The 44,368-nt window shown below is 65.7% G+C and carries 35 protein-coding genes; 17 read left to right on the forward strand and 18 right to left on the reverse strand.

Annotation, left to right across the window (positions count from 1 at the left end; genetic code table 11):
* The 9 genes from G3446_RS15240 to G3446_RS15280 all read left to right on the forward strand — a co-directional run.
* Positions 1–235 (forward strand): phosphoenolpyruvate-utilizing N-terminal domain-containing protein (locus G3446_RS15240; protein ID WP_164453689.1); only part of this gene is annotated, 235 nt, incomplete at its 5' end.
* Between the two features lie 521 nt (positions 236–756).
* Complete coding sequence (locus G3446_RS15245; RefSeq protein ID WP_164453690.1) at positions 757–1,239, forward strand: Na+/H+ antiporter subunit E; 483 nt, start codon at positions 757–759, stop codon at positions 1,237–1,239.
* The gene (locus tag G3446_RS15250) at positions 1,236–1,508 is read left to right on the forward strand and encodes a monovalent cation/H+ antiporter complex subunit F (RefSeq protein WP_164453691.1); all 273 of its coding nucleotides are present in this window, start codon (positions 1,236–1,238) and stop codon (positions 1,506–1,508) included. Before G3446_RS15245 ends, G3446_RS15250 begins: the two co-directional genes overlap by 4 nt.
* Positions 1,495–1,806 carry a monovalent cation/H(+) antiporter subunit G gene (mnhG, locus tag G3446_RS15255; protein WP_164453692.1) on the forward strand — a complete coding sequence of 104 codons (312 nt, stop codon included), beginning with the start codon at positions 1,495–1,497 and terminating at the stop codon, positions 1,804–1,806. The genes G3446_RS15250 and mnhG overlap by 14 nt, the downstream gene beginning before the upstream one ends.
* Positions 1,803–2,066 carry a Na(+)/H(+) antiporter subunit B gene (locus G3446_RS15260; RefSeq protein ID WP_164453693.1) on the forward strand — a complete coding sequence of 88 codons (264 nt, stop codon included), beginning with the start codon at positions 1,803–1,805 and terminating at the stop codon, positions 2,064–2,066. Before mnhG ends, G3446_RS15260 begins: the two co-directional genes overlap by 4 nt.
* On the forward strand, positions 2,063–2,722 hold the full coding sequence (locus tag G3446_RS15265) for an MnhB domain-containing protein (protein WP_164453694.1): 660 nt from the start codon (positions 2,063–2,065) through the stop codon (positions 2,720–2,722). Before G3446_RS15260 ends, G3446_RS15265 begins: the two co-directional genes overlap by 4 nt.
* A gap of 5 nt (positions 2,723–2,727) precedes the next feature.
* The gene (locus G3446_RS15270) at positions 2,728–3,030 is read left to right on the forward strand and encodes an NADH-quinone oxidoreductase subunit K (protein WP_164453695.1); all 303 of its coding nucleotides are present in this window, start codon (positions 2,728–2,730) and stop codon (positions 3,028–3,030) included.
* Complete coding sequence (locus G3446_RS15275) at positions 3,023–4,546, forward strand: complex I subunit 5 family protein (RefSeq protein WP_342450127.1); 1,524 nt, start codon at positions 3,023–3,025, stop codon at positions 4,544–4,546. Before G3446_RS15270 ends, G3446_RS15275 begins: the two co-directional genes overlap by 8 nt.
* Positions 4,543–6,057, forward strand: a complete 1,515-nt coding sequence (locus tag G3446_RS15280) for a complex I subunit 5 family protein (RefSeq protein WP_164453696.1) — start codon at positions 4,543–4,545, stop codon at positions 6,055–6,057. Before G3446_RS15275 ends, G3446_RS15280 begins: the two co-directional genes overlap by 4 nt.
* Before the next feature lie 22 nt (positions 6,058–6,079).
* Here G3446_RS15280 and G3446_RS15285 read toward each other — a convergent pair whose 3' ends face one another.
* Positions 6,080–7,096, reverse strand: coding sequence for a universal stress protein (locus tag G3446_RS15285; RefSeq protein ID WP_164453697.1), 1,017 nt, complete (start codon positions 7,094–7,096; stop codon positions 6,080–6,082).
* Positions 7,097–7,225: 129 nt separating this feature from the next.
* Entirely contained in the window at positions 7,226–8,890 is a 1,665-nt protein-coding gene (locus tag G3446_RS15290; RefSeq protein ID WP_164453698.1) for a cation:proton antiporter, read from the reverse strand.
* Between the two features lie 273 nt (positions 8,891–9,163).
* On the opposite strand from G3446_RS15290, the gene G3446_RS15295 reads away from it, so the two are divergent.
* A complete protein-coding gene (locus G3446_RS15295; RefSeq protein ID WP_164453699.1) occupies positions 9,164–11,890 on the forward strand; it encodes a cation-transporting P-type ATPase in 2,727 nt (908 codons plus the stop codon).
* A gap of 348 nt (positions 11,891–12,238) precedes the next feature.
* Here the strand turns inward: G3446_RS15295 and G3446_RS15300 are convergent, their stop codons facing one another.
* From G3446_RS15300 to G3446_RS15310, 3 genes are read right to left on the reverse strand one after another with little or no spacing between them, the layout of a single operon-like run.
* The gene (locus tag G3446_RS15300) at positions 12,239–13,534 is read right to left on the reverse strand and encodes an NAD(P)/FAD-dependent oxidoreductase (protein WP_164453700.1); all 1,296 of its coding nucleotides are present in this window, start codon (positions 13,532–13,534) and stop codon (positions 12,239–12,241) included.
* Between the two features lie 21 nt (positions 13,535–13,555).
* Positions 13,556–14,161 carry a c-type cytochrome gene (locus G3446_RS15305; protein ID WP_164453701.1) on the reverse strand — a complete coding sequence of 202 codons (606 nt, stop codon included), beginning with the start codon at positions 14,159–14,161 and terminating at the stop codon, positions 13,556–13,558.
* A 5-nt stretch (positions 14,162–14,166) separates the two neighbouring features.
* Positions 14,167–16,167 (reverse strand): cytochrome C, encoded by a 2,001-nt coding sequence (locus tag G3446_RS15310; protein ID WP_164453702.1) that lies wholly within the window; start codon positions 16,165–16,167, stop codon positions 14,167–14,169.
* A 717-nt stretch (positions 16,168–16,884) separates the two neighbouring features.
* On the opposite strand from G3446_RS15310, the gene G3446_RS15315 reads away from it, so the two are divergent.
* Complete coding sequence (locus G3446_RS15315; RefSeq protein ID WP_164453703.1) at positions 16,885–17,463, forward strand: DUF302 domain-containing protein; 579 nt, start codon at positions 16,885–16,887, stop codon at positions 17,461–17,463.
* A gap of 75 nt (positions 17,464–17,538) precedes the next feature.
* Here the strand turns inward: G3446_RS15315 and G3446_RS15320 are convergent, their stop codons facing one another.
* Both G3446_RS15320 and G3446_RS15325 read right to left on the reverse strand, forming a co-directional pair.
* A complete protein-coding gene (locus G3446_RS15320; protein ID WP_164453704.1) occupies positions 17,539–18,066 on the reverse strand; it encodes a DUF4184 family protein in 528 nt (175 codons plus the stop codon).
* 193 nt (positions 18,067–18,259) lie between these two features.
* Positions 18,260–18,754 (reverse strand): rhodanese-like domain-containing protein, encoded by a 495-nt coding sequence (locus G3446_RS15325; RefSeq protein WP_164453705.1) that lies wholly within the window; start codon positions 18,752–18,754, stop codon positions 18,260–18,262.
* 543 nt (positions 18,755–19,297) lie between these two features.
* Between G3446_RS15325 and G3446_RS15330 the strand changes: the two genes are divergently transcribed.
* A complete protein-coding gene (locus tag G3446_RS15330) occupies positions 19,298–20,965 on the forward strand; it encodes a diguanylate cyclase (RefSeq protein WP_164453706.1) in 1,668 nt (555 codons plus the stop codon).
* 264 nt (positions 20,966–21,229) lie between these two features.
* Here G3446_RS15330 and G3446_RS15335 read toward each other — a convergent pair whose 3' ends face one another.
* From G3446_RS15335 to G3446_RS15355, 5 genes are all read right to left on the reverse strand, one after another.
* Positions 21,230–22,066 (reverse strand): shikimate 5-dehydrogenase, encoded by an 837-nt coding sequence (locus tag G3446_RS15335; RefSeq protein ID WP_342450129.1) that lies wholly within the window; start codon positions 22,064–22,066, stop codon positions 21,230–21,232.
* A gap of 153 nt (positions 22,067–22,219) precedes the next feature.
* Positions 22,220–23,998 carry a PTS fructose-like transporter subunit IIB gene (locus tag G3446_RS15340; RefSeq protein WP_164453707.1) on the reverse strand — a complete coding sequence of 593 codons (1,779 nt, stop codon included), beginning with the start codon at positions 23,996–23,998 and terminating at the stop codon, positions 22,220–22,222.
* A gap of 113 nt (positions 23,999–24,111) precedes the next feature.
* Complete coding sequence (pfkB, locus tag G3446_RS15345) at positions 24,112–25,047, reverse strand: 1-phosphofructokinase (protein WP_164453708.1); 936 nt, start codon at positions 25,045–25,047, stop codon at positions 24,112–24,114.
* A gap of 12 nt (positions 25,048–25,059) precedes the next feature.
* Entirely contained in the window at positions 25,060–27,522 is a 2,463-nt protein-coding gene (gene ptsP / locus G3446_RS15350) for a phosphoenolpyruvate--protein phosphotransferase (RefSeq protein WP_164453709.1), read from the reverse strand.
* A gap of 203 nt (positions 27,523–27,725) precedes the next feature.
* Complete coding sequence (locus G3446_RS15355) at positions 27,726–28,964, reverse strand: carbohydrate porin (protein ID WP_164453710.1); 1,239 nt, start codon at positions 28,962–28,964, stop codon at positions 27,726–27,728.
* Between the two features lie 279 nt (positions 28,965–29,243).
* On the opposite strand from G3446_RS15355, the gene G3446_RS15360 reads away from it, so the two are divergent.
* Positions 29,244–30,623: an extracellular solute-binding protein gene (locus G3446_RS15360; RefSeq protein ID WP_342450128.1), complete on the forward strand. Its 1,380-nt coding sequence runs from the start codon at positions 29,244–29,246 to the stop codon at positions 30,621–30,623.
* A 573-nt stretch (positions 30,624–31,196) separates the two neighbouring features.
* Positions 31,197–33,905: an ATP-binding protein gene (locus tag G3446_RS15365; RefSeq protein WP_164453712.1), complete on the forward strand. Its 2,709-nt coding sequence runs from the start codon at positions 31,197–31,199 to the stop codon at positions 33,903–33,905.
* A gap of 80 nt (positions 33,906–33,985) precedes the next feature.
* Here G3446_RS15365 and G3446_RS15370 read toward each other — a convergent pair whose 3' ends face one another.
* The 4 genes from G3446_RS15370 to G3446_RS15385 form a co-directional block, all read right to left on the reverse strand.
* A complete protein-coding gene (locus G3446_RS15370) occupies positions 33,986–34,516 on the reverse strand; it encodes an REP-associated tyrosine transposase (protein WP_164453713.1) in 531 nt (176 codons plus the stop codon).
* Positions 34,517–34,690: 174 nt separating this feature from the next.
* Positions 34,691–35,410 (reverse strand): response regulator, encoded by a 720-nt coding sequence (locus tag G3446_RS15375; protein WP_164453714.1) that lies wholly within the window; start codon positions 35,408–35,410, stop codon positions 34,691–34,693.
* Positions 35,411–35,644: 234 nt separating this feature from the next.
* Positions 35,645–37,060 carry a hypothetical protein gene (locus tag G3446_RS15380; protein ID WP_164453715.1) on the reverse strand — a complete coding sequence of 472 codons (1,416 nt, stop codon included), beginning with the start codon at positions 37,058–37,060 and terminating at the stop codon, positions 35,645–35,647.
* Positions 37,057–37,728: a PspA/IM30 family protein gene (locus tag G3446_RS15385; protein ID WP_164453716.1), complete on the reverse strand. Its 672-nt coding sequence runs from the start codon at positions 37,726–37,728 to the stop codon at positions 37,057–37,059. Before G3446_RS15385 ends, G3446_RS15380 begins: the two co-directional genes overlap by 4 nt.
* Before the next feature lie 463 nt (positions 37,729–38,191).
* Between G3446_RS15385 and G3446_RS15390 the strand changes: the two genes are divergently transcribed.
* Complete coding sequence (locus G3446_RS15390) at positions 38,192–39,235, forward strand: Rpn family recombination-promoting nuclease/putative transposase (protein WP_164453717.1); 1,044 nt, start codon at positions 38,192–38,194, stop codon at positions 39,233–39,235.
* Positions 39,236–39,521: 286 nt separating this feature from the next.
* The gene (locus G3446_RS15395; RefSeq protein ID WP_164453718.1) at positions 39,522–39,986 is read left to right on the forward strand and encodes an Rpn family recombination-promoting nuclease/putative transposase; all 465 of its coding nucleotides are present in this window, start codon (positions 39,522–39,524) and stop codon (positions 39,984–39,986) included.
* Between the two features lie 60 nt (positions 39,987–40,046).
* Here the strand turns inward: G3446_RS15395 and G3446_RS15400 are convergent, their stop codons facing one another.
* On the reverse strand, positions 40,047–41,657 hold the full coding sequence (locus G3446_RS15400; protein WP_164453719.1) for an NAD(P)/FAD-dependent oxidoreductase: 1,611 nt from the start codon (positions 41,655–41,657) through the stop codon (positions 40,047–40,049).
* Positions 41,658–41,916: 259 nt separating this feature from the next.
* Positions 41,917–42,417 carry a GtrA family protein gene (locus tag G3446_RS15405; protein WP_164453720.1) on the reverse strand — a complete coding sequence of 167 codons (501 nt, stop codon included), beginning with the start codon at positions 42,415–42,417 and terminating at the stop codon, positions 41,917–41,919.
* 250 nt (positions 42,418–42,667) lie between these two features.
* Between G3446_RS15405 and G3446_RS15410 the strand changes: the two genes are divergently transcribed.
* Positions 42,668–43,702 (forward strand): Rpn family recombination-promoting nuclease/putative transposase, encoded by a 1,035-nt coding sequence (locus G3446_RS15410; protein WP_245232528.1) that lies wholly within the window; start codon positions 42,668–42,670, stop codon positions 43,700–43,702.
* The last annotated feature ends 666 nt before the right edge of the window (positions 43,703–44,368 follow it).

The raw sequence follows: 44,368 nt of genomic DNA on the forward strand, positions 1-44,368 counted from the left end.
GGGCATCCGATCCGGGAATTGGGCGCCGGGCGCCTGGCGCGCGACCATCGCCCGTCATGCACAGGTGTTCGAGGAGACGGACGACCCCTATCTGCGCGAGCGCGCCGCGGACGTGCGCAAGATCGGTCAGCACGTCCTCCTGCACCTGGAGTCGCGTGTGCGGGCCGCCCGCAGCGCGGCAGAGCGCTGCATCCTGGTGGGCGAGCCCCACGGCTTGGCGGCGATGTCCGCCTGATTGATCGCGAACGCGCGCATGAAGCGCTGCAGGGGGCATCGACCTCTTGGTGGGGCAGATTGACGCCCTGCTCAGCGGGCACGACGAGGTATTCCTCGCGGAGAAGGATCAATTGCTCGCAGTGTGGCGGACGTCACCTCCTTCATCACCGTCGATGGCTCGGGCGGGCGCTGCCAGGGGCGTAACGGCTAGGTCACACAGATTGGTAACGACTTCTTCGCTCGTTCGCCGGCACCGAGAGCAAGCGCCGGATCAATTTCCTCGAACGCCTGCTGTTCTGACTCGGCACGGATGCCGGCACGGAAAATCGCGTATCTTAGTTTGAACGGGCTCCGCCACCTTGCGTTGCTGCTCGCCCTCGTCCGTGTTAAGAAACGCGGCCATGAAAATGGGCTCTAGATCAACGCCCCCGACGCTGCGGCCAGTATGGGCATCGTCCCGTTCGCGATGCCCGATCTCGCGAGGACTGAGTGGGACGCGCAACGCTGGCGGCAAGACTTTCTCGGTGAGGGGGCGCGAGTGTGAGATCTGAGACTTGGCGCGCGCTCGTCTTGCGTGGCGTCGCTTTCATGCTGCTCTGGTGGGTGCTGGTCGAAGGACGTCACGACGGCTGGGCGCTGGGCGCGCTCGCCGTCGTCGCCGCGACCTGGACCAGCCTGACGCTGGCGCCCCCGGGGCGAAGGCGCATCCGTCCGGCCGGGCTCCTCGCCTTTCTCGGCTTCTTTCTCTGGAGCTCGATCCGCGGCGGCATGCAGGTCGCGGCCATGGCAATGCGCGGCCGCCGCGCCTTGCGCCCGGGACTGATCGAGCTTGCCGTGCGTCTGCCGCCGGGGTGGCCGCGCATCCTGCTGGTGAACACCTTGACTTTGATGCCTGGGACGCTCGGCGTCGAGCTGTCCCGCAAGACCTTGCGCCTGCATGTGCTCGATGAGCGGCTGCCGGTCGTCGCCGAGGCGCGGGCGTTGGAAGCGGCCATCGCCCGCATGCTCAGGAGGACTGGATGACCACGCTCGCACTCGCCATTGCCCTGTTTCTGCTTGCGAATCTCGTCGTTGCGCTGGTCGCCGCCGCGCGCGGACCGACCTCGGCCGATCGCATGCTGATGGCCTTGCTGTTCGGGACTACGGGCACGGGTATCCTGGCACTGCTGGCTGCGGCCGGCGCTGGGGCGGCGGCGGTGGACGTTGCGCTGGTCCTGGCCCTGTTGGCCGCCATCGGCGGTATCGCCTTCGCGAAGCGCGCCTGGCGTGCGCGGCACCATGTCAGCGATTGACTGGCTCAGTGCCCTGCTGCTCGTCGTCGGTGCCGCCTTCTTCTTCGCCGGCACCCTGGGTCTGCTGCGCTTTCCCGATGTCTACAGCCGTTTGCACGCCCTCGCCAAGGCGGACAATCTGGGGCTTGGCTGCGTGCTGCTCGGGCTCGCGCTGCGAGCGGACAGTCTCGCCGTGGCCATGAAGCTGCTATTGATTTGGCCGCTGGTGCTGACGGCCAGTGCCGGGGTTGGATTCGCCATCGCGCGGCGCGCCCAGACGCTCGGTATCCGTCCCTGGCGCCAAGGGGATGCGCCATGACTCTTGGTCTCGCCTTCGACCTGCTGCTGGCCTGTGCTTTGCTTTGGAGCGCCTGGCGCACCCTGAGCACGCCGCGGCTGGATCGCGCCATCATCCTCTTCATCGCCTTTGGTCTCTTGATGACCATTGCCTGGATTCGGCTCTCGGCACCCGACATCGCCCTGGCCGAGGCGGCCATCGGCGCCGGCTTGACCGGGGCCTTGCTCCTGGACGCCTATGGCGCCCTACGCCAGCGCAAGCGACGGCGGAAAGCATCATGAAGGCACTCGCGAAGACCTTCGTCGTCGTTTGGCTTGCCCTGGTCTTTGTCGCCGCGGCGATCGGCGCCATGCTCGAGCTGGGTCCGGCCGCTCTGGACCTGCGCGCTCCGGTGACGGACCATCTGACCGACACTGGCGTGAGCCACCCGGTGACCGCCGTCCTGCTCAACTACCGCGGCTATGACACCCTGCTCGAGATCGCCGTGCTGCTGCTGGCCCTGCTGGGGATTTTGGCCGCCGGCGGCGCGGCGGGCTCGGCGGCGCCGAAGGCGGCACATCCGATGCTGCAAGCCTCCGCGCGGTTGGCCGCCCCGCTGATGATTCTGGTGGCGGTCTATCTCCTCTGGGCCGGCGCCTTTCTGCCCGGTGGCGCCTTCCAGGCCGGCGCGGTGCTCGCGGCCGCGGCGGTCCTGCTGCACCTCGTCGGCCTGACGCGGGGCTGGGACTCGCCACGGCTGCGCCTGCGGCTCGGGCTGGCGGGCGGTTTCGCCCTTTTCCTCGCCGTCGCCGCGGCGCTGCTGACGCAGGGCGCGCTGCTAGGCTTCCCGCCGGCCTGGGCGGGCGAGCTGATCATGCTGATCGAGGCCGGCCTGACGGTCTCGCTCGGGCTGATCCTCGCCGGTTTCTTCCTGTTCCTCTCGCGGGACCTGAGATAAGCACCATGACGAGCGGCCTCCTGTTCGCGCTGGTGGGCGTCGCCCTGTTCGCACTCGGCGTGGCGGGCGTGGTGCTGATCGCGCAGCTGCCGCGCCGCATCCTCGCCTTCAATCTGATGGGCAGCGGTGCCTTTCTGGTGCTGGTGGGCCTCGCGCAGCGCGGCGACCTGCCGGACCCGGTGCCCCACGCGATGGTGCTGACTGGCATCGTCGTCGCCGTTGCCGCAACGGCCCTGGCGCTGGCCCTCGTGCGCAGGCTGCACGCCCTCACGGGCCGTCTGCAGCTCCCGGAGGACGACGGTGACTGACGCCCTGGACTGGCTCGCCCCCCTCGTTTCCCTCGATCGCCTTGCCTGGCTCGACCCCTTGGCCTGGCTCGTCGTGCTGCCGTTGGGTTGGGCGACGCTGGCCTTCGTGCTCGGATCGGGGCGCGGGGCCTGGGCGGCGCTGGCTGGGGTGAGCCTGCAGCTTTGGCTGGCGGTCGAGCTCGCAGGGACCATCCTCGCAGACGGTGCCACGCCCCCCGTGGGCGCAAGCGAGATGGCAGCCCACCATGCGGTCGGCGGGTGGGGGGCTCCGCTGGGCATCGACCTGGCGGCCGACGGCCTCTCGGCCGCGATGCTGATCCTGACGCAAATGGTCGCGCTGCCGCTGGCGGTCTACGCACGCGCCTATTTCAAGGCCGGCGACCCGGCCGGCGCCTGGTTCTGGCCGCTGATGGGCTTCCTGATCGCCGGTCTCAACGCCTTGTTCGTCTCTGCCGATCTGTTCAATCTGTACGTGACCTTGGAGCTGGTCGGGCTGGCTTCCGTCGGCATCGTGGCCGCGGGCGGCGGCGCCCAGCAGCTGGCCGCAGCCTTGCGCTACCTCTTCGTCAGCCTGGTCGGCTCCGGCGCCTATCTGCTTGGCGTTGCCTTGATCTACGGTGCCTACGGCACGGTCTCCATCGCCACGCTGACGCCGCTGATCGCCGCCGAGGCGCCGCGCCTGGTATGGCTCGCCGCCGGCTTGATGTTGGTCGGCCTGCTGCTCAAGACCGCGCTTTTCCCTTTCCATTTCTGGCTGCCCCCGGCCCACGGCAGCGCCCCGGCCCCGGTCTCCGCACTGCTGTCCGCGCTGGTGGTGAAGGCCTCCTTCTACCTCATCCTGCGGCTATGGATCGGCCCCCTGGAGCCCCTGCTGCCCGCTGCCGCCGCCTGGCTCGCAGCGCTGCTCGGCGCGCTGGCGATCTTCTGGGGATCCTATCGGGCGATTCGGGCGGTTAAGCTCAAGCGCCTGATCGCCTATTCCACAGTGGCTCAGCTGGGGTATCTCTTCCTGATCTTTCCGCTGCTTGCGCAGCCGGCGGCGCTGCAGGCCGGCGTGATGCAGGTCTTCGCCCACGGTCTGGCCAAGGCCGGCATGTTCGCCGCCGCCGGGGTGATGATCAGGGCGACCGGTCAGGACACCGTGGCCGGTCTGGCGGGAGCTGTCGATCGCCTGCCGGTCACCCTGTTCGCCTTCGGCCTGGCAGGCATGACCCTGATGGGCCTGCCGCCGTCCTCGGGGTTCTTGGCCAAGTGGCAGATCATCGAGGCGGCACTGGCGCAGGGCTACTGGATCATCGCGGTGGTGGCGCTGGCCGGCGGTCTGCTGGCGGCCCTCTATGTCTTTCGCGTGCTGCGCCAGGCATTCCTGGTCTCCGGCGCCGATGTCGCCGAGCGCGGACCAGTCCCCGCCGTGCCGCGGACGCTGGAGTGGAGCGCCTTCGTGCTCGCCGCCGCCAGCGTCCTCTTGGGGTTGCGCGGCGTGGAGCTGATGCGGCTGCTGGGAGCGGGGGCATGAGCGCCAGCGAATGGCTGCCCCTGGCCGTGCTGGCCTCCTCGCTGGTGCCTGGCCTGGTGATCTTCGCCCTGCCCGAAGACCGGGTCGCCACGCGCACGACGCTCAACCTGCTCGGCGCCCTAGCCAAGCTGGTGCTGGTCTTGCTGTTGCTCGCCGGGGTGCGCGCGGGCGAGACCTATGGTGTGCGCTTCGCCGTCCTACCCGGTCTGGACCTCGCCTTCAAGGCCGATGCCCTGGGACTGCTGTTCATCAGCCTCTCGGCCGTGCTCTGGCTGCTGACGACGCTCTATGCCATCGGGTACCTCGAGCGTGCGCCGCACCGCAGCCGCTTCTTCGGCTTCTTCAGCCTCTGCGTCACCGCCACCATGGGCATCGCCATGGCGGCGAACCTCTTCACCTTCTTCGTCTTCTACGAGCTGCTGACGCTGTCGACCTTCCCCCTGGTGGTGCACCGCGAGACCAGCCAGGCGCTGCGCGCAGGCACCCTCTATCTCGCCTATACCCTGATCGGCGGCACGGTCCTGCTGACAGGTATCGTCTGGCTGCACCACCTGCTCGGGCATACCGAGTTCGCGCACACCGGCGTCGTCGCGGCACTCGGCTCGGAGTACGCCGCGCAGCTGCAGATCATCTTCGTGCTGCTGATCGTCGGCGTCGGCGTCAAGGCCGCCATCGTCCCGCTGCACGGCTGGCTGCCGCAGGCGATGGTGGCCCCCGCGCCCGTCTCGGCGCTGCTGCATGCCGTGGCCGTGGTCAAGGCCGGCGCCTTCGGCATCGTGCGCATCGTCTACGAGGTCTATGGGATCGAATTCGCCCAGTCGCTGAGCCTGCTGTGGCCGCTGGCCCTGGTCGCCGCCGTCACCATTCTCTGGGGCAGCCTGCGCGCCCTGTTCCAAGACGATCTGAAGCGGCGGCTGGCGTTCTCCACCGTCAGCCAAGTGTCCTACATCGCCCTCGGCGTGGCCCTGTTCGGCCCCATCGGCACGGTCGGCGGCCTGGTGCACCTGGTGCACCAGGGCATCATGAAGATCACCCTCTTCTTCTGTGCCGGCAACTACGCCGAGACCCTGGGCATCCACAAGGTCAGCGAGATGAACGGCGCGGGACGGCGCATGCCGCTCACCACCGTCGCCTTCTCCATCGGCGCACTCGGCATGATGGGCGCGCCCCTGACCGCCGGCGCGGTCAGCAAGGCGTGGCTCTCCGACGGTGCCAGCGCCGCAGGCATGGAGTGGGCGGTCTGGGTCTTGTGGACGTCGAGTCTGCTGAATGCCGCCTACTTCCTGCCCATCCTGTGGCGGGCCTGGCTCCGGCCCGCATCCACTCCCTGGCCGGACGAGCGGATTCCAAGACGCGCTTGGCGCGAGACCTCTCGACTGCTGCTGTTGCCGCCCCTGGTCACCGCGGCCGCCACCCTGGCGGCCGGCATCTTCGCGACGGCCGAGCTCAGCCCGCTGTCCTGGGCGCGCTTGATCGCCGAGCGCGAATATCTGACGAGCCCCGCGCCATGATGCGTGCATCGGCGCGACGATCTCAGGTTGGCCCTGGCGTCGGGGGCGAAGTCTGAGGACTGGGCTCGATCGAGACAGGCGAGACGAAGCCCGGCGGCTTGATCGCGAGCACGGAGCAATCGAGCTGATAGAGAATCGTCTCCGCCGTGTTGCCGATGAGGAGGCCGGGAATGCCGCTGCGGCCGACGGTTCCCATGACGACGAGATCGGCCTCGAGCCGCTTGGCCTGGGCCGGAATCTCTTTGCTCGGCGCGCCCCTGATCAGGTGCTTCCGAGGTTTCAGCAAGGTGAGCGCTTCTGGGCCAAGCGTGTCTTCCAGCGCGTGCAGGAGTGCGTCCAGACCGGCCTCGTGCTGGCGCCTCACCGCTTCGACGTAGGCGAAGACCTCTTGCGCCTGCACATTGATGGACGCGCTACGCATGACTCCCTCCCCGATCGCCTCCCACACCGTTACCAGGTGCAGCTCGGCGAGCTCCGTCAGCGCCATCCAGGCCGCGACCTCCAAGATCTGATGGCTCAGCGATCGGTGCGCTCTCGATCCCTCGGTGGGGTCGTCATCGGCGAGATCGACCGCGGCAAGGATGCGCCGAAAGGCCGTCGGCGCGTCGCACTTGGTGATACAGATCGGACAAGGACACTTGCGCAGCAGGTGCATGTCGTTACTGCCGAACAGTAGGGCCAGCCAGCTCGGATCCTCGGGGGCCTTGATGACCAGATCGTGCCCCTCGCGCAATACCTCGCGGATCACCTCCAGATAGGGCGTGCCTACCAGCACCTTGCATTGGATCTCGGCCCTCTGCCGGTAGGGCTCGGCCAGGGCGTCGAGGGCTTGTGCATGCTCAGTGCGCAACGCCGTCTGCAGGTCGGCCGAGAGCGGGCCGCCCCGCGGCATGCCGATGCCGGCCGGGACCTGAGGGACCACGTCGACGAGCGTCAGATTGGCCTGGTTGGTCTCCGCTAGCGCGACCGCTCGCCGCAGGACGGACGTGCATCGTTTTCCCGTCTCGACGACGTAGAGCATGCTCTTGAACCGTTTCATCCTGATTCCCTCCGTTGAGGCGTGGAGCGACTCAACCCGTAACGCGCCCCTCGGGGGCTAGCCTTATGCGGACCGAGGAGGCATGGGACGTGACCGCAAGCGCTGCCGTCAGCTGGAGACATCTGCCTCCTACGCATCGTCTCTGTGCGCACGAGCCGAGCCGATTGCCTTCACCAGATTCTCGGCCGCGAAGTCCACGGCGTCGAGGAAGGGGTAGAGCACGACGGGCACTCCGGCCTGCCAGAGTGCGGAGCCATGGGCCTCATCGCGGGCGACCACGACGATTTCACCGCCGAAACGGCGCTCGCACAAGGCGTGCAGCAGGGCACGGTTGGAGCCGATATCCGGCAGGGTGCTGATGACCCACCCCGCGCCGGCCAGGGGCAGGCTGTCCAGGAAGGCCGGATCCGCCCCATCGCCGAACCGCACGGGCAGATCCGCCTGCGCCAAGGTGCGCACCAGATCCGGATCGAAGTCCACGCCAAGCACCTCGAGGCCGTTGGACCGCAGGCGCCGCGCCAGGCGCTTGCCGTAGCGCCCGAGCCCGAAAACAAGGACCTCGGGCCGCTCCCTCGGGGCGGCTTGCTGCTCCACGGCCAGCTCTCGATAGGGACGCCGCCGCTCGAATGGGTATAGCAGCGGGGCCAGGCGCTCGTAAAGGCCGTGGGAGCCCAGGATCATGTAGGTGCTCAGGGTGATGGTGATCAGTCCCACGAGCGTGGTCAGACCCAGGGCCTCGACGCCGACCTGGCCGAGCGAGATGCCCATGGCCACGAAGACGATCGAGAACTCGCTGATCTGGGCGACGGTGAGACCGGCCAGGAAGCCGGTTCGCTTGCGGTAGCCCATATAGCCCATGATCACCATCACGATCAGCGGATTGCCGATGAGCACGAAGCCCGAGAGCACCAGGGCCGGCCAGATCTCGGTGCCCAGGGTCGAGAGGTCGAGCCGCGCACCGAGATCGATGAAGAAGAACAACAGGAGGAAATCCCGAGTCCCCGTCAGCCGTGCGCTGATGGCCTCGCGGTAGCCTGTGGAGGCGAGCGAGAAACCAGCTAGGAAGGCACCCGCTTCTTTGGAGAAGCCGGCCCACTCACCGAGTGCCGCGAGACCCGTGCCCCAGGCGATCGCGAAGACCAGGAGCAGCTCGAGCGAGCGGGCCATGCTCCGTGTCAGCCATGGCAGGACCCAGCGCATCATGAGATAAAGCAGCCCGGCGGCCGCGGCAATCCGCCCGATCAGCTCGACGGCGACTTGCCAGGCGCCGCCCTCGCTGCCGCTGCCGAGGGCGCTCATGGACATCATCGCCAACACCACGGCGATGTCCTGCACGATCAGGAAGCCGATCGCGATGCGCCCGTGCAGGGAGTCCAGCTCGCGCTTGTCCGAGAGCAGCTTGACGATGATGATGGTGCTGGAGAACGTCAGCGCCACCGCGACATAGAGCGCCTCGACCCAGCCCTTGCCGAGCAGCAGGATCAGTGCGAAGCCGAACAGGATGGTGAAGGCGAGCTGGCCCAGACCCGTGGCCAGCGCGACGGCCCCGATGTGGCGGACATTGCCGAGGTCCAGCTTGAGCCCGACCAGAAACAGCAGCACGGCGATCCCGACCTGGGCCAGCAGGTCGATCTCGTCGTGGGCCTGCACCAGCGCGAGTCCCGCCGGCCCGACCGCGATGCCGACCACGAGATAGGCGATCAGCACCGGCTGGCGCAGCCGGATTGCGATCATTCCCGCCACGGCGGTCATCGCCAGCAGGAGTGCAATCTCGGCAAAGGGCTCAAGTGACATGGCGCTGCGCGGGCTGAGTGACGCTCGGATGATGCCAAGCCAGGGGGCTATCCGCCCCGGCGCTGGGCCTTCCTCGGGCATCCCCGGGGAACGGCGAGTTGAATCTTCCCGATTGGCACAACATCTCCCGCATTAAAGAATAGCCACTCCGAGGGCCCGCTGTCCGCGACCTGATCCATCGCGCGCATTCCCGCGCCCGCGCACCGATGTCGTGACCTGGCGCGCTCGCCTGGACTGCTGGCGGCACCCTCGCATGCTCCCCGAGGTACTCCAATGCAGGACCTGATGGATAGGCACTGGCACCACCTCCCCGACGCGGAGGCGGTCGATCTCCTTGACGCGGACGCCGAGCGCGGGCTCGACCGGCTCGAGGCCGAGGAGCGGCAAAGGCGCTTTGGTCCCAATGCCCTTACGCCGCGCAAGGGCCGGGGGCCGCTGCTGCGCTTCCTGGATCAGTTCAACCAGGCCCTGGTCTACGTCCTGCTCGCCGCGATCCTGGTGAAGCTGGCTCTAGGCGGCTATGTCGACGCCGGGGTGATCTTCGGTGTGGTGCTGCTCAACGCCGTCATCGGCTTCGTGCAGGAGAGCAAGGCCGCCAGCGCCCTGGACGCCCTGTCGCGCTCCCTCACGACAGAGGCCACGGTGATGCGCGGCGGCGAGCGCCGCCGCGTGGACGCCCGGGAGCTGGTGCCCGGCGACATGGTTCTGCTCGCCTCCGGGGACAAGGTACCCGCCGACCTGCGCCTGCTGCGGGTGCGCAGCCTCAAGGTGGACGAGTCGGCGCTGACCGGCGAGTCGGTGCCGGTGGAGAAGCGGGCGGGGGTGATGGACCGCGACACCCCCCTGGCGGACCGGGCCAACATGGCCTATTCCTCCACCTTCGTCACCTTCGGTACCGCCGCCGGACTCGTCGCCGCCACGGGTGACAACACCGAGGTGGGACGCATCTCCGAGCTCATCGCTCGCGTGGACCCGCTGGAGACCCCGCTCACGCGACAGATCGCCCGCTTTAGCCGTCTGCTGCTCTTCGGCATCTTGGCGCTCGCGGCGCTCACCTTCGTCATCGGTCTGCTACATGGGGAGTCCTGGATCGACATGTTCATGGCGGCGGTGGCGTTGGCCGTGGCCATGATTCCGGAGGGACTGCCGGCAGTGCTCACCATCACGCTCGCGATCGGGGTGGCGCGCATGGCCCGTCGGCACGCCGTCATCCGCCGCCTGCCCGCGGTGGAGACCCTGGGCAGCACGAGCGTCATCTGCTCGGACAAGACCGGCACCCTGACCCGCAACGAGATGACCGTCCAGCGCCTGTGGGCGGGGGCCGACGAGTACGCACTGAGCGGCGTGGGCTATGCGCCGGAGGGGGGGCTCACGGCGGACGGCGCCCGGGTCGAGCCCGCTGGGCGACCGGCGCTGACGGAGCTGCTCAGGGCGGGGCTCCTGTGCAACGACGCGGTGCTGCGGGAGGACGGCGATGCCTGGCGGATCGAAGGGGATCCCACCGAAGGGGCCCTGCTGACCGCGGCCGCCAAGGTGGGGCTGGCCGCCGCCGAGGAGCACGGCAGCGCCCCGCGCCTGGACGCGGTGCCCTTCGAATCCGAGCACCAGTACATGGCCACGCTCCATGGGGGCGCGCGCCCCATGGTGTACCTCAAGGGATCCGTGGAGTCCCTGTTGTCCCGGTGTGACGGCGCCATCGATCGGGACGGCACGGTGATTCCGCTCGACCCTGAGGCGGTGCGTGCCCGGGTCGAGGCCTTGGCCGCCCGTGGCCTGCGGGTGCTGGCCTTCGCCCGCATGGATGGCGCGGGACGCAGTGGTATCGACCACCCGGATCTGACGGACCGGCTCACCTTCCTCGGCCTGCAGGGCATGATCGACCCGCCTCGGGAAGAAGCGGTGCGGGCCGTCGCGGCCTGCCGCCGGGCGGGCGTCTCCGTGAAGATGATCACCGGCGACCACGCCCTCACCGCCGCCGCCATCGCGGGACAGATCGGACTCGGCGAGCGTGCGGACGACGGGACCCTGCCGGCGGCCCTCAGCGGGCGCGAGCTTGCCGAGCTGCACGACGACGACCTGATCCGGGCCGCCGAGCAGACCGCTGTCTTCGCCCGCGTCACTCCCGAGCAGAAACTGCGCCTGGTGGAGGCGATCCAGGCCCGCGGCGCTGTGGTCGCCATGACCGGCGACGGGGTCAACGACGCCCCGGCGCTGCGCCAGGCGGACATCGGGGTGAGCATGGGGCTGACTGGGACAGAGGTCGCCAAGGAGGCGGCCGACATGGTGCTGACCGACGACAACTTCGCCACCATCGAGGCCGCGGTCGAGGAAGGCCGTGGTGTGTTCGACAACCTCACCAAGTTCATCACCTGGATCCTCCCCACCAACGCCGGGCAGGGGCTAGTCATCCTGGTGGCGGTGCTGCTCGCGCAGCCGCTCCCGGTGCTGCCGGTACAGGCCCTCTGGATCAACATGACCACCGCTGTCCTCCTGGGGCTGACTCTGGCCTTCGAGCCCAAGGAGCCGGCTCTCATGGACCGTGCTCCACGGCCCCCGGGGGCGTCCATCCTCGACGCCGTGCTGCTGCAGCGTATCCTACTGGTCGCGCTGATGCTGCTCGCGGGGGCCTTCGGTCTCTTCGAGTGGGCCCTGTACCACGGCGCCAGTGTCGAGCAGGCGCGCACCGTGGCAGTCAACGTGTTCGCGGTAGGCCAGGCATTTTACCTGCTCAACTGCCGCTCCCTGCGCTGGTCCATGTTCCGCATCGGGGTGTTCAGCAACCCCTGGATATGGGCCGGCATTGCCGCCATGGCCCTGGTGCAGCTCGCCTTCACCTACCTGCCCATCATGAATCGCTTATTTCATACCGCGCCCATCTCCGCCGGATACTGGCTCGCCTTACTCGCCGTGGGGCTTGTCATCTACGGAGTCATGGGGCTGGAAAAGCTGCTGCGGCCGCGGGGCACCCGAGAGCCGCTGGTCGCTCGTCAAGGGGGCTAATGCGAGGCACTCGACGTGGCTGGCGCACCGCCAGGATTCGAGCCCGCAGCCCCAGCCTTATCCAGGAGGATACGACCTGAGTGAAGAAGGGGGGCTCTTCAACCTAGATTCGGCAATCGGAACCGCAAAGGCGCGAAGGACACGAAGAAAAACAGAGGCTTGAATTGCTGCGTCGCTTCACCCTCTGGGTGAGCATTGCTTCGCAGACAAGGTGTTGAAATCCCTTGCGCTCTTTGTGCCCTTTGCGGTTCAACTGCTCTCTTTGGAATGATCGACGCCTGCAAACGCCTGTCAGGCGATTGCAGGCAGGCAATGGCGGTACAGCAATCGATCCAGTCGCCAGGGCTTCTACTCCATCATGTCGTTAATGACGTTCTTGAACCAGCTGTGGGCATAGCTGACCTCGCGCTTGCGAATCTCCGGGCTGGCATTGGCCGGCGAGACACCGCCGGAGCCTGGTATCGGCGTGATGGTGTTGGTATGGCTGTCGAAGCCGTAGACGGCGGCCACAGAGATCCCGAACGCTTCGCCCACGATGCTGTAGCAGGTGTTGACGAAGGTGGGATCATCCGGCTCCTTGCCCTGAAAGCGGGCGACGATGGCGGCCGCGGCGACCTTGGCCTGGGAGTTGGCGGCATAGGCCGACTTGGGCATCGCGGCGGCACTGGAGGCGTCGCCGAGCACGTAGATGCCCTTGTGGCGGCTGGATTCGAAGGTGCGCTTGTCCACCGGGCACCAGTCGCCGTCCACCAGGTCGGCCGCGAAGGCGATGGCCCCCGCCTTCTGCGGCGGGATGATGTTGACCACATCGCCTTGGAAATCCTCGACCAGACCGACTAGGGTGCGCGTGCTCGGGTCCAGCTCTTCGATCGCGCCACCCGCAGCGGCACTGATCCACTGGATCATGCTGTCTTCGGTGCCATAGCCATAGAGCTTGCGCCAGCCCTCCATGTAGAGGCCTTGCTTGGAGAAGGCATCCTTGGCGTCGAGGATGGTGACCTTGGCCCGCGGCTTGTGATGCTTGCAGTACATGGCGATCTGCGAGGCACGCTCGTAGGGCCCAGGCGGACACTTGAAGGGGTTTGGCGGGGCAGCGATGATCACGTGCCCACCCTCCGGCATGGACTCGATCTGGCGGCGCAGCAACTGGGTCTGCGGGCCGGCGTACCAGGCGTGGGGCACGAGCGCGTTCGCGACCTTCTCGTCGTAGCCCTCGATGGCGTCCCATTTGAAGCCGACGCCGGGCGAGACCACGCAAGCGTCGTATCCGAAGGTGTCTCCCGCCGCCGTCTGGACCTGCTTCTTCTCCGGGTCGATGCCGACGGCCGTGCCCTGTACCACCTCCACGCCATGGCGGCGGAGGCCGTCATAGCCGAAGGTCAGCGATTGAAGCGTGCGATCGCCGCTCAGCACCTCGTTGCTCATGAAGCAAGAGGTATAGGCCGGCTTTGACTCGATCAGGGTCACGGCAAGGCTCGGGTCGAGCTTGCGCAGGTACTTGGCCGCGGTGCAGCCACCCACGCCGCCACCGACCACGACCACGCGGCGCGACGCCCCCAGCACCAAGCCTGGAATGCCCAGCGTGCCGAGCGCGACCGCGCCAGCGGTCGCACGGATGAAGGTTCTGCGTTTCATGTCAGTCATGATTCTCTCCCTGCTACCGGCCTAGCGCTGGCTGCCATAGAAGTTGACCAGGGCAGGGATGGCATCGTCCCCGGCCTCCTCGATCGCCGCGTCGACCTTGCGCTTCATCTTGCGCGGCCATTTGCGGTTGCCGTCGAGGAAGTCCTCCATGGTGTAGTGCAGATACGGCATCCATTGACCGGCGAGGGTGCCGGCATCACCAGGCCGGCCGCCGTTCTCATGACATTTCTCGCAGTACTCCTCATGCAGCTCCGCGCCGCGGGCGGCCAGTGTGGCGTCGTACTGCTGCGGAAAGAGCTGCAGCCGCTGACTGGCGAAGAACCAGCCCATCTCTTTGAGCTGCTCGTCGGTGTAGGCCTTGGCGATGCGGTTCATGATGCTGGAGTTGCGCTCGTCCTGCCGGTAGGCCTTCATGGCGTCCACGAAGACCTCCGGGTCCATGCCAGCGATGGCGGGCATGGATGGTCCGACGCTGGAGCCATCGGTGCCGTGGCAGCCGGCGCAGGTGAAGGCCATGGCCTGTCCCGACGGCCCCGCCGAGACTGCTGCGGGCAGCACGGCCAGCATGACGAGGAGGACATGGCGAGCGGACTTGTGCAGGGTGTCGTTGTTTTTCATCTTCTCCATCCCCGTCAGCTCGGTAAGGTGACCAGGCCGAAGAGCACCAGCGTCAGCAGCGTCAGGCCAGCCATGATCAGCACGGTCGTGATGAAGGAGGCCGCCAGAGAGAGGCGCCGCGAGGGACGATGCACCAAATGCTTCTCCAGCTCGCCAGTCTCCAGGAGCCGCTCGTATTGGAGACGGTGGTCGTGCTTGAACTCGTCGATGGGGATCACGCCCGTGAAGATGGCCGTGCTCATCGGGAAGCGCTCGGGTCGGAAGTGCACGTTGAAGAAGTGCACCGAGTTCAAGAAGATGGCCGCCAATAGCGCCTCCTCGGCGTGCACCAGGTTGGCGATATTGAAGGTCCAGCCCGGCAGGATGAGGGAGGTCTTGTCCGGCATGAAGAGGATGAGACCCGAGAGGCCGATCACCGTGGCACCCCAGAAGGGCGCCCAATAGTCGAACTTCTGCCAGTAGGTCCATTGGCTGAACTGCGGGCGTGGGCCGCGGCCGAGGAACCACTTGAACATGTCCCTCAGGTCCCGGAAGTCCTTCATGTTCGGGACCAAGGATGTGCTGCCGAACCACTCGAACGTCTTGCGCTTGCGCCAAATGTTGGTGGTCGCGATCGCCAAGTGGGTGAAGAAGATCCCGAGCCAGATGACGGCCGCGGTCCGGTGAATGATCCCCTCCATGCGGATGCCACCGAGGAATTCCACGACCGCCTTAGCCCAGGCGGTGTGCGAGAACAGCAGGGTCGTACCCGTCAAGATCAGGGTCATGGTGGCGATGGCGAACAGGAAGTGGATCCAGCGCCAGACCAGGGGGAAGCGGCGGAAGTAGACCACGTCGGGCTGGCTCAGGTCCTCGACGAAGCCCTTGCCCTGGATGCGGTCCATCAATTCCCGATAGAGCCAGAGCAGGACGTGGACCCAGAAGAAGGCCATGACGGCGAAGACCAGGATCTCCATGAAGACCCTGAAGGCCCAGAGGCCCGGATAGTTCTCGCGGTCGTGCGCGTCGCCGTGGGGCCAGAAGCTGAGGAAGTTCTCGTTGGCGTCTTCGTGGCAGTTCCGGCAGTTCTGCAGGCGATTGCTGGCATGAATCTCGGAGGTCGGGTCGTCCTCGCTCTTCACCAAATGCCCGCCGTGGCAGTCGTGACACTTGGCGGCATCGGTATAGCCGAGACGGTGCACCTGGCCGTGGTAGGACTTGAAGTAGGTGCGCTGGGCCTCTTGGTGGCAGTCGCCGCAGTTCTTGGTGATCTGCAGCTTCGCCTTGTCGGTCTCGGGTGAGGCGATCTCATGGGTGGTGTGGCAATCGGAGCACACCGCCGCCTCGCTGTCCCGCTCCTCCATCACTGCCTTGCCATGATCGGAAGTGCGGTAGTCCTCCAGCTCCTTCTCGTGACAGTGGCCGCAGATCTCGGGGTTTTGCAGACGGTGCTCGGCGCGCTGGATGCTGCCCAGCTCGCCGACGTTATGGCCTGCGTGGCAGTCGTAGCAGGTGGCGTTGGTGCGCGACTGGTCCAGCTCGTTGGGCCGGGCGTGGACCGACTGCATGTAGCTGGCGATCTGCTCGTTGACGACCTCGAGACGCTCGTGCTTTCCGTCAGGGTCGTCCTTGTGCTCCTTCCAGGTCTCGCGGTGGCACTCGATGCAGCCGACGATGACCGACGGCGCCTTGCGATGGGGGACCCGGTCGATGGTGACGTGGCAGCTGGTGCACTTCTGCGAGCCGTGGACGCTGGCCTCGATCTGCTCGCTATGGACGAAGATCTCCACCGGCGAGCCGTCATCGCGCACATCGGTCCGATGCTCTTCGTCCCCGTGACAGGTCAGGCAGCGCTCGTTGGGGATGATCCGCTTGCCGGTCTCGGGATCGAAATTGTCGATCATCAGCTCGCCGGCGGGCTGGGCCGTGCCATCGACGGGCTCGGGCGTGACGGCAGTTGCGGCGGACGTGATCATTAGGCCGAGGAGCGCCACCCAAAGGCAGGCTACCCGTTTGGTTTCGATGCGGCTTGGCATCGTTGCTCCTCCTACTTTCCTGAGTCTTCTTCTTGTTCCCGCTCAGGCGATGCGCGCGCGAGCGAGCGAGCGAGAGGGCGTCGTTACGTCTCGTCGTTGCGTCTCAATGAGGCACAGCGGATGCTTCCCACCCTCAGAGCCCAGGGCGGGCTCGGAGCCTAACGGTAGTGGGGGGCGAAAAGTCGGTCAACACCCAAAGACGCGGCGGATGAGCCTCGAGGAAGAGGCAAGCGCAGGATTGGGAGGCGCCGCGGAAGGGGGCGAGACAAGGGGAACGGCAGCCGTGCGCGCGGTAGAAGGTGGCTAATCGGCGATGCCCGGATGCTCCGGCCCCTGGCTGTCAAAGACCCTCATCGCATCTGTCTGGACAAGGGCTGCGAGCCAGCGGGGTACTTGACCGACATCCCATCCGCGCATGCTTTGCCGCAATCGATGAGTCCGGTGGAATCTGGATTGCAGGGTAGAGGCGACCTGTCGTCGCAGGAGCCAAATCCAGGCTGCCGAGCATCCAAGGCGGCCGGCCTTTTCATTGATATATGTCAAACGAAAGGCAGCCCCGCCGAGCCAGTCTAGCCGCATCCGGACCGGCCCCTTGCCGCGGAGCAGGCTACCATGACGGCACTCGGCTCGCGTGCCTAGGGTCTGGCGGCGCAGATCCGGCTAGCGCGTCCGCGCGCCGACGACTCACGACGAAGGCATTACCCCAGGAGAACTTGGATGAGATTTGCTCGCAATCTGCTCGCCATCATCGGTCTATTGTCCGTGCTCGCGCTGGGCTATGGCTACCTCCGGCTCGCCCCGGCGCTCGCCAGCTTCGACCCTGAGTTTGCGCGCGTCTACGCTGAGCTCGGTCAGCGTCTCCTGGACAGCGGCGACCCGGGTGTTGCCATGATGTGGTCGGTGCCGGTTGAAGATGGGCTGACCACCGAGGACGTGATCGAGTCGATGAAGAGCCTTGCGATCTCCCACAACTTTCTGTTCGTCGGCGAATCGCCCTTTTACAAGCAGATTCAGGCCATCACCGGGGAGGAGTACCGCTACGTCAATTTCCTCTCATTCTGCGACGCGCGCATCGGACGCATGATGCTGGAGTATCGCAACGAATACAGTGGCTTCATGCCTTGCCGGATCGCACTGGTGGAAGATGCGGAGGGCAATCTGAAGCTCTACAGCATGAATCTCGACCTGATGATCTACGGTGGAAAGGAGCTGCCGCCGGACCTCAAAGCCTCGGCGATCCGGGTGCGCGAGACGATTCGCGCCATCATGGAAGGAGGGGCCGCCGGCGAGTTCTAGCTGGTACTGCCCATCGGTTGCAGGCCGGCTGTGCCCCGATCCGCGGCAGGTTGCGGAAAGGCGCGCCGGTGCTGATCAAATCCTTTCCACTCGCCCGGCGAGCAGTCTTCTCGCGACCATGATCAGCACTCCGAGCCCCAGGCTCCAGAGGCAGAAGCGATGGAGCTGCGTCGTGGAAACCAGCCCGAGAAACGGATTCGAGGCTGCAAACGGGGCCAAGGGTCTCGCATCCGCGTGCATGATGGCGTCGAGGAGCCAGTGTGAGTAGGCACCGATCAGCGCACCGCTCCAGGCCGCGGTTTGGCTGATCTGCGCTCTGACTGCGAGCCTTTTCGCCTGGGTAGGGCTGAGCTGCCTGTTCCACCAATGCAAGCTGTGCTCACCAAGGGCCCGTCCTATGAGCCCGCATGTGAAGGCGACCAAGGTGGCCCCGGCAAGGGTGTTCGTGAAGCCGTGCAAGACGGCGCGATCCGTGAGGGCCCGCGCGACGACTTCCACGTCCATGGCAAGCTGCGCAATTGCAAAGACCGATAGTGAGAAGGTCGGACCCGTCAGGGACTTGAGGACAGCGCCTGGTCCCAGGTGCAGTGGCGTGAACGGCATGGGCTTGCTCTCGGTCAGGTTTCTTCTGTTGGCTCTGCTTGGGAGCTGATCGAATGCCAGGAGGGCGATTGGCCCGCGCCTCCTCAGGGGACTGGGCTGATGGCATCTTCATGATGCACTCGAGCGATCGCGCATGCCGGACCCTCCTTGATCCGGCGGGGAAGCCGGAGAGGTCGGCACTCCGGGAGCCGGCCTAGTGTTTGCTTCCCGTCTTGGGCGGGGTGTTTGCGGTCTTGGGGTCCAGGTAGGCAGCCAAAGCCTTGAAGCCGCCCTTGAGGATGAAGACCTTGTCGAAGCCGATGTGCCGCAGCGCGGCACCTGCGGCCGTTGCGCGAGTCCCCGACTTACAGAGCACGATCACGGCCTTGTCGGTCGGGATGCGGGTGAGATTCTGCTCTTGGAAGAGCGCGCTCAGCGGTATGGACAAGGATCCCGGGACCGCCCCCCCGAAGATCTGCGCCTCGGCGGGCGTGCGTACATCCAAGAGGATCAATGGATCGCCCGCCTTGATTTTGTTGACCATGACTTCCGCGGTCATGAGATGCAAGGCCTTTCCCGTCTGTGCGCCCACCGCCGGCTCGAACAACTGCGCATAGCTGGCAGCGAGGCCGGCGTCATATGACCAGAGGCTCGATGGGGCGGTCGTCAGGCCGAAGACCATCGCCGCCAAGATGAGTCGACGAATCATTTCGTACCTCCTTCCTGTTCCTCAGTACTCCCTCTATAAGCATATTGGCTCCTGCTAATCCTTCCTGCGATGCTCGGGCGTGGAGTGACTTGGCGCATCTTCGGCCGAAAAAGAGGGGGCTTGCGGCGATTCGCTTATCAATCTTCATTGAGCCGCAGCGCTTGGGCTCTGGCTCTGGCTCTGGCGCGAGGGCGTCGATCATCGATCGGCCCGGCGTCCCGCAAGGGTGGACAAGCGCAGAGACTGTGAGAGTCATCCAAGCGCACCGCGAAGATCGCAGATTGGTGTAGGTTGGGCCGACGCAGGGGGCCAACAATCAAAGCGTTAGGCTAGCCGCCTACGCAGAATTTCTTCACAGTCTCGCGCGCTCGTCCACCCTAGCGGGCCAACTGACGATCAAGCCGGCGCGGGCTTGCTGGAATGCCTCCAAAACCGCTCCCGTTTTAGGGATTCGCGAGCCGGGCGATGTGATAACGGGTTCGCTTCGTCCGCCGGAGGTTTGTGGCAGGATGAGGTGTCGCAAATCGCACGAGCACCTGAGCTGTGTTGACTGATCCCTGTACCAGGCCGCCGGGGCCAGGTAGATCGCGGACTCCCCTGGGGCGGTACCTGCTCCTCTGCGGATTCGGCGCGCTGACCGCTTCCACGGCCCAGGCGCAAGATCCTCTCGCCGTTCAGCCGAGCACCTGGCTCGGTATCGGCCCTGAGATCGGTATCTGGCTCGCGCTGCTGTGCGTGGTCCTGCTGGCCCTGTCTGTCTGGCGGGTGAGCTGGCGCAATCACCGTCTGAACGATGAGCTTCGGCGCGATCGGGTCGCCCATCGCGACCTGGCGGAGAGCGAGGCACTCTATCGTCTCCTCACCGAGAGTGCCGGGGACGTCATCTGGATGATCGATCTGGCGACCGATCGGGTCGAGTACATCAGCCCCTCTGTCGAGCGCGTGCGCGGCTTTACTCCGGAGGAGGTGAAGGCGCAGCCCATGGAAGCCTCCCTAACCCCACAGTCGGCGGTCAAGGTGCAGCGGCTGATCGCCGAGAGCGTCGCGCGCATTCGCGGCGGCGACATGGAAGCATGTCATGTCACGACGGAGATCGAGCAGCCCTGCAAGGATGGCCGCACCATCAGGAGCGAGGTGGTCACCAGCTTCCTGCTCGATGAGCAGGGCGAGCCCGCGCGCATCCTCGGAATCACGCGGGACGTCTCTGAGCGCAAGGCGCTCGAGGCGGAGCTGCGCACGCGGCTGGCGGCCGTGGAAGCAGCGGGCGACGCCATCGTCATCACGGATACGGACGGGCATGTCCTCTACGCCAATCCGGTCTTTACCGCTCAAACTGGCTATGACCTGGAGGTGGACGGGCACATGCATACCCGTCAGCTCAAGAGCGGCCAGCATGATGACGACTTCTATGATGCGCTGTGGGGGACCGTGCTCGCTGGCGAGCTGTGGCGCGGCGAGATCATCAACAGGCGCAAGAACGGCGAGCTCTACGAAGAGGAGATGACGATCTCGCCGGTCAAGAACGAAGACGGCGAGATCCAGTGCTTCGTCGCGGTCAAGCGCGACGTGAGTGAGAAGCGGGCCATGGAGCGCGCCCTCAAGGCCGCCAATGAGCAGCTGCAGGCCAACTTGGATCGCATCAGCCGTCTTCAGGCCGAGCTGGCGGAGCAGGCGATTCGCGATCCGCTGACGGGGCTTCACAATCGGCGCTACCTCAACGAGACACTGCCGCGCGAGCTGGCTCGGGCCAAGCACGAGAGCTACAGGCTCACGGCGGCGATGATCGACATCGACCATTTCAAGCAGATCAACGACACCTGGGGTCATCCTGCTGGCGACGAGGTGATCAGAGCCCTGGCGAAGCTGCTCCAGGAGCGGTTCCGGGAGGGCGACATCCTGTGCCGCTTCGGTGGTGAAGAGTTCCTCCTGGTGATGCCCCACATCGCCCAGCAGGTCGGGCTATCCCGGGTCGAATCCATGCGGCGGGAGTTCGCGGATCGCTCGATCCAGACATCAGCGGGAGAGATTCGCGCCACCGTCTCGATCGGCATCGCCAGCTACCCCGTCGAGGCGCAAACCCCAGAGTCCCTGATCAACCAGGCCGATGCGGCCCTCTACGATGCCAAGCACCTGGGTCGGAACCGCACCGAGCTATCCTCCGGCGGCGCAGCTTCCGCGGTCGACAAGGGGCCGTCCATCCCACGGGTGTGATCCAACGCGGCATCTAGCGGTCCGCTAAAGCCAGGGCGCGCAAGGCCAGGGCGGGGCCTTCTTGTCCGGTTCCAGGGCGGGTAAAAAAGACCCGGCGCAGAGTGCCGGGTCGAAAGGTCTCTCGTTGAGAGAGACGAGGAGGACAGCTTGGATGCGAAGGCTTGCCTGACGGGGACCTCCATCTTCATCCTGTATCGGCCGGCCGCGGCCTTTCTTTAGCCATGCTTTCTGAAGTCGGTTAGGTATCGATCGAGGCCGCTGCTTTCAAACCGCGCGCGCATGCTCGGAGGCCCGGCGGATCTGGGCCTCGCTCGGTCTCACCCCGGTGTAGAGGGCGAACTGCTCGGCGGCCTGGAGTGCGATGACCTCGTCGCCCGTGACGACCGTCTTACCTTCCGCTCGCGCAACGCGAATGAGTGGCGTCTCCGGTGGCATCGCCACCACGTCGAAGACGGCCTTGGCCTGCCGCACGGCATCCGGCTCGAACGCCAGCGCGTTGCTGTCCGGGCTGCCAGCCATGCCGATCGGCGTCACGTTGATCAAGAGATCGGCACGCGCGTCGCCAAGCTCCTGACACCAGCGGCAGCCATACCTCTTGGCAAGCTCGGCACCTGTCGTCACGTTGCGCGCGAGGATGGTGCCTGTGCGAAAACCCGCGTCCGCGAGCGCGCCGGCCACCGCCTTTGCCATGCCGCCGCTTCCCCGCAAGATGAAACCGAGCTCGGCCGACAGCCCGTGTGTCTCCAACAGCTGTCTGACCGCAATGTAGTCCGTGTTGTAGCCACACAGATGGCCCTCATGGTTGACGATGGTATTCACCGACGCCAGGGCCCTGGCCGACGCATCCAGCTCGTCAAGATAAGGCATGCAGGCTTCCTTGTAGGGCATCGAGACGCCACAGCCCCGAATTCCGAGTCCACGCAGGCCGGCGATCGCGGCCCCCAGATCCCGCGTCGTGAAGGCCTTGCAAATGAAGTCCAGGCTCAGCTCGGCGTAGAGATAGTTGTGGAAACGGGTGCCGATATTGCTGGGTCTTCCCGCCAGGGAGATGCAGAGGCCTGTGTCTTTGGTGATCTCTCGTGTCAGATCTGGAGTCCCGATCTCGGGCGCGTTTCTCTCGTCGGAAAGCCCGGCCCGTCAGTCGCCGGCGACTGGCGTCGGACAGCCACAAAAAAAGACCCGGCGTGCGCCGGGTCGAAACGTATCCACAGAGAGACGAGGAGGACAGCGCCGAGTGACGCGCCAGCGGGCCGCCTATCTGACGACCGCTCCCGCAAGGCGCGTCACCTTGTTCTCTTCGAGCCTGGGCTTCAAAACCAGAAGCGCAATGGTTGTGATCAGCGTGCCGGTCAGGATCGCCAGCGCATACCAGCCAAGGTTGGTGACCGCGTTCGGGATCGCCAGCACGAAGACTCCGCCGTGCGGTGCGTGGAGGCCGACCCCGAAGTACATGGACATGGCGCCCGTGACGGCGGAGCCGAGGATCAGCGCGGGGATGACCCGCAGCGGATCCTTGGCCGCAAAGGGGATGGCACCCTCGGTGATGAAGGAGAGCCCCAGTACCCCGGCGGCCTTGCCGGCCTCGCGCTCCGCCTGGGTGAAGCGGCTGCCGCCGACCAGAGTGGCGATGGCGATGCCGAGCGGCGGGGTCATGCCGGCCGCCATGACCGCGGCCATGGGCATATAGGTGTCGCTGGTGAGCAGTCCGACGGCGAAGGTGTAGGCGGCCTTGTTGATCGGGCCGCCCATGTCGACCGCCATCATGGCGCCGAGGATGAGCCCCAGGATGACGGCATTGGTCGAGCCCATGCCCTGCAGGAAGGCGGTCATGGTGTCCATGATGGTCTTCACCGGGGCGCCGACCACGTAGATCATCAGCAGCCCGACGGCCAGGGTCGAGAGCAGCGGGATCACCAGCACGGGCTTGAGACCTTCGAAGTGCTGCGGCAGATTGACCCGGTCGCGAATCACCAGGGCGATGTACCCTGCCAGGAAGCCGGAGATGATGCCGCCCAGGAAGCCGGCCTCCAGATTGACCGCGAGCATGCCGCCGATGAGTCCGGGCGTGAGTCCGGGCCGGTCCGCGATGGAGTAGGCGATGTAGCCGGAGAGGATGGGGATCATCAGCTTGAAGGCCGCGCCGCCGCCGATCTCCATCAGCGCCGCCGCCAGGGTCCCTTCCTCCTTGAAGGCCTCGATGCCGAAGACGAAGGAGAGGGCGATGAGGAGGCCGCCCGCCACCACGATCGGCAGCATGTAGGAGACGCCCGTGAGCAGATGCTTGTAGGGGCCTTCGAGCGTGCCCTTGGTCGACTTCTCGCCGCCGCCAGCCGATGCCTTGCCCGCGGCGACCGTCGCTTCGCGCTTGGCCTTGACGATGACGTCCGCCGCGCCCTTGACCGCCGCGCCGACCGAGGTCGAGTAGAGCCGCTTGCCAGCGAAGCGCGAGGGGTCGACATGGGTGTCCGCGGCGATGATGACGAGGTCCGCCGCGGCGATGTCTTCATCCGTGAGCTGGTTCTTGGCGCCCACCGAGCCTTGGGTCTCGACGCTGATGCTGTCGCCGGCGCTCGCGGCGGCCTTCTTGAGCGCGTCCGCGGCCATGAAGGTATGGGCGATCCCGGTCGGGCAGGCCGTAATGGCGACGATGCGGCGACCGCCTGCCTCAGCGGCGGGCGAGGGTGCCGCCTGAGCCGGTTCGGCGGGCGCCAGTCCGGGCGCCAGTCCGGGCACCAGGGCGAGCAGCTCTTCGAGCACCGCCTGGGTGTCGCGGATGGCGCGTCCGGTCGAGACGGTCAGCCTTGGCTTGCCCTCGAAAGGCTCCGTCTCGACATGGATGTCGGCGGCAAAGAGCACCGCATCGGCGGCGGCGATGGTCTCGGGGTCGAGAAGATTCTTCGTGCCCTCTGCGCCGTGGATCTCGACCTGCATCTCGTGGCCCATGAGCTCTGCGGTGCGTTTGATCGCCTCCGCGGCCATGAGGCTGTGGGCAATGCCCGTCGGGCATGAGGTAACTGCAATGAGCTTGGCCATGCTGTTCTCCGGAAGAAGATTGAACCGCTAAGGCGCAAAGGGGCACGAAGGTTTCTGGGCTGAGTTGCGCTCCAGAATCCGGCACGCTTGCGTCCGTCGCGCCTTTGCGGTTTCTATTTCAATGTCTTGATCTGGACTCGCGTCGCGAAGTCGTCGATGACCGACATGGGCGGCAGGTGCGGCCCCACCTCGCCGAGCGCGCCGAGCGAGAAGGCGGTCGCCAGCCGGGCGCGGTCGGCCAGGTCCAGGCCGCGCGCGGTGCCGGTGAGGATGCCGGCGACCATGGCGTCCCCCGCGCCCACGGTGCTCTTGACCTGGATCGTCGGCGGGATGGCGTGCACCGCCGCGTCCCCCTCGACGAAGACAGCGCCATCCGGTCCCATCGACACGGCCACCAGCCGGATACCCGAGTCGATCAGCGACATCGCCGCGTCCAGCACCTCGGCTGGCCCCGTCAGCGGCCGCCCGACGAGCTCGGCCAGCTCGTCGATGTTGGGCTTGATGATGTCCGGCCCGTGCGTGACGGCCTCGGCGAAGGGTGCGCCGCTGGCGTCCAGCAGCACCTGCTTGCCGCGTGCCTGGAGCTGATCGATGAGCTCGGCATAGATGGTGTCCGGAATCCCGGCTGGGACGCTGCCGGAGAGCACCAGCCAGTCGATCTTGGCGAGGAGCTGGTCAAGGGTCTTGGTGAGGCGGACCAGGTCGGCGGCCGCCGGCGAGAGGCCCGGGAAGTTGATGTCCGTGACCTGGTCGAGCACCGGATCGGCGATCTTGACATTGACCCGGGTGCGGCCGGCGAGACGGACACAGCGGTCGTCGATCCCCTTGCGCGAGAACAGCTCGAGAAAGGGCTCGATGTTGCCGCTGCCGAAGAGCCCGGTCGCGGCGACCTGGATGCCGGCGTCGGCCAGGAAGGAGGCGACATTGACCCCCTTGCCGCCGGCGTCCGATTGCTCCCACTCGACCCGGTTGACGCGCCCGGCGGTGAAGCTCGGGATGCGTGCCGTCTGGTCGATGGCGGGGTTGAGGCTGAGTGTGGCGATTCGCATGATCGGCCCTCCTCAGCGCAGCCGCCGCACGGCCGCGGCGGTCGAGCAGGCCAGCGCCCGCTGGGCGAGGTCCTTGGCCTGCGCCATGGAGAGCCCACGGATCTGCGCCTTGACCGCCGCGATGCTCGGGATGCTCACGGACAGCTCCTTGACCCCAAGTCCGGTCAGGAGGACGACCCCGCGCGGGTCGCCGGCGATGCCGCCGCAGACCCCGACCCACTTGCCGGCCTTGTCCGCGGCCTTCACCGTCTGGTCGATCATCCGCAGCACGGCCGGGTGCAGGCCGTCCGCCTGCCGCGAGAGCATGGGGTGCATGCGGTCGACGGCCAGGCAGTACTGCGTCAGGTCGTTCGAGCCGACCGAGAAGAAGTCCGCCTCGGCCGCCAGCTCGTCCGCCATCATCACGGCGGAGGGCACCTCGATCATGATGCCGATCTCGACCGGGTCGGCGCCGACCTCCAGGCGCACCTCCTCGGTCAGCGCCTTGGCGCGCTTGAGCTCCTCCAGGGTCGAGATCATTGGGAACATGATGCGAACCGGACCCTTCTTGGAGGCGCGGAAGATGGCGCGCAGCTGGGTGCGGAACAGCTCGGGCCGATTCAGGCACAGCCGGATGCCGCGCTCGCCGAGGAAGGGGTTCTCCTCGACCGGCATCGACAGATAGGGCACCGACTTGTCGCCGCCGATGTCCAGGGTGCGGATGATGATGGGCAGGCCGTTCAGGGCCTCGACCATCTGGGTGTAGGACGCGGTCTGCTCGTCTTCGGTCGGGGCCTCATCACGGCCGAGGAAGAGGAATTCGGTCCGCAGCAGGCCCACGCCCTCGCCGCCGGCCTCAATCGCCTTGGCCGCTTCCTCCGGTGAGGCGATGTTGGCGACGACCTCGACGCGTGCCCCATCGGTCATGATGGCCGGCTGATAGCAGGCGCGGCGCTCCGCCTCGCGCTGGGTCGCCAGGTCCGCCTGGACGCGCTCGGCGGTGGCCCGGTCGGCGTCCGTGGGCGTCAGCACCAGGGTGCCGCTGTTGCCGTCGAGCACGATCGCGGTGCCGTCGGCGATGTCCAGCACCGAATCTCCCGCGCCGACGACGGCGGGGATCCCAAGCGAGCGCGCGATGATGGCCGTGTGTGAGGTCGGGCCGCCCGAGGCCGTGCAGATACCCAGCGCCAGCGCCGGGTCCAGCTTCGCGGTGTCCGACGGACTCAGATCGTCCGCGACCAGGATCACCGGCGTGTCCGGTAGCTTGGCCTCATCCTCGATGCGCTCGGCCAGCAGGCGGAGCACGCGCCGTCCGACGTCGCGCAGATCGACCGCGCGGGCGGCGAGCAGGGCGTCCTTCTGCGCGGCCAGCGCCTTGGCCTGCTGCCCGAAGCTCTGCTCCCAGGCATAGCCGGCGCTGCGGGCGTCGTCGCGAATCCGCTCCTTCGCGCCCTCGATCAGACCCTGGTCCCCCAGAAACTCCGCATGCGCTCGGAAGATGGCGGCCTTGCCGGCGCCGGAGCGCGACTTGACCTCTTCGTACAGCTCGGCCAGCTCCCGCTTGGCGGCCTCAATGGCGCGATCGAGCCGTGTTAGCTCGGCGTCCGGATCACGCGCCGTCGCCGCCACCACGATCTTGCCGCGCTGGTATTGCCAGACTGGACCCAGCGCCAGGCCGGGCGAGGCGGCGACGCCCTCGATGCTTCGGCCTTCCCAGTCGATTCGCGGCAGATCCGAGGTCGTCGCGGCGGCTTCCTCTTCCTCCTCCAGACCGGCCTCGATGGCCTCGCGCAGCGCCGCCAAGGCGGCGTCCGCATCCGGACCTTCCGCCATGACGCGGATGGTGGCACCGGATTCGATGCCGAGATTCAAGAGTGCGATGAGGCTCTTGGCGTCTCCGGCACGGTCGCCGTGACGCACCCGGATGGTGGCATTGAAGCCCTTGGCGATGTCGACCAGCGCCGTTGCGGGCCGCGCGTGCAGACCCTGCGGGCTGTCGATGGCGATGTCGAACTGATTGGGAAGGTCGTCGGGCAGAGGCTCGGGCGCCGGGCGGTCACCGGAAGTGCCTTCGCCGGAGAGCCGCTGCTGGATGTCCGTCGGCCGCTTGGTGTGCGCCAACCGCTCCGCCTCGGCGGGATCGCCGAGCACGTCGGTCAGGTTGGTCAGGATCTGCAGGTGCTCGTCCGATTTGGCCGCGATGCCAACCACGAGGTGCACGCGGTCGCCGGGATTCCAGTCGACGCCGTCCGGCACCTGAAGCACCGCCACGCCGGTTTGCTTGATCAGGCCGCGATCCTTGGGTACCCCATGCGGGATGGCGATCCCGTTGCCGAGATAGGTATTGGCGACCTTTTCCCTGGCGAGCAGGCTATCCACATAGCCGGGCTCGATATAGCCGGCATCGATCAGGATCTGACCGACCTGGCGGATGGCGTCCGTCTTACTGGCGGCCGTCGCCCCGAGGCGAACCGCCGATGGGTCCAATGCGAGCATGTTGAGCCTCCTCTTTCGTTCTAGTTGTCAGGTGTCAGTTGTCAGGTGTCAGGTGGCAGTCCCTGTAGGATGGGCAAAGCGCGCACTCCGGCGTTCGACCGAGCCTCATGGGTTCGACGCGCGTGCCCATCGCTCCAAGGTCGGTGCAGGCTGTCAGCTTCTGGCTGCCAGCAGAGCCACTCTGGCTGGCGGCTGCTGGCTTCTCACAACGACACGCCGAACTGCATGCCGATCACGGTCGCATCCGGGATATCGCCGGTGCCGCCGGGCTGGACGACGTATTGGATGTCCGGCTGGATGTAGGCGAACTTGTTGAGCTGGATGCGGTAGCCAAGCTCGAACATCCATTCGTAATCGGGCCGGCCGTTGCCGAGCGCCTCTTGCTCGTCGGCATAGTCGTCGCTCAGCTGGCCGTAGGTGGTGCCGAAGATGAGACGGTCTTTGCCGCGACCTTCGAAGGGGCCGACGTACTGGGCGCCGAAGCTGGTCTGGAAGGGCACCAGTGCGGGCTCTTGCTGGTTGGTGTAGGCGAGGGTTCCGAAGAGGTAGAGACCCTCGTCCGAGCCCTCGCGCTCCTGCGTCACCTGCTGGTCGAGCTGGGCGTAGTAGCGGATGAAGCTGTCGGTGGTGTCATCCGAGTTGAAGTTGGGCATCTCGAAGGAGACGTTGTTCAGGCCGACGCCGAAGTGGCCCGGCTTGGTGCCCATCCGCCAGTCCCATTCCAACTGGACCATGAGCGAGAGGCCGTCGCTGTCGCGGAAGGTGAAATCCGTCCCGTGCAGGTCCGGGTCCCACATCCGCTCGGTGAGCTGGTAGGCGCCGATCTTGACGCGGAAGTCGTCGCTCGGCGCGTATTTGTAGCGCGCGCCCCAGACGCCGAAGGGATAGGAGGTCATGACGCCGTCGAAGAGCACGGCGCGGATCTGGCCATCGATGCTGTTGGAGAGGTAGTAGCCGTAGAAGGGCGATCCGGCGAAGTCGTCGGTCGCGGTGATGCGGCCGAGCTTGAAGGCGTGGTGCCCGTCGCTCCAGGTCTTCTCCAGGCTGACGTTGTAGAGGAACCAGGTCTGACCCCCGACCAGCTGCATGACGCTGTAGATACCGCCCACCTCCGGGTCGATGCTCTCGCCGTGGCGGTCGATGCCGCTCAGGCTGAAGGTCCAGCCGTCCGCGCCGAAGAGCTTTTCCAGGTCCAGGGTGACGCCGGCATAGAGGTCGCCCGCGTAGGCGTTCGCGTCCTCGTTGCCGCCGCTGACATTGGCCGCGACGATGGCGTTGTAATAGGCGAAGACATCGATACCGTCGGCCTTGAGCTGGCTGCGTTCGCCACCCCAGTCGCCGGTCAGATAGTCGCCGGAGAGCCAATCGCTCGCGGCCGTGGTCGTTGAGAGGGGGAGTGCTGCGGCCGCGAGGGCGGCGAGTCCGATCCTGGTGGGGTTCATCTTGGTCCTCGGTCCTTATCGTTGTCGGCAAGGAGGTCCCGCGGCGGCGACGCTTGCCTGCAGTGGCGCAGTCTCCTCAAGCCTAGTCGCCATGGACGGGCATGTTCTTGTTTCGCTAGGCTGGGCGCTGTCTTCCTGAGAAGTCAGCGCCGCTCTGGCTTGGTGGCTATCAGAAACCCGCCAGATGAATGGACGATGAACAGACTCACGACTCTGTTCGTAACAATTGTCATATTGGCTACAGGTGCGGCACCTGCGACCGCGCAGAAGCCCCTGAAGGTGCTGACCCGCGATACTGCCGCCATCGCGGGTCCGGCCGCGCGTCACGCCCGCAGCTTCGCCGCCAAGACCGGCATCCCTGTCGAGGTCGCTCGCACGCCCTTCGCTGAGCTCTACGAGCGCATCATGCTGGGCTTCGTCACCGCCCAGATGGCCGATGATGTCCTCCTGATCCCATCGGCCTGGCTGCCGGATTTCGCGCCCTACCTCGCGCCCGTTCCTGAGCCTATCCTCGAGGGTCGCGTCGTCCAGGATATCGATCCGGTCTACCGCGATGCGCTCATGCGCTGGCGGGGGCAGCCCATGGCACTGACCATCGACGGCGACCTGCACCTGGGCGCCTATCGGCGCGATCTGTTCGAGGATCCGGACATCCGGGCCGCTTTCGCCGCCGCCCGGGGTCGGGCGCTCGAGCTGCCCAAGACCTGGGCCGAGTACCAAGAGATCGCGGCCTTCTTCGCCGGACGCGAGATCGCCGGGGAAAGGCGCCTGGCGGGCACGCTGGAGGCCTACGCACGCGGCGGTCAGCGCATCTGGTACCTCTTCAGCCATGCCGCGGCCTACACCAATCACCCGGCGCACCCAGGCGCCATGTTCTTCGATCCGGACAGCATGAGGCCGGCCATCGACAATCCGGGCTGGGTCAGGGCGTTGAGGGAGTTTCTGGCGCTGCGCAAGGCGGGACCTGGGGACGTGGAGACGCTGGACAGCGCGACGGTGCGCAAGCGCTTCGCGGCTGGCGACGCCGCGATGGACATCGACTGGGCCGACACGGGCGTCCTCGCCGGGGCCCTGCGCGGCGTTTCAGGTGCCGTATCGCCGGTCGCCGGGCATGTCGGCTTCTTCCGGCTCCCGGGCAGCGATGAGGTGTGGAATCCGGCGACGCTGCGCTGGGACAAGCTCCCCGCCCCCCGCTCGGTCACCTTCCTCGCCTTCGGCGGCTGGATCGGCGTTGTGCCCGCGTCGAGTCGGAGAATCGATCAGGCCTGGGACTATCTCGCCTGGCTCGCGAGCCCGGAGCACAGCGCCGAGGACGTCCTGGACGGCACCTCTGGCATCAACCCCTACCGCAGCTCGCACTTGGAAGACGCAGAGCCGTGGCGGCGGCTGTTGGGCGAGCGGCAGGCCGACGACTATCTGCGGGTGCTGCGGGAGAGCCTGGGCGCGAAAACAGTGGCGCGAGACCTGCGCCTCCCCGGCTACCGCGCCTACATCGCCGCGCTGGAGGACCAGCTCGACCGCGTGATGGCCGGCGAGCAAACGGCAGAGGCCGGCCTCAAGGCCGCGGCCGAGGACTGGGAGGCGCTCACCGACCGGCTCGGCCGCGAGACGCAGCGCCGGCACTATCGGCTGGCGATGGGATTGCCGGTGGTCGAATAGAGAGGACAAGGGCTGAGACTGTGAAGGAATTCTGCGCAAGGTGGGCCGATGCGCGAGGCCCAAGATGGCGCCTGGGCTAAGGCGTTGGTTGTTGGGCCTCCGACGCCGGCCTAACCTACGGCAGGAGACCATCTCCGGTCTTGATCGTCAGTTGGACCAGTTGGACCTGTAGGGTGGACGAGCGAGAGCGAAGTCCACCGAATCCCGGGCCAGCGTTGGTGGACTGTGCTGCGAGACTGTGAGAGTCATCCAAGCGCACCGCGAAGATCGCAGATTGGTGTAGGTTGGGCCGACGCAGGAGGCCCAACAATCAAAGCGTTGGGCTAGCCGCCATGTTGGGCTTCGTACATCAGCCCAACCTACGCAGAATTTCTTCACAGTCTCTGTGCTTGTCCACCCGGGATACCGGGCCAATCGATGATCGACGCCCCATCTCCGTGATGCGCTCGGATGACCTGCACAGTCTCGCTGTGCAGCTCACCCTCGCCGGCGTGGGCTGCGGTCGACCTCGCTTGCTCTCGTCCGCTCTGGGAAGGATTGCGGTTGAAGATTCTGGCGTATTGAGGCAATAGCGTGTCTCTGACTCGTTTCCGAATAGCAGGCGCGGGGCGCGGGAGCATCAAATCCCGCCTGCTCCTCATCCTCGGCCTCGCTGTCCTGGCCATCGCCGTTGCGAGCGCAGTCGCACTGATCGCACTTGTCCAAATCCGCGGCCAGGTCGCCGCCGTGGCGGAGCGTGAGCTGCCGGCATCCGAGGCCGCGCAACTGCTTGCTCGCATCGGCGAGCGTCTGCAGGATCGCACCCCAGCGCTCATGGTGCTCGAGGATGCCGACGCGCGGCGGCGGCAAATGGACCTGATCGAGCGCGATCTCCAATCGCTCGCCAGCGAGGCCGAGCGGCTGAGCGCGCTGCACCCGGCCGAGCGGCCAGATGGGGGCGACTTCGCCCGGCTGACCCAGTCCCTGGCCGACAATCTGCACCAGATCGCCGCGCTGATCGAGCGGCAGTCCGAGCTGAGTCGCGCGGCCGTCGGGCAACGTGATCGGCTCATCGCGCTGCGCGAGCAGGCCCAGCAGATTCTCGGGCCTTCCATCCTCGCCGTGACCGCGGTCATCGACCGCGACACCAGGGTGGGCGATGCCGTCTTTCGGCGGGCCGCCATGGCGCAGGGTGCATTGCTCGACGCCGAGCGGCTCTTCGGCGCGGCCTTCGGTGAGCTGCTGATCGCCACGGAGGCGGCGAGCCCAGACCAGATCCGGCAATCCAAGCAGGCCTTCGCGCGGATTCATGCGCACCTGCTCGCCCTATCACCACGCATTCCGCAAGGGCTGCGAGCGGATCTCGGTGCGGCCACCGCGCAGCTCGCCGAGCAGCTCGACGCCGACGGCGTCTTCGCCCTGCGTGCCGGCGAGCTGAGGGCCATCGGCGAGGCCGAGGACCTGGAGCGCTCGAATCGGCGCATCGCCAGCCGGCTGAAATCCGAAGTCGACGCACGCGTTCAGAGCGCCAACGCGAACATCGCCCGCGCCGCGACCGCCATGGGCGATCTCGTCCTCGAGAGCACCATCCTCTTCGTTGCCGTCACGGTGGCAGCTGTGCTCATCGCGACTTGGCTCTCTTACCTTCTGGTGGTGCGCGACATCAGCTTGAATCTCAGAGGCGTCACGGACGCCATGCAGCGTCTGGCGGATGGTGAGCGTCGGGCGCGGGTACCGGCGATGGACAGGCGCGACGAGATCGGCGACCTGGCCCGCGTCTTCAACGTCTTTAAGGATCAGGCCTTCCGCGTGGAGACCTTGGGACGCCAGCTCACCGAGAAGTCCAATCTGCTGCTGGCGACCTTCGACAATATGAACGACGGCTTCACCGTCTTCGACGCCGTAGACCGCCTCATCGCCTGGAATCCGCGCTTCGCCGCGCTCTATGGGCTGCGGGATGGCGATCTGGCCTATGGCGCGCCGCTCGCCGAGATCCATCGACGCCTCGCCGAGCTGGGCGCGCTGGCCTTCACGGCACTGGGCGAAGAGATCCCGCTGGTCGCTCTGGGTAGCGGGCGCCGAGTCCAGATCCGCGAATACGAGGTGCGCTGCCCCGACGGCCGTCTGGTCGAGCTGCGCAGCAACCCCGTGCCGAGCGGTGGCTTCGTCACCATCCATATCGAGGTGACGGAGCGACGCGCCATGGAGCGGCAGCTACGCCAGGCCCAGAAGATGGAGGCTGTGGGCCAGCTCACCGGAGGTATCGCGCACGATTTCAACAATATCCTCGCCGCCATCCAGGGCAACCTGACCTTCCTCGAAGCGGGCCTCCTGGACCAGCCGGAGCTCCATGAGCGCTGGAGAAAGGCCATGGGGGCCACGGACCGCGCCGCCCGGCAGGTCGAGCGCCTGCTCGCCTTCTCTCGACGCCAGCGTTTGGAGCCTGAGCTGGTCGACATCAACGACCTGGTGACCGGCATGCTGGATCTGCTCGAGTACAGCCTGGGCGCAGGTGTCGAGCTGGAGAGCGCCCTTGTGCCAGGGCTACCGCCGGTCCGCGTCGATCCGGGCCAGCTCGAGAACGCGCTCATGAACCTGGCAATCAACGCGCGCGACGCGATGGACGGCGAAGGCCGCATTCGCATCGAGACCACACCACTCGGCGAAGCCGAGATCGAGATCCGCGTCGAGGACAGCGGCTGCGGGATTCCGCAGGACCTGATCGACCGTGTCTTCGAGCCCTTCTTCACCACCAAGTCGAACGGCAAGGGCAGTGGGCTGGGACTGAGTATGGTCTACGGATTCGTCCGTCAGTCCGGCGGGCGTGTCGCGATCGAGAGCGAGCCGGGGCAGGGCAGTCGGGTGCGGATTTGCCTGCCCGTGGCTCGAGCTGGGGCCTTGCCTGATGCCGCCGAGCGCACCTCGTCAGAACCCGGTCCCGACCATCCGAAGGGCCGGGGGGAGACCGTCCTCATCGTCGATGACGACCTGGATCTGCTCGAGGTCACCGCGGCTCAGATCAGCGCCCTTGGCTATCGCACGCTGGCAGCAGGCGACGGTGACCAGGCGCTGGAAATCCTGAAGCGCGAGCCTGCCGTCGACCTGCTCTATACGGACATGGGTCTACCCGCGCCTTGGAATGGCGTCACCCTGGCTGAGCAGGCAAAGGCGATGAAGCCAGGCTTGCCGGTCATCTACACCTCCGCCCAGTCGCACCATCTCCCTGGTCGACTGCTGCTGAGAAAGCCGGTCCCACCGGACGTGCTCGCGCGAGCCCTCCGCCAATCCCCTCCCGAAGCGTAGGTTGGGCCGACGCAGGAGGCCCAACGATCAACGCTAGGCCACCCCCATTGTTGGGTTGAGGCACGAATCCCAAGGTCCCTCTACCGAGATTCGCCACAATCCTCCATCCAATCCTGGTCGCACGCCCAATCCGTGGCGAGCCATCCTCTTCGGCAATAGAGGTGAAAAGATGAAAACGGCCAGTCCGCGACATGCGAGCTATGGCCATGCTTGACCGGGTTGTAATGGACATAGTCAACGTGTTGCTTGAGATCCAGGTCATCGCGAATGAGGTGCTCCCAGAATCGACGTTGCCAGATACTGCGCTCTTGCTTCTTGGCTCGGCTGTTGGAGATCTCTTCGCCGGGGCCAATGCGGCGGGAGAATCCACCCTTGATCTGATTCCATCGCGCCGAATAGTCGGCATCGTTCGTGGGTAAAGTCCACACTGCATGGATGTGGTCGGAGAGGACGACCCAAGCGACGATCTCGAAGGGGTGCGAGCGCTTGACGACGCGAACGGCCTCGCGCAGCGCATCGACTTGCTCGACGAGAAGCCGGCTTCCGCGGTCGGCGAGGTTCACGGTGAAGAAATAGGTTGCACCTTCAACCAAGGCACGACGGTAGCGCATTGCTGGGGCTCTCCATGATCCACACAGGACCCTTCCTCAATAGGGTCACTATATGTGTAGGAACGTCAAGTGTTGACGGAGCTACCGCAAGTCCGAGGGCCATTTTGTTGGGCCTCCTCCGTCGGCCCAACCTACGGATTGAGCGAGCACTTTCCCAAGTTGGTTGAGCTGAGGCTAGGCCCTGTCGACCACGGCGTCGAAGATATAGCCCGCCCCGCGCTCGGTGCGGATGAGCTTGGGGGCGTGTGGGTTGGCTTCGATCTTTCGCCTGAGCCTCAAGATGAGCACGTCGATCGTGCGGTCGAAGACGTCGGCGTCGTAGTTGTGCGTGCGCTCCAAGAGCTGCTCGCGGCTGAGCACGCGCTTGGGTGAGTCGACCAGTGCTTCGAGCAGGAGGTATTCCGCGTTGGTCAAGGCGACGGGGCTGCCGCTGGTATCTGTGAGGACGCGGGCGGTGAGGTCCAGCGTCCAGCCGGCGAAGCGGCGGTAGTCGTGATCTGGGGCCAGGGCCTGCTGTGCGCCGACCAGCTCGCCCGAGGTACGCCGCAGAACGGCCTTGATGCGGGCGGCAAGCTCGCGCGGGTTGAAGGGCTTCACGACATAGTCGTCGGCGCCCATCTCGAGGCCGAGGATGCGATCGACGTCCGATCCCATGCCGGTCAGCATGATGATGGGGATGCTCGAGGTCGCGCGAAGCTGGCGGGCGATGGTGAGACCGTCCTGATCGGGCAGCCGGATGTCGAGCAAGAGGATGTCTGGCGTCGTCGACGCGAGCGCGCACCGCAGCTCCGCCTCGCTACCCGCCTCGATCAGGCTCCAGCCCTGCTGTCGGGCTTCCTGGGCAAGGATGTCGCGGATGTCCGGGTCGTCATCGACGATGAGCACTTGAATCATGGCCCCTTGCTGTCCCTCAGGCTGATTGCGTACCGCGAACGCGGAAGACGGCGCAGAGGATAGATGATCCTGAGAGCCCTTGCTCAAGGCTACCCTCATGATCCTTGCCTGCACTCGGTCGAGGCGGCACCTGGCAGCGCGCCTCAGCGGCCCGTGGCAGTGGCGGCTGGCCGAATCCCAGCGATCGTCCGGCAGGGGGTTTGCCCTGCCGGACGCAGACTTGGGCCGCAGCGATCAGCCCTCGGCCTCGAAGTGCCTGTGCCAGCGCGTCAGGCTGGCCTTGAGACGCGCTCCGTGACGCTCGACGACGGATCCGGCGACGATGGTCGCGATGCCGAGCAGGACCAGCGCGCTCCAGCCGCCGATGGTGAAGGTGGAAAGCGCGTCCTCGGCCGCGAAGCCAAGTCCGGCCACGGCCGCGATCAGGCCCAGTGCGAAGATGAAGCGGCTCTTGCCGACATAGCCATAGGCGAGGGTGGCGATGCCGATCGCCAGGCCCGCAAGGGCGTTGCCGAATCCCCCGAAGGCAGTCAGGTTGAACAGCATCGCCAAGCTCGCCACCAAGGCCGCAGCGCCACGGAAGCCGCAGCTCCAGCGGCTACCTAGGGTCGAGAGGTCGACCAGCAGCCCGGCAAATACGCCAGCTGCGAGCGGGATCTTGGCGGCTTCGGGAATGACTCGGGCATCGATTACGCTATGGAAGACAAGCAAGGTGCTCAACGCAGCGGCAATGACTGCCAGCACCTCTAACGCACCATGCCAGCGTGCATCGTTCCGGGTCGCCCCCAGTGCGAGCCGCAGCCCCAGATAGGCGATGAGGCTCAAGGTCGTGAAGAAGAGCGCGTCCGGCGCGTACAGCCAGAGGCTCCGCCCACCCAGGACGAGCAGCGGCAGCAAGAGAGTGGTGCGGGCGAAGATACCTTCTGGGGTTGCCAGCGAAGGATCCGCGCGGCGAATGCGCAGCGCGACGGTGACGACCATGACGCCAAGGGCCAACAGCATCGCGGAGACAGCCAGATCCTGACGCGTGGGCACCAGGAGCGCCGCGTTGACGAGCAGGTAGAGCCCAGTGAGCGGCCAAGCGGAGCGCCTGGCCATGATGAGAAAGCCGACCCAAGTCGCCAAGGCCAGACCCAGCAGGCTTGCTGCCGTAACCAAGAGTGCCGACCCGGCGGTCAGTTGACCCAGGCTCGCCATCCAGAAGGAGGCCGCGGAATCCATGACCAGGGGCGCGTCCCACGTCAGATGGTCATAGGTCAGGCCGCCCAGATAGGCGAAATTGACCGGCACGGCGGCCAGTGCCAAGGCAATGAAGAGCCGCGCGCCCTTGGACTCGTGCAGCAGGCGGCCACTCGCGAAGCCGGCCAGGGTCAGGATGGCGGTGTGGCCGAGCAGAAGCAGGCAGCGGGTCAGGGCATCGCCCTCGCGCCAGCCTTGAAAGAGATACATCACGAAGGCGGCGACGATGACCAGCCCGCCGAGCCCGCGCAGCAGCAGAGAGAGGCTGAGCGTCTTGCCCTTGGCCGCTTCTGGCGGCCCTATCTGCCGGTCTGGCGCAGCCCTGGATTCGTTCGCGCTCTCGGCGGAAAAGTCGAGAGCCGCCGGGTCGATGCTGAGATCCAAGTCGTCCATTACCGCTTGGCCCTTCATTGTTCACCTCCAGACCGATTCTTACGGCCGAGCTTCAAGGCTTCCAGCTCCGCCTTGAGCGATTCACGCTCTTCCTCAGCGACGAACTCGGCCTCGAAAGGGTCGCTGTCGCAGAGGCTGTCGGTCGTCAGCTCCGCCTCGGTGAGGCGAATTTCCCAACGGTCGAAGGTGTCATCCAGGTCGAGCAGGGCGCCCGTGTCCGTCTCGCGAATCCGCGCGGCCGCGTCGGCCGTCGCCTCGCGGCTGCGCATGAGGTGACGGCGGTGCTCCAGGGTTTCGACACGCTGCCGCAGCCCGTCGATCTCGCGCCCGAGATGGCTCTCGACCTCGGCATGGCGCCGGTAGCTCTCGGCCAGAGATTCGGCTTGGCTTCCCGCCCGCTTGGCGCGGCTCAGGCACATCAGGGCCTTCTCCTCGCCCTCGGCCGTCGCGTCGCAGCGCATCGCCCGCTCGCGCCAAGCCCGCTCGTCCGCCCGCAGTCCGTCCAGCTTGCGCCTCAGCCGCTCGCCGTCTTGCCGCATGCGGTCATGCCGTACCTTGGCCTTGGCATAGAGCCGGCGGCTTTCCCGAATCCCCGCCTCCACGACCGCATCGTGGTTCTCGATCTCACCGACCATGCGATCCAACTGTGTGGAGACCGCAAGGGTGACACGCTTGAAAAATGACATCTGATGCTCCTCGGTTCGCTGATGTTGGCATCAGATGCAAGTCAAGGAGCGTGCCGTCTTGTGCCGAAGGGAATAACGGCTAATAAAGCATAGGCTTACGAGCCTGGCGCGATCAGTTTTTAACGAATGTCATCTGTACCGGATGTGCGTTCAATGCATGCCTGCGCTCATGAAATGTCCGTCGAAGACGTCATGGTGTCTGGAGCGAATTGCCAGCAACGGACGCTCTTTCATGCAGGCTCAAGCCCAGAAGAACAAAGTTGGTGACTAGAGGGCGCCTCTCGACCCTTCCGCTATGCATTCCGCGGGATGCCGCGTGCGTGCTCCAGCGGCTCGTGGCGGGATGCGACGCCGGAGCCTGGGGGCTAGAAGGGGAATATCGATGTCAACATTGCTGCGCTGGCCTACCGAAGCGCGGAGCCTCGATGGCGCGGCATTCGCGCGCTAGGCTATTGTTGTCCACATGAAGACACCGCATCCCTCAACGTCGAGCCGGCGCGAGCCGACGCGCGACAGTGGCTACAAACTGTTGTACAGCCATGTTGCCATGGTGCGCGACCTGCTGCGCGGCTTCTTGCCCGGCGCATGGGTGCACAAACTCGACTTCGACACCCTGGAGCGTTGCAGCGGCAGCTATGTCACCGACGATCTGCGCGACCGCGCGGACGATCTCGTCTGGCGCCTGCGTTGGGGATCAGACTGGCTCTACGTCTACCTGCTGCTCGAATTTCAATCCACCATCGATCCTTGGATGGCCGTGCGCGTTCAGACCTACCTTGGGCTGCTCTACCAAGATCTCATCCGCGCCGAAACCCTGAGTGCCGCCGGGCGTCTGCCGCCCGTGCTGCCGGTTGTGCTCTACAATGGATCTGCGCCTTGGACGGCTGCAGATAGGCTGGAGCCCCTCATCGAGCAGGCTCCGCGGGTGCTCGCTACCTATCGCCCACGGCAGGCGTACCTGCTCCTTGACGAGCAACGACTCGCCAGGGCTGGCCAGCTGCCCGAGCGCAACCTCTGTGCCGCCCTCTTTCGGCTTGAGGCGAGCCGTGGGGCGGACGAAGTGATGGGTATCGTTCAGGCCCTGGTCGACTGGCTCGAGGCCCCTGAGCAGACCGGCCTTCGCCGTGCCTTCGCAGTTTGGTTTGGTCGTGTCTTTCTGCCCAAGCGCCTGCCGGGCGTGCAACTGCCATCCCTTGTGGATCTCAGCGAGGTGTATCACATGCTGGCCGAAAATCTGGAAACCTGGACCGATCAGTGGAAACGGGAAGGCCTGGAGCAGGGTTTGGAGAAGGGTCTGGAGCAAGGCCGCGAGGCAGCCCGCCACATCCTGGCTCGTCAGGCCCGACGCCGTTTTGGTGCCACGATTGCGGAGCAGACCAGACCTCTGCTCGCACGTATCACCGACCTCCAGCGGTTGGAGGAGCTAGCCGATCAATTGCTAATCAGTGCTGATGGAGACGATTGGCTACAGGCCGTTCGGAGTGCCAGCGCCGGCAATGAGCAATAGCGCAATGCCTGCTTCCCTGCTCCCTTGCTTCGACCAACGACCGAGACACGGCTGTCATAAGGTGACCGCCCGGCGGAGTTGCGCAAACCGGGGGCCTTCTTCCTGAGGCCATGGCTGCCGCCCTGTGGATGGCGCCACTGCGGGAGGTCCGCGAAGCCCCAGCATTGTGTCACCGGCCTCAGGCAGCTTGTGTAGCTCTGTAGGGTGGACGAGCGAGAGCGAAGTCCACCGAATCCCGCGCTGGCGTTGATGGACTGCGCCGCGCCGGCTCACCCTGCAGAAGCCGATGGCTACCGACCGGGTCGTCCCGGTCCCCATCTTCCTGCATCGCGGCACCTATGCCCACGCCGTGCGCGGATTGGTCCGCCTCGAGGCAGACCCCGAGGGGCGGCTCAAATATCTCGATCTCATTGACATCTGCCCCAAGCTGCTCGCGGACCTCGACCCGGAGCGGCTGACCATCTCGCCCGGCACCTTCGTCACCGAGGCGCTGCGTAAGGTCTACTCCGACCTCATCTACCGGATTCCCTTACCAGATTCCCTATTGCGACACCCAGCTGTCCGTCTATCTGCTCTTCGAGCACAAGAGCCAGACCGACCATTGGTGCTGCTCCAGCTCTTGCGCTACATCGTCGCCAGCGGCGAGCTGTACCGGGACCAGCATCCCAAGGCCAAGACCCTGCCGCCGGCCTTGATCATCGTTCGGTCCACCAGTCGCGATGCGTCCTCGGTCGACCAAGCAAGATCATGATTTTCAAGAGGTTCAATCGCCTAAGTCGACTGATCGGCTAGGTCTTGGGCGAAACCATGATCAAGGCCAACGGCCATCCTTCTTCTCCTCGTGATAGGCCTGCTCCGTGTTGACCTCCCAAATTTGCTGGCGAACATCCTCGCCGGAAAGAATGCCGTCGACGGCCATCATCGCCGTCAGCATGGAGTGGTCCTGATTGTTGTACCTGTGCATGCCATTGCGCCCGATCGGGAAGAGATTCTGAAACCCCTGCAGATAGTCTCGAACCAGCTCGAAGCGATCGTAGGAACCGAAATAAGCAGGGTAGGCCTTGGGCATGCGGATCACCCTGTGGTCCAAGACCGCACCTGCATCGATGACACCGATCCGCTCCAATTCCTCGATGGCGAAGCGCACCATGTCCGCGTCCGCCAGGCTCCAGAGATCGTCCCCCTCGTTGACGAAATACTCCAGTCCTACCCAGACCCGCTTCGGGTCGGCCACCATGTAGGGGCTCCAGTTGTTGAAGAACTGCAATCGGCCGACCCGCACGCCGGGCTCCTGGACATAGATCCAATTGTCCGGCACCCGAGAATAGAGCTCCTGGCCCGTTACATCGCCGCCCAACTTCAGCCGGTCGAGCAGCAGCCCGACCGTCATGAAATCCCGGTACATCAAACCGTCTGCTACGGCCCGCACGGGATCGGGTGCCGCAGGCGCAAGCCCGGCGATCAAGTGCTTAACCGGCATCGATGAAAAGAGCCAATCGACTTCCAAACGCTGCTCCCCAGACGGCGTGCTGACGCGCACGACGCAAATTCGGCCGCCCTGGTGCTCGATGCCGGTAACGCAGTGTTGTAGCCGCACCTCACCGCCGCGTGCGGTAACCATGCCTGCCACCCGTTCCCAGAGCTGCCCCGGGCCCAGCTTGGGATACATGAATTGCTCGATCAGACTGGTTTCCGTATCCCTCTGGTGAAGCGCGCCCGCTCGGCCCAGCAATGATCTCGCGGCATGGCTTAGGAGGCCGGCGACGGACAGGCCCTTGATCCGCTGCCGACCCCAGTCGGCGGGAATCTCGTCACATGGCACGCCCCAAACCTTCTGCGTGTAATCGCGAAAGAAGGTCGCGTAAAGCTCTCGGCCGAAGCGGTTGATCAGAAAGTCCTCGAGCGAGATCTCCGGCCGAATTCGCCTGACCCGGCAATAGGCGTAGCTCCCGAGGATTCGGATACTTGGCCCGACGCCGAGCTGGCGCAGTGTCTTCAGGCTCGGTGTGAGCGGATAGTCGAACAGCTGCCCGCGGAACAGGATGCGGGAAACGCGTGGGCGGATCAGCATCACCGCGTCGTGCGTCGCCGGATCCGGGCCGCCAGGATCCACCGGGATCATCCGGCGCTGATTCTGATACTGGATCTCGACGCGAGGGGCATCGGCCGCCGGCATTCCCTGAATCGGCAGCACCTGCCGCCACCAATCCATTACCCGGTCGGACTTCGAGAAGAAGCGATGTCCGCCAAGGTCGATGCGATTGCCCTTGTGGTCGACGGTGCGCGAGATCCCCCCCAAGATCGCATCCGCCTCCAGCACTATCGGGCGAATATCGCTCCGGGTCACCAGTTCGTAGGCGGCGGTGAGCCCAGCGGGTCCGCCTCCAATGATCACTGCCGAGGGTCGCTCACTGGCCTTCATTGAAATCTCGCAGCATCCGGCATCTGACGTTCCTCCTCGGTGGTTTCGGTTTCAGGCCGTCCGGGTGGACGAGCCAGGGCGAAGCCCACCGAGTCCAGCACCGGCGTTGCTGGACTGCGCTGCACTTGTCCATCCAGCGGGAGCTCGGGCTAATCGATGATCGACGCTGCCTTCTCTAATCAGAGCGTAGCGCGCATCTGTGCCCGTCTATCGCCGCTTGCCCAGTGTCAAATCCAAGCGCCTTGTCGGTGCTGATACGCTAGGACGGCCGCCTCGCCCAACGCAAAAGCGCCTGACGAATTCCATGGCCGAAACTGAGAAACTTATGTGCTAAGAAGGAATACCCGGCGACGATACCAACTGCGCCAACATGCGCCAGAACCTCGATATTGATCTGGCCAAGCGACGCTCCGGAGGGGAGTCTCGCAAGGAGCGCAGGGAGCAGTGAGTCTCTTAGCTCGCTCGACACAGCGACCGTCAGCACGAGGCCGACAAGAGAGACAATCAAGAACGTGCGTAGCTCGTCATGCAAGCGGCGCCCTGCACGCCGGAACGTATAGCGCCGATTCAAGCTGAAGCTGACGCCCATCCCAACGAGAAAGGCCAGCGCGACGGACAATGCATAGTGCCAGCCCTGGCTCAGGCCGAGCACTGAATACAGCACATACCCCGTGGTTAGATTGGCAATGGCCGCTGAGCCCGAAAAGACAATGAAGAGCACTAGCTCTTTGGGTAGGCGCCTTGAGATCAGGCTAGACATCGGTCTCCACGACCTTTGTAACCCATTGCATATCCCCGGACTTTTGGCATGAAGCGGGTCCGGAAGGTGTGTGAGTGAGAATGAAATCCCCCGAGCGCCGGCTCAAGTACCCCAACTTGATCGACATGGACGCGATGCTTGGAGAGGAAGCGCGTCGACTCGATCACGCACCTCCCGCACAAGAGGCATCACGGGCAGGATACCCGCGAAATAGGGTATCGTCGTCCACATGAAGACACCGCCTCCCTCAATGTCGCGCCTGCGGGAGCCAACGCACGACAGCGGCTACAAACTGCTCTACAGCCACGCTGACATGGTACGCGATCTGCTGCGCGGCTTCGTGCCCGGCGCCTGGGTGCACCGACTCGACCTCACTACCCTAGAGCGCTGCAGCGGCAGCTATGTCACCGACGACTTGCGCGACCGCGCCGACGACCTCGTCTGGCGGCTGCGTTGGGGCGCCGATTGGCTCTACGTTTACCTGCTGCTGGAATTCCAATCTACCGTAGATCCTTGGATGGCCGTGCGCATCCAGACCTACCTCGGTCTGCTCTACCAGGACCTCATTCGGGCCAAGAACTTGAGCGCAGCGGGGCGTTTACCGCCCGTTCTTCCGGTCGTGCTCTACAATGGCGTCACGCCTTGGACCGCTGCCGACACGCTAGAGCCGCTGATCGAGCCGGCTCCGCTCGTGCTTGACACCTATCGACCGCGGCAGGCTTACCTGCTGCTCGACGAGCAACGGCTCGCCAAGGCCGGCCCGCTGCCCGAGCGCAACCTCTGTGCCGCCCTCTTCCGGCTCGAAGCCAGCCGAGGGGTGGACGAGACGATGGGCATCGTCCAAGCTCTGGTCGACTGGCTCAAGGCGCCGGAGCAGACCGGCCTGCGCCGTGCCTTCGCGGTCTGGTTTGGTCGCATCTTTCTGCCGAAGCGGCTGCCGGGCGTGCAGTTGCCGCCCATTGGAGATCTCTGCGAGGTATATCACATGTTGGCCGACAATCTGGAAACCTGGACTGATCAGTGGAAGCGGGAGGGCATCGAGCAAGGCATCGAGCGAGGCCTCGCGCAAGGCATGGAGCAAGGTCGCGAAGCGACCCGCCACATTCTCGTCCGTCAGGTGCGACGCCGCTTTGGCGCGACCACCGCCGAGCGGACCAAACCGCTGCTCGCGCGCATCACAGACCTCCAGCAGCTAGAGGATCTGGCTGAGCAACTGCTCATCAGCGCCGACGGAGACGATTGGTTACAGGCGCTCCGCGACATCTGCGCTGGCAACGAACAATAGCGTCATACCTGCTTCACCCAACAAACAAGAACCTGATCTGAGCGCGCAGACGGCAAGCCCGTTAGGGTGGACGAGCGACTGTGAAGAGATTCCCCGTAGGTTGAGCTGAGGTACGAAGCCCAACAAGGCGACCGGGTAAGGCGCTGATTTTAAAACTCCTGCGTCGGTCAAATCGATGGCAAGACGCGATTTGCGGTGTGCTCGGAATACTCTCACAGCCCAGTAGGGTGGGCGAGCGCGAGCGAAGTCCACCGAGCCCCGCGCCGACATTGGCGGACTGCGCTGCCCTTGTCCGCCCTACAGCGGCTCGATGCCAAAACCGCTGCAGATGAGTCAAGTCGTTGCAGCGCACGACTCCTCGGGACGCGGCCTACGACGCCAAGACGCGCGAGCCGCCTGGTCATGACCGATGACAGAAGCGCTGCCTCACGAGCCCAGCCAGCCGACATTCGGCACTGCGTCACCAGGCAAACTGGGCATCCTACGACGCATCGGTCACAGGTGAAGCCTCGCTAGCAACCCGACGCCTCGAGCCAGGACCAGAATTTCAAGAACCTCATCCTCGACTACCCGCGCGAGACGATCGCGTTGAGTGCGGTCAGCGAATTTGATGGTTACACGATCGGGCTAGCTGATGGAAGTCAGCGCTGAGCGGCGTGTTGGTCG

The sequence above is a fragment of the Thiorhodococcus minor genome, from assembly GCF_010820565.1.
Taxonomy (GTDB): domain Bacteria; phylum Pseudomonadota; class Gammaproteobacteria; order Chromatiales; family Chromatiaceae; genus Thiorhodococcus; species Thiorhodococcus minor.

Excerpts from the sequence above, each read along its gene's own strand:
- G3446_RS15370 (WP_164453713.1), bottom strand. The coding sequence starts at position 34,516 with ATGCGCTACCGTCGTGCCTTGGTTGAAGGTGCAACCTATTTCTTCACC.
- G3446_RS15395 (WP_164453718.1), top strand. The coding sequence starts at position 39,522 with ATGGCTACCGACCGGGTCGTCCCGGTCCCCATCTTCCTGCATCGCGGC.
- G3446_RS15315 (WP_164453703.1), top strand. The coding sequence starts at position 16,885 with ATGAGATTTGCTCGCAATCTGCTCGCCATCATCGGTCTATTGTCCGTG.
- G3446_RS15390 (WP_164453717.1), top strand. The coding sequence starts at position 38,192 with ATGAAGACACCGCATCCCTCAACGTCGAGCCGGCGCGAGCCGACGCGC.
- G3446_RS15380 (WP_164453715.1), bottom strand. The coding sequence starts at position 37,060 with ATGAAGGGCCAAGCGGTAATGGACGACTTGGATCTCAGCATCGACCCG.
- ptsP (WP_164453709.1), bottom strand. The coding sequence starts at position 27,522 with ATGCTCGCATTGGACCCATCGGCGGTTCGCCTCGGGGCGACGGCCGCC.
- G3446_RS15265 (WP_164453694.1), top strand. The coding sequence starts at position 2,063 with ATGAAGGCACTCGCGAAGACCTTCGTCGTCGTTTGGCTTGCCCTGGTC.
- G3446_RS15300 (WP_164453700.1), bottom strand. The coding sequence starts at position 13,534 with ATGACTGACATGAAACGCAGAACCTTCATCCGTGCGACCGCTGGCGCG.
- mnhG (WP_164453692.1), top strand. The coding sequence starts at position 1,495 with ATGTCAGCGATTGACTGGCTCAGTGCCCTGCTGCTCGTCGTCGGTGCC.
- G3446_RS15310 (WP_164453702.1), bottom strand. The coding sequence starts at position 16,167 with ATGCCAAGCCGCATCGAAACCAAACGGGTAGCCTGCCTTTGGGTGGCG.
- G3446_RS15305 (WP_164453701.1), bottom strand. The coding sequence starts at position 14,161 with ATGGAGAAGATGAAAAACAACGACACCCTGCACAAGTCCGCTCGCCAT.
- G3446_RS15385 (WP_164453716.1), bottom strand. The coding sequence starts at position 37,728 with ATGTCATTTTTCAAGCGTGTCACCCTTGCGGTCTCCACACAGTTGGAT.
- G3446_RS15250 (WP_164453691.1), top strand. The coding sequence starts at position 1,236 with ATGACCACGCTCGCACTCGCCATTGCCCTGTTTCTGCTTGCGAATCTC.
- G3446_RS15280 (WP_164453696.1), top strand. The coding sequence starts at position 4,543 with ATGAGCGCCAGCGAATGGCTGCCCCTGGCCGTGCTGGCCTCCTCGCTG.
- G3446_RS15260 (WP_164453693.1), top strand. The coding sequence starts at position 1,803 with ATGACTCTTGGTCTCGCCTTCGACCTGCTGCTGGCCTGTGCTTTGCTT.
- G3446_RS15355 (WP_164453710.1), bottom strand. The coding sequence starts at position 28,964 with ATGAACCCCACCAGGATCGGACTCGCCGCCCTCGCGGCCGCAGCACTC.
- G3446_RS15375 (WP_164453714.1), bottom strand. The coding sequence starts at position 35,410 with ATGATTCAAGTGCTCATCGTCGATGACGACCCGGACATCCGCGACATC.
- pfkB (WP_164453708.1), bottom strand. The coding sequence starts at position 25,047 with ATGCGAATCGCCACACTCAGCCTCAACCCCGCCATCGACCAGACGGCA.
- G3446_RS15290 (WP_164453698.1), bottom strand. The coding sequence starts at position 8,890 with ATGTCACTTGAGCCCTTTGCCGAGATTGCACTCCTGCTGGCGATGACC.
- G3446_RS15325 (WP_164453705.1), bottom strand. The coding sequence starts at position 18,754 with ATGATTCGTCGACTCATCTTGGCGGCGATGGTCTTCGGCCTGACGACC.
- G3446_RS15405 (WP_164453720.1), bottom strand. The coding sequence starts at position 42,417 with ATGTCTAGCCTGATCTCAAGGCGCCTACCCAAAGAGCTAGTGCTCTTC.
- G3446_RS15295 (WP_164453699.1), top strand. The coding sequence starts at position 9,164 with ATGCAGGACCTGATGGATAGGCACTGGCACCACCTCCCCGACGCGGAG.
- G3446_RS15320 (WP_164453704.1), bottom strand. The coding sequence starts at position 18,066 with ATGCCGTTCACGCCACTGCACCTGGGACCAGGCGCTGTCCTCAAGTCC.
- G3446_RS15270 (WP_164453695.1), top strand. The coding sequence starts at position 2,728 with ATGACGAGCGGCCTCCTGTTCGCGCTGGTGGGCGTCGCCCTGTTCGCA.
- G3446_RS15340 (WP_164453707.1), bottom strand. The coding sequence starts at position 23,998 with ATGGCCAAGCTCATTGCAGTTACCTCATGCCCGACGGGCATTGCCCAC.
- G3446_RS15400 (WP_164453719.1), bottom strand. The coding sequence starts at position 41,657 with ATGAAGGCCAGTGAGCGACCCTCGGCAGTGATCATTGGAGGCGGACCC.
- G3446_RS15285 (WP_164453697.1), bottom strand. The coding sequence starts at position 7,096 with ATGAAACGGTTCAAGAGCATGCTCTACGTCGTCGAGACGGGAAAACGA.
- G3446_RS15410 (WP_245232528.1), top strand. The coding sequence starts at position 42,668 with ATGTCGCGCCTGCGGGAGCCAACGCACGACAGCGGCTACAAACTGCTC.